At 71.4% G+C, this 53,457-nt stretch carries 60 protein-coding genes and 2 pseudogenes; 15 read left to right on the top strand and 47 right to left on the bottom strand.

What is annotated here, in order from left to right:
* The first annotated feature begins 443 nt into the window (after positions 1-443).
* The 3 genes from ACN27A_RS33495 (at position 444) to ACN27A_RS33485 (ending at position 2,987) form a co-directional block, all read left to right on the top strand.
* Entirely contained in the window at positions 444-1,337 is an 894-nt protein-coding gene (locus ACN27A_RS33495) for a ParA family protein (RefSeq protein ID WP_421458794.1), read from the top strand.
* A 952-nt stretch (positions 1,338-2,289) separates the two neighbouring features.
* On the top strand, positions 2,290-2,517 hold the full coding sequence (locus ACN27A_RS33490) for a hypothetical protein (RefSeq protein ID WP_421458792.1): 228 nt from the start codon (positions 2,290-2,292) through the stop codon (positions 2,515-2,517).
* Positions 2,518-2,585: 68 nt separating this feature from the next.
* On the top strand, positions 2,586-2,987 hold the full coding sequence (locus tag ACN27A_RS33485) for a hypothetical protein (RefSeq protein ID WP_421458790.1): 402 nt from the start codon (positions 2,586-2,588) through the stop codon (positions 2,985-2,987).
* A 23-nt stretch (positions 2,988-3,010) separates the two neighbouring features.
* On the opposite strand, the gene ACN27A_RS33480 is transcribed toward ACN27A_RS33485, so the two are convergent.
* The 5 genes and pseudogenes from ACN27A_RS33480 to ACN27A_RS33460 form a co-directional block, all read right to left on the bottom strand.
* Positions 3,011-3,655: a hypothetical protein gene (locus tag ACN27A_RS33480; protein ID WP_421458788.1), complete on the bottom strand. Its 645-nt coding sequence runs from the start codon at positions 3,653-3,655 to the stop codon at positions 3,011-3,013.
* The gene (locus ACN27A_RS33475; RefSeq protein ID WP_421458858.1) at positions 3,652-4,257 is read right to left on the bottom strand and encodes a DUF559 domain-containing protein; all 606 of its coding nucleotides are present in this window, start codon (positions 4,255-4,257) and stop codon (positions 3,652-3,654) included. Before ACN27A_RS33475 ends, ACN27A_RS33480 begins: the two co-directional genes overlap by 4 nt.
* Positions 4,258-4,308: 51 nt before the next feature.
* Positions 4,309-4,854, bottom strand: a pseudogene (locus tag ACN27A_RS33470) (zinc-ribbon domain-containing protein); the annotation flags it as partial.
* 479 nt (positions 4,855-5,333) lie between these two features.
* On the bottom strand, positions 5,334-5,597 hold the full coding sequence (locus tag ACN27A_RS33465) for a DUF1883 domain-containing protein (protein ID WP_421458787.1): 264 nt from the start codon (positions 5,595-5,597) through the stop codon (positions 5,334-5,336).
* Positions 5,598-6,036: 439 nt separating this feature from the next.
* On the bottom strand, positions 6,037-7,737 hold the full coding sequence (locus ACN27A_RS33460; RefSeq protein ID WP_421458786.1) for a replication-relaxation family protein: 1,701 nt from the start codon (positions 7,735-7,737) through the stop codon (positions 6,037-6,039).
* 215 nt (positions 7,738-7,952) lie between these two features.
* Between ACN27A_RS33460 and ACN27A_RS33455 the strand changes: the two genes are divergently transcribed.
* Positions 7,953-8,417: a hypothetical protein gene (locus ACN27A_RS33455; RefSeq protein WP_421458784.1), complete on the top strand. Its 465-nt coding sequence runs from the start codon at positions 7,953-7,955 to the stop codon at positions 8,415-8,417.
* Between the two features lie 82 nt (positions 8,418-8,499).
* A complete protein-coding gene (locus tag ACN27A_RS33450; protein ID WP_421458782.1) occupies positions 8,500-9,042 on the top strand; it encodes a hypothetical protein in 543 nt (180 codons plus the stop codon).
* Between the two features lie 195 nt (positions 9,043-9,237).
* Here ACN27A_RS33450 and ACN27A_RS33445 read toward each other — a convergent pair whose 3' ends face one another.
* The 3 genes from ACN27A_RS33445 to ACN27A_RS33435 all read right to left on the bottom strand — a co-directional run bounded on the left by ACN27A_RS33445 (position 9,238) and on the right by ACN27A_RS33435 (position 12,149).
* Positions 9,238-9,417, bottom strand: a complete 180-nt coding sequence (locus tag ACN27A_RS33445; protein ID WP_421458780.1) for a hypothetical protein — start codon at positions 9,415-9,417, stop codon at positions 9,238-9,240.
* 204 nt (positions 9,418-9,621) lie between these two features.
* Positions 9,622-9,999, bottom strand: a complete 378-nt coding sequence (locus ACN27A_RS33440) for a hypothetical protein (RefSeq protein WP_357097980.1) — start codon at positions 9,997-9,999, stop codon at positions 9,622-9,624.
* 1,811 nt (positions 10,000-11,810) lie between these two features.
* Positions 11,811-12,149, bottom strand: a complete 339-nt coding sequence (locus ACN27A_RS33435; RefSeq protein ID WP_421458857.1) for a hypothetical protein — start codon at positions 12,147-12,149, stop codon at positions 11,811-11,813.
* A gap of 96 nt (positions 12,150-12,245) precedes the next feature.
* Between ACN27A_RS33435 and ACN27A_RS33430 the strand changes: the two genes are divergently transcribed.
* On the top strand, positions 12,246-12,638 hold the full coding sequence (locus ACN27A_RS33430) for a hypothetical protein (RefSeq protein ID WP_421458855.1): 393 nt from the start codon (positions 12,246-12,248) through the stop codon (positions 12,636-12,638).
* 302 nt (positions 12,639-12,940) lie between these two features.
* On the opposite strand, the gene ACN27A_RS33425 is transcribed toward ACN27A_RS33430, so the two are convergent.
* The 31 genes from ACN27A_RS33425 to ACN27A_RS33275 all read right to left on the bottom strand — a co-directional run bounded on the left by ACN27A_RS33425 (position 12,941) and on the right by ACN27A_RS33275 (position 37,843).
* Positions 12,941-14,239: a hypothetical protein gene (locus ACN27A_RS33425; RefSeq protein ID WP_421458853.1), complete on the bottom strand. Its 1,299-nt coding sequence runs from the start codon at positions 14,237-14,239 to the stop codon at positions 12,941-12,943.
* Positions 14,236-15,303, bottom strand: a complete 1,068-nt coding sequence (locus tag ACN27A_RS33420; RefSeq protein WP_421458851.1) for a tyrosine-type recombinase/integrase — start codon at positions 15,301-15,303, stop codon at positions 14,236-14,238. Before ACN27A_RS33420 ends, ACN27A_RS33425 begins: the two co-directional genes overlap by 4 nt.
* Entirely contained in the window at positions 15,300-15,509 is a 210-nt protein-coding gene (locus ACN27A_RS33415) for a hypothetical protein (protein ID WP_421458849.1), read from the bottom strand. The genes ACN27A_RS33420 and ACN27A_RS33415 overlap by 4 nt, the downstream gene beginning before the upstream one ends.
* A 125-nt stretch (positions 15,510-15,634) precedes the next feature.
* Entirely contained in the window at positions 15,635-15,922 is a 288-nt protein-coding gene (locus ACN27A_RS33410) for a hypothetical protein (RefSeq protein WP_421458847.1), read from the bottom strand.
* Between the two features lie 6 nt (positions 15,923-15,928).
* Entirely contained in the window at positions 15,929-16,732 is an 804-nt protein-coding gene (locus tag ACN27A_RS33405) for a hypothetical protein (protein ID WP_421458846.1), read from the bottom strand.
* 49 nt (positions 16,733-16,781) lie between these two features.
* Positions 16,782-17,027, bottom strand: coding sequence for a hypothetical protein (locus tag ACN27A_RS33400; RefSeq protein WP_421458844.1), 246 nt, complete (start codon positions 17,025-17,027; stop codon positions 16,782-16,784).
* A gap of 63 nt (positions 17,028-17,090) precedes the next feature.
* Positions 17,091-17,663 (bottom strand): hypothetical protein, encoded by a 573-nt coding sequence (locus ACN27A_RS33395; protein ID WP_421458842.1) that lies wholly within the window; start codon positions 17,661-17,663, stop codon positions 17,091-17,093.
* A 182-nt stretch (positions 17,664-17,845) separates the two neighbouring features.
* Complete coding sequence (locus ACN27A_RS33390) at positions 17,846-18,172, bottom strand: hypothetical protein (RefSeq protein WP_421458840.1); 327 nt, start codon at positions 18,170-18,172, stop codon at positions 17,846-17,848.
* Positions 18,173-18,240: 68 nt separating this feature from the next.
* On the bottom strand, positions 18,241-18,588 hold the full coding sequence (locus ACN27A_RS33385) for a hypothetical protein (protein ID WP_421458838.1): 348 nt from the start codon (positions 18,586-18,588) through the stop codon (positions 18,241-18,243).
* On the bottom strand, positions 18,585-19,052 hold the full coding sequence (locus tag ACN27A_RS33380) for a hypothetical protein (RefSeq protein WP_421458836.1): 468 nt from the start codon (positions 19,050-19,052) through the stop codon (positions 18,585-18,587). Before ACN27A_RS33380 ends, ACN27A_RS33385 begins: the two co-directional genes overlap by 4 nt.
* A 242-nt stretch (positions 19,053-19,294) precedes the next feature.
* Complete coding sequence (locus tag ACN27A_RS33375; protein WP_421458834.1) at positions 19,295-19,561, bottom strand: hypothetical protein; 267 nt, start codon at positions 19,559-19,561, stop codon at positions 19,295-19,297.
* Between the two features lie 141 nt (positions 19,562-19,702).
* Complete coding sequence (locus ACN27A_RS33370; RefSeq protein WP_421458833.1) at positions 19,703-20,716, bottom strand: NUDIX domain-containing protein; 1,014 nt, start codon at positions 20,714-20,716, stop codon at positions 19,703-19,705.
* Between the two features lie 157 nt (positions 20,717-20,873).
* On the bottom strand, positions 20,874-21,614 hold the full coding sequence (locus ACN27A_RS33365) for an AAA family ATPase (RefSeq protein WP_421458831.1): 741 nt from the start codon (positions 21,612-21,614) through the stop codon (positions 20,874-20,876).
* Positions 21,611-22,327: a hypothetical protein gene (locus tag ACN27A_RS33360; protein WP_421458828.1), complete on the bottom strand. Its 717-nt coding sequence runs from the start codon at positions 22,325-22,327 to the stop codon at positions 21,611-21,613. Before ACN27A_RS33360 ends, ACN27A_RS33365 begins: the two co-directional genes overlap by 4 nt.
* Complete coding sequence (locus ACN27A_RS33355) at positions 22,327-22,812, bottom strand: helix-turn-helix domain-containing protein (protein ID WP_421458826.1); 486 nt, start codon at positions 22,810-22,812, stop codon at positions 22,327-22,329. The genes ACN27A_RS33360 and ACN27A_RS33355 overlap by 1 nt, the downstream gene beginning before the upstream one ends.
* Before the next feature lie 134 nt (positions 22,813-22,946).
* Positions 22,947-24,308, bottom strand: coding sequence for a hypothetical protein (locus tag ACN27A_RS33350; protein WP_421458824.1), 1,362 nt, complete (start codon positions 24,306-24,308; stop codon positions 22,947-22,949).
* A 724-nt stretch (positions 24,309-25,032) separates the two neighbouring features.
* Positions 25,033-25,257 carry a hypothetical protein gene (locus tag ACN27A_RS33345; RefSeq protein ID WP_421458822.1) on the bottom strand — a complete coding sequence of 75 codons (225 nt, stop codon included), beginning with the start codon at positions 25,255-25,257 and terminating at the stop codon, positions 25,033-25,035.
* A complete protein-coding gene (locus tag ACN27A_RS33340; RefSeq protein WP_421458820.1) occupies positions 25,254-25,763 on the bottom strand; it encodes a Pycsar system effector family protein in 510 nt (169 codons plus the stop codon). Before ACN27A_RS33340 ends, ACN27A_RS33345 begins: the two co-directional genes overlap by 4 nt.
* Positions 25,764-25,851: 88 nt before the next feature.
* Complete coding sequence (locus tag ACN27A_RS33335; protein WP_421458819.1) at positions 25,852-26,301, bottom strand: hypothetical protein; 450 nt, start codon at positions 26,299-26,301, stop codon at positions 25,852-25,854.
* A gap of 64 nt (positions 26,302-26,365) precedes the next feature.
* Entirely contained in the window at positions 26,366-27,037 is a 672-nt protein-coding gene (locus tag ACN27A_RS33330) for a hypothetical protein (protein ID WP_421458818.1), read from the bottom strand.
* Between the two features lie 35 nt (positions 27,038-27,072).
* On the bottom strand, positions 27,073-29,502 hold the full coding sequence (locus ACN27A_RS33325; protein ID WP_421458816.1) for a DNA translocase FtsK: 2,430 nt from the start codon (positions 29,500-29,502) through the stop codon (positions 27,073-27,075).
* Positions 29,503-29,605: 103 nt separating this feature from the next.
* A complete protein-coding gene (locus ACN27A_RS33320) occupies positions 29,606-31,540 on the bottom strand; it encodes an ATP-binding protein (protein WP_421458815.1) in 1,935 nt (644 codons plus the stop codon).
* Positions 31,541-31,658: 118 nt separating this feature from the next.
* Positions 31,659-32,975, bottom strand: a complete 1,317-nt coding sequence (locus ACN27A_RS33315) for a hypothetical protein (RefSeq protein ID WP_421458813.1) — start codon at positions 32,973-32,975, stop codon at positions 31,659-31,661.
* Positions 32,972-33,421: a hypothetical protein gene (locus tag ACN27A_RS33310; RefSeq protein ID WP_421458812.1), complete on the bottom strand. Its 450-nt coding sequence runs from the start codon at positions 33,419-33,421 to the stop codon at positions 32,972-32,974. Before ACN27A_RS33310 ends, ACN27A_RS33315 begins: the two co-directional genes overlap by 4 nt.
* A gap of 14 nt (positions 33,422-33,435) precedes the next feature.
* Positions 33,436-33,702: a hypothetical protein gene (locus tag ACN27A_RS33305; protein WP_421458810.1), complete on the bottom strand. Its 267-nt coding sequence runs from the start codon at positions 33,700-33,702 to the stop codon at positions 33,436-33,438.
* A gap of 318 nt (positions 33,703-34,020) precedes the next feature.
* Positions 34,021-35,310, bottom strand: coding sequence for a hypothetical protein (locus ACN27A_RS33300; protein WP_421458809.1), 1,290 nt, complete (start codon positions 35,308-35,310; stop codon positions 34,021-34,023).
* Positions 35,307-35,555: a hypothetical protein gene (locus ACN27A_RS33295; RefSeq protein ID WP_421458807.1), complete on the bottom strand. Its 249-nt coding sequence runs from the start codon at positions 35,553-35,555 to the stop codon at positions 35,307-35,309. Before ACN27A_RS33295 ends, ACN27A_RS33300 begins: the two co-directional genes overlap by 4 nt.
* Positions 35,555-36,040, bottom strand: a complete 486-nt coding sequence (locus tag ACN27A_RS33290; RefSeq protein ID WP_421458806.1) for a hypothetical protein — start codon at positions 36,038-36,040, stop codon at positions 35,555-35,557. Before ACN27A_RS33290 ends, ACN27A_RS33295 begins: the two co-directional genes overlap by 1 nt.
* Complete coding sequence (locus ACN27A_RS33285; protein ID WP_421458860.1) at positions 36,037-36,702, bottom strand: GGDEF domain-containing protein; 666 nt, start codon at positions 36,700-36,702, stop codon at positions 36,037-36,039. Before ACN27A_RS33285 ends, ACN27A_RS33290 begins: the two co-directional genes overlap by 4 nt.
* Positions 36,703-36,713: 11 nt before the next feature.
* Positions 36,714-37,298 (bottom strand): Lsr2 family DNA-binding protein, encoded by a 585-nt coding sequence (locus ACN27A_RS33280; RefSeq protein ID WP_421458805.1) that lies wholly within the window; start codon positions 37,296-37,298, stop codon positions 36,714-36,716.
* A complete protein-coding gene (locus tag ACN27A_RS33275; protein ID WP_421458804.1) occupies positions 37,295-37,843 on the bottom strand; it encodes an RNA polymerase sigma factor in 549 nt (182 codons plus the stop codon). The genes ACN27A_RS33280 and ACN27A_RS33275 overlap by 4 nt, the downstream gene beginning before the upstream one ends.
* 171 nt (positions 37,844-38,014) lie before the next feature.
* Between ACN27A_RS33275 and ACN27A_RS33270 the strand changes: the two genes are divergently transcribed.
* From ACN27A_RS33270 to ACN27A_RS33255, 4 genes are read left to right on the top strand one after another with little or no spacing between them, the layout of a single operon-like run.
* Positions 38,015-38,974 (top strand): GntR family transcriptional regulator, encoded by a 960-nt coding sequence (locus ACN27A_RS33270; protein ID WP_421458802.1) that lies wholly within the window; start codon positions 38,015-38,017, stop codon positions 38,972-38,974.
* Positions 38,971-39,699 carry a PP2C family protein-serine/threonine phosphatase gene (locus tag ACN27A_RS33265; protein ID WP_421458800.1) on the top strand — a complete coding sequence of 243 codons (729 nt, stop codon included), beginning with the start codon at positions 38,971-38,973 and terminating at the stop codon, positions 39,697-39,699. The genes ACN27A_RS33270 and ACN27A_RS33265 overlap by 4 nt, the downstream gene beginning before the upstream one ends.
* Positions 39,700-39,705: 6 nt before the next feature.
* Positions 39,706-40,503 (top strand): protein phosphatase 2C domain-containing protein, encoded by a 798-nt coding sequence (locus tag ACN27A_RS33260; protein WP_421458799.1) that lies wholly within the window; start codon positions 39,706-39,708, stop codon positions 40,501-40,503.
* A gap of 2 nt (positions 40,504-40,505) precedes the next feature.
* Positions 40,506-41,312, top strand: a complete 807-nt coding sequence (locus ACN27A_RS33255; RefSeq protein WP_421458798.1) for a hypothetical protein — start codon at positions 40,506-40,508, stop codon at positions 41,310-41,312.
* Positions 41,313-41,554: 242 nt separating this feature from the next.
* On the opposite strand, the gene ACN27A_RS33250 is transcribed toward ACN27A_RS33255, so the two are convergent.
* Entirely contained in the window at positions 41,555-42,208 is a 654-nt protein-coding gene (locus ACN27A_RS33250; RefSeq protein ID WP_421458796.1) for an NYN domain-containing protein, read from the bottom strand.
* A 443-nt stretch (positions 42,209-42,651) separates the two neighbouring features.
* On the opposite strand from ACN27A_RS33250, the gene ACN27A_RS33245 reads away from it, so the two are divergent.
* The 3 genes from ACN27A_RS33245 (at position 42,652) to ACN27A_RS33235 (ending at position 45,195) form a co-directional block, all read left to right on the top strand.
* Positions 42,652-43,545, top strand: coding sequence for a ParA family protein (locus ACN27A_RS33245; protein ID WP_421458794.1), 894 nt, complete (start codon positions 42,652-42,654; stop codon positions 43,543-43,545).
* Positions 43,546-44,497: 952 nt separating this feature from the next.
* Positions 44,498-44,725 (top strand): hypothetical protein, encoded by a 228-nt coding sequence (locus tag ACN27A_RS33240; protein WP_421458792.1) that lies wholly within the window; start codon positions 44,498-44,500, stop codon positions 44,723-44,725.
* Positions 44,726-44,793: 68 nt separating this feature from the next.
* Positions 44,794-45,195, top strand: a complete 402-nt coding sequence (locus ACN27A_RS33235) for a hypothetical protein (RefSeq protein ID WP_421458790.1) — start codon at positions 44,794-44,796, stop codon at positions 45,193-45,195.
* 23 nt (positions 45,196-45,218) lie between these two features.
* Here the strand turns inward: ACN27A_RS33235 and ACN27A_RS33230 are convergent, their stop codons facing one another.
* From ACN27A_RS33230 to ACN27A_RS33210, 5 genes and pseudogenes are all read right to left on the bottom strand, one after another.
* Positions 45,219-45,863, bottom strand: a complete 645-nt coding sequence (locus ACN27A_RS33230) for a hypothetical protein (RefSeq protein WP_421458788.1) — start codon at positions 45,861-45,863, stop codon at positions 45,219-45,221.
* Entirely contained in the window at positions 45,860-46,465 is a 606-nt protein-coding gene (locus ACN27A_RS33225; RefSeq protein WP_421458858.1) for a DUF559 domain-containing protein, read from the bottom strand. Before ACN27A_RS33225 ends, ACN27A_RS33230 begins: the two co-directional genes overlap by 4 nt.
* A 51-nt stretch (positions 46,466-46,516) precedes the next feature.
* Positions 46,517-47,062 (bottom strand): annotated as a pseudogene (locus ACN27A_RS33220) (zinc-ribbon domain-containing protein); the annotation flags it as partial.
* A 479-nt stretch (positions 47,063-47,541) separates the two neighbouring features.
* Positions 47,542-47,805, bottom strand: a complete 264-nt coding sequence (locus ACN27A_RS33215) for a DUF1883 domain-containing protein (RefSeq protein WP_421458787.1) — start codon at positions 47,803-47,805, stop codon at positions 47,542-47,544.
* A gap of 439 nt (positions 47,806-48,244) precedes the next feature.
* The gene (locus ACN27A_RS33210) at positions 48,245-49,945 is read right to left on the bottom strand and encodes a replication-relaxation family protein (RefSeq protein ID WP_421458786.1); all 1,701 of its coding nucleotides are present in this window, start codon (positions 49,943-49,945) and stop codon (positions 48,245-48,247) included.
* Between the two features lie 215 nt (positions 49,946-50,160).
* Here ACN27A_RS33210 and ACN27A_RS33205 point away from each other — a divergent pair, with 215 nt between their 5' ends.
* Positions 50,161-50,625 (top strand): hypothetical protein, encoded by a 465-nt coding sequence (locus ACN27A_RS33205; RefSeq protein WP_421458784.1) that lies wholly within the window; start codon positions 50,161-50,163, stop codon positions 50,623-50,625.
* An 82-nt stretch (positions 50,626-50,707) separates the two neighbouring features.
* Positions 50,708-51,250 (top strand): hypothetical protein, encoded by a 543-nt coding sequence (locus ACN27A_RS33200; protein ID WP_421458782.1) that lies wholly within the window; start codon positions 50,708-50,710, stop codon positions 51,248-51,250.
* A 195-nt stretch (positions 51,251-51,445) separates the two neighbouring features.
* On the opposite strand, the gene ACN27A_RS33195 is transcribed toward ACN27A_RS33200, so the two are convergent.
* Both ACN27A_RS33195 and ACN27A_RS33190 read right to left on the bottom strand, forming a co-directional pair.
* Complete coding sequence (locus tag ACN27A_RS33195) at positions 51,446-51,625, bottom strand: hypothetical protein (protein ID WP_421458780.1); 180 nt, start codon at positions 51,623-51,625, stop codon at positions 51,446-51,448.
* A gap of 204 nt (positions 51,626-51,829) precedes the next feature.
* A complete protein-coding gene (locus ACN27A_RS33190) occupies positions 51,830-52,207 on the bottom strand; it encodes a hypothetical protein (RefSeq protein ID WP_357097980.1) in 378 nt (125 codons plus the stop codon).
* Between the last annotated feature and the right edge of the window lie 1,250 nt (positions 52,208-53,457).

Below are 53,457 nucleotides of genomic sequence, written 5' to 3'. Positions count from 1 at the left end.
TTCACCTCTCTTGGCTCTCAGGGCTGGTGTATGGTGGGGCCATACGACGCCGAGAGATACGGCAGGAACGGCCCCCACGGGGGCCGTTTTTTTTGTCCGGGATTGCTGTTGGCACCCTACCGCCGCTGCTCGGCTGTGCCCGCAACGTTGGTTCCGGCTCCACGTCCCCTCGTGACCTCGGCCGAGTTCCGCCCTGTACTAACAGGCGAAGGTGCTGCGAGTTTCCAGCCCAGGCAGGAAGGGGGGATCCTGGGGCCGTCGGGCGTGCCCGGCGATCAGCTCGGCGCGGAACTTCCGGCCGTACGGCCGGGACGGCGGCCGCGGTGGGCCGCGATCAGCTCGGCCGCCGGTGACGCGTCGTGGTTTTCGGCACGCATGCTTGCCTGCTCTCCTGCCAGCGGAAATGCTGTCGTCCAACAACCAGGATGAAGGGTGGGTGCGAGGTGGACGTCTACGAGCTGCTGCGCGGCCTCAGCGAGAACGAGGTCGAACTGCGGTGGAAGCCGACGCGCGGCGGTCCCGTGATTCTCGCGATCTTCAGCGAGAAGGGCGGCGTCGGAAAGACCGCCGTCACCAATGGCCTCGCGGCAGTGGGCGCCAAGCACGGGCTGCGGGCGCTGGTCATCGACCTCGACCCGCGCGCCACCGCCACCAGCGAGCTGGGCGTGGAGAAGCCGGAGTACTCGGTCAACGATCTGCTCTACATCGATGCCAGCGACCCGAACCCTGTTGATCCGCGCGGACTGGCTGCGGACGCCATCCTGCCCGCCGGCGAGGGCTGGCCGGACAACGTCCACGTGCTCGCTGCCGAACGTGCGCTCGGCAACCGGGAGTTCGACAACACCTCTGGCATGGAGCAGCGGCTGCGGCTGTCGCTCGACGGGGTCGCCGAGAACTACGACCTGGTCCTGATCGACGTGCCACCTCGCCCCGGCGGCAAACTGATGACCGCGGCCGCGCTCGCTGCTACGCACGCGCTTCTGCCGGCGACTCTCGACGAGGATGGCTACATCGGCGTCCACGACGGCCTGATCTCTCTGCGCCGCGCCCGGATGAATCACGGGCTGGCACCGCTGACTGTCGTCGGCGTCCTGCGCAATATCGTGGACCGCCGCCGCAGCGGCCTCGCCGAGACCTTCGACGAGAAGCTCGCCCAGGAGTACCCGCCGCACTCGCCTGACGGCCCGCGGCTCCTGGATACCGCCGTTCCGAAGTACGTCATCCGGCAGGAGTCCCGCAGTGCCCGCGTGCCGTTCACGGCGGCGGGCACCGCAGAAGCCACGCTGCTCGAACGCGCATACTGCCGGACCCTCAACTGCGTCGCGGAGGTGGCCTGAGCATGAGCAAACTGCTGGGACAAGCACGTGGGCGAGCCCTTCAGCGCGCCGGTGACGCGGAACGGGACCCCGCCGAAACCGCTGTCACCACCGCTAGCTCACCGACAAGCAGTAACGCCAGCCGATCAACCAGCAACAGAGCAAGCGTTCAAGCTAGTGCCGAAGAAGGCGAAAAAGATGGCGAGTTCGCAAGCCCAGATGATGGCAGTAGCGCAAGCAAATCAGCCAACCGAGCAGCAGGCTTTATAGACAGCATTCCCGCTAGCGAGAAGGCCAGCGGCAAGGCCGGCAGCAGCGCCAGCCTTGTCGCTAGCCCTGCTGCAAGACGGCCAGCAAGCAAGTCAGCTAGCACGGGCGGCAGCAGCGTTGCACGCAGCGAGCAGCGCACTCCCCATCCAGAGGCCAGCAGCATCGCAAGCAGCGGAGACAGCAAAGAAGCCAGCATTTCCGCCAGCAAGAAGGCGCGCCCCGGGCGGCGACGTGGGCGTCCTCGCGGCCCTGACCGCGTAGCCCTGTCCGTACGGATCCGGAGCGAGGTAGACGACGCCTTGACTCATGCCGTGGACCAGAGCGGACTGGGACCGCAAGAGATCGTCGAAACCGCACTCACTGAATGGATGAGCCGACACGGCTACATCCGAAAGAAGTAGGCGCGGTCGCGAGGCACACCCCCCGGTCCGAAAGCCCCGAGCTGGGGTGACCTCGAACCAGCCGTAGAGCAGGGCATGTCGCGTCACTGACGAGGCCCAGAGCAATGTCAAAACCCCGGCTGCGTGCCCTGAAGGGGCAGAGGCTGGCCGGGGTCTTGTGCCGAGCATAGCGGCAGTGCGGCGGGCGGATCGGTCCACGCGGGCAAACCGCTGAACAGGGAAAAGGCAGAGAGGCGGGGTAAAGGCGACTCGTATCCTCGTGGGTTCCTGGATCATCCACCGCCCACGAGGAGCCGCCCCGTATGCCACCCGTTCCGGTCATCACTCCCGCCTGCACCCGTACGCCGGGCACGGAGGTCACCTGCGATGTCGTCGGCTGCGACGAGCTGGCGATGGCGGTCTGGCAGGTGGCCCGGACCGGGATTATCTTCGGCGACCGGTGGGTCGCCGGCGAGGACATCGAGCTGTGTCGGCAACATGAGCGGCGGGCCATGGTGATGACCGGCGCGGAGGACTACATCGAGGGCTGACTTGGGGGCGGCGGGGCCGTGCGCGCGAGGGCGGCAACGGCGGCTACCGATGTGTCGTTGAGCAGGGCATGACGATGCATCCGGTCAGCGAGTGGTACCAGCCGCAGCGGTTCTACGAGGCGCTCGGTCGCGTCATGGCAGCCCTGGAGGCGACCCGCACTCTGGATGGTGCCACCGAGCTGCACTGGTGGAGCGCGGACCACACGTGGAAGATCGAGTGGCGCCAGGGGCCGTACCCATACGACGTGGCGGCGCGGCTGTGGCGAGACGCGGCGGCGGCCGAGTGCGACGTCGCTCTCGCGGCGGGTGGTCTCATCCGGCTCGAACCCGCAACCGGCAGCCCGCACTACGCGTTCCTGCGGGTCATGGACGTACCGGTGATGTTGCGAGCGCTGGAACCGGTCGACGCCGAGGAACTCGCGCGTCGCCTCGTCAAGCGGCTCGACGACCTCGTAGCGGCGTCTGCTTAGCCATGCCTGAACAGCAGGCCGCGTCAGAAGGGTCCGACACACAGCCGGAAGCGGGCATGCTCGGCGAGCTCGTCGACGTCGTCGACGGGTACGCCGTGACGGCGCAGCACGGCGTAGCGAGAGACGGCCAGGTGGCGCAGGGCGTCGCGTAGCAGGGGCGTGGGATGGCCTGTGCGGGCCTGCAGCCGGGTCAGGGTGGTGTCGGTGCCGTCCGGGTCGGTGCAGGCGATGACGGCGGCCACGGCGGCCGCCAGGGCGTCGTCGAACATCACCGCGGCCGATGCCGGCGTGGTCGCCGCCGCCGGCATCGGGTCGCCGAGGGCGGTGAGCGCGGTGTTGAGGGCGGCGTGAATGCGGTGCCGTTCCCACGCGTGGCGGCCGTCGCGCAGCTGCTCGGCGAGCGCGGTCAGGGTGTGCTCCCACTGGGCGGCGGTCGTCGGGTGGCGTGGCTGCACGGTCCGCTCGATGATCTTTGGCGCGGGCACGCTTCGGATCCGGCCGGTGTCGACGTCAGCCTGGTGGCGTCGCTGGGCGGCACGCAGCTCGTAGGCGCGTTGCCGGCAGGACCGGTCGCAGTAGTGTCTGCGGCGGCCTGTGGTGGGCTGGACGATGGCGTTGCCACACCACCCGCACGGCGTCTCGATCTCGCGTTCGGTGTTGGTAGTCATTGGACCGCGGCTTTGCGTCTGGCGTCGCGCAGGATCTGCTTGGCGTAGGACTCCGACGCGCCGGTGAGCGACGCAAGGAGACCGCCCAGCCGTGGGCTGGTAAGCGGTACTCCCTGTGACAGCAGCACCACCAGGCCCGATTCGATCCGGTCCCGCTTCGATGTCGGCGGCCGGCCGAAAGGGGTCGACAGCTCAGCGGCCTGGTGTGGTCTCGGGGCGTACACCGCTCGCTGCCGCACGGGTGGTGGAGTCTGTCGAGGCACGAAGGCGGGCACGGTAGCGGTCGGCGGCAGGTATCGGCCGGCAGCATCCAAGGCAGCCGCGACACGGCGGCCGATCTCCTTGGGGCTGTCCTGCGCGCTCACCGTCACGGTGAGACCGCCTGCGAATGGGAGGCCCTGTTCACGGATCCGGATCACCAGGTACCCGGCCGCTTCCATCTGCTCGGTCAGCCGCCGGTCCTGGTCGATCCGCGAGCGGTGGGCCAACTCGTCGTACTCGACGACGATGCGCTCCTCGGCGTCGACCAGGTCACGCATTCCGCGCACTGGCGGCGCCACCGAGGGATGCCCGCTGTAGCGCAGTCCGGTCGCTGCTGCCACGGCGACAAGCACCTCGCCCTCGCGGCCCCCACGGGTGGCGTAACAGGCGGGGCAGCCACGGCCCCGGGTCCGATCGGCGACCTTCTGCTGCCACGTGTGCCCCCGCGCGCACCGCCACCACACCGCTCGGTTAGACCGGGCGGAAAGCGTCCTCGGGTCCAAGCCCTCGTTGAGGTCCACCGCCCACTGCGGCATCAGCATCGGCGCGGCCTCTGGCAGCCGCGGTGCCGGCCGGCGGCCCCCCGCACAGGTCGGACAGCCACGTCCGCGTAGCGCCCGTACCTCGACCTTGGCGTCCCACACATGGCCAGCCTGGCACCGCCACCACACCCTCGCCGTCGACCCGCATCGCAGCTGCGCCGGGTCGAGTTCGGGGTTCAGGTCAGCTGCCCACTCGGCCAACAAATCGGGTCGACCAACACTGAGAACGGGATGGCGGACACGGGGGCACTGGCCGCACCGGCCAGGCGCGGCGGCCTTGCTCGACACCATCGCCTGCCAGACGTGCCCCGCCGAGCAGCGCCACCAGACTCGGTTTCGTGAGCGGACCGACACGGTCGCCGGGTCGAGGCCCGGGTTGAGATCACGCGCCCACATGGCCAGCAGCTCGGGCACACCCGCCACCGCCCGCAGCGCCCTTTTCCCCGTGCGGCCAGAACTCACCACCACCGCAGGACGTTGAACAGAACTCACATCGGCCAGCATGCCCGGTCGGCCTGTCACCCCCACAACGTGAACTACGGTGGCCCGTCCCGAAGGGGCGGGGCGGCGGACGCCGGACACACGACGGCGGCCGGCACCGCTGAGCGTCCGACACGGCCTCGCGGCGCGAAAAGTCAGCCTTTTGTTCCAACTTGCTCCGGCGTCGCCGGTCGTCGACGACGTGGCTGGCCGCGTCCGTGATTGCGCGGCATCGGTCGTGGCCGAGGGGCTGGTAACGCCGGCGTTGCCGCACGGGTCGTCGACGTCCTGGTGCTCGTGCTCGACCGCGCTCGGTCGGCAGGGGTGCTGCCAGTTGCTGGGCGCGTTTGGCGGCCAACGCGCATATCATGCGGTCGCGTTTGGCGGGGCGGCTGTCAGTCGAAGACCTGGTTCACCGTGACCCTGATGTTGTCGGGGTTGCTGTCGACCACGATCCACCAGTGGTCGTCGTAGGGCACCTCCAGGACGACGGGGGTGAGGTCGTAGAAGCCGCCGAAGAACTCGTACTCGTCGCCGTCGACGTACGACTGGTACTCGTCGTCGTCCATCAGGCAGACCCGGGCGGTCGAGCCGCGTAACCCGATCTCGAACACGGCGCCGCCCGCGCAGGTGCCGAGGTTCCAGTAGAGGTGATCCACACGCTATGTGTATTGGATGACAACGCTCGGTAGGAAGCCCTGTCGGTGGAGCTGGTCGACGCGGTTCTCGCCTGGGTGGGCGCGACGACAGCCGGCTGCGTGGTGGCGTCACTGACGTTGTGGCGGTCTGAGAATGCAAGGGGGTGTGTCCCCTGTAAGTCGACACGAAGGCGGGGCCTGGGGCGGGTCGTACGTCGGGGGAGTGGCCGCAGTGGTGCTCGCGGCCGTCAGGACCGGTGGTGCCTGGGTGTGATCGCGGATCGTGGTGGTGATCGGGTCGCTGATCAGGGTGGTGATCGTGGTGATCCGGCGGGTGATCAGGGTGATCAGTTCGGCGGTGTGGCGGCTGGTCGGGGAGAAAAATGGGGAGCGGTGTGTGGGGTCTCCCGCTGTCTCGCTCCAAAAACCGGGGGGCGGGTACGTCGTGTCGGCCCGGTGGTCAGCGTGGTGGTGCGAGGCGGGCGCGGATGGTGGTCAGCCGGTCGGTGAGGGTGGCGACCTGGTCGCGTTGGCGGTAGGGCAGTGGGGTGCCGGTGTGGCAGTGCGGGCACTGCTCGCCGGCGTGCCAGTCGGCGCCGGTCGGGTCGGGCCGGGGGTAGGCGATCGCGCACGTGTCGCAGACGAGCAGGTGCTCGCGGTCGTGGTCGTCGCCGAGCTGGGTAGGGCTGGTGTGACGGCGGGCCCGCCAGCCGAGTGCGGCCCAGACGGCGGCGACCTGGTCGTCGCGGTGGGCCTGGTAGTCCTCGAGTGCCGCCTGCTGGATCTGCGTCCAGGTGGCTCGGGGTGGCTGGTGCAGCCGGTCGACGTCGTAGCCGTGCAGGAGCCGGCCGGCGGCCAGGGTAGTGGCGGCGGCGCGTAGCCGGGGGTGGTCGCCGTGGTGGGCGGCGGCGAGGAGCTGTTTGGCCTGCCGCGTCCAGGTGGTGGTGTGTCGGTCGGTCAGCATGTGGCGGGCCGGGCCGGCTCGGTCGGGGTCGTCGGGGTCGGCCCACCAGTGCAGGAGCGCGTCGACGAGTGGCGGGTCGTCGTCGAGCAGCGCGGGCAGGTCGGCCGGGTACCAGTGGGCGAGCATGTCGCCGGCGGCAGCACCCAAGAGTCGGGCGACCTGCTCGCCGGCGGCGTCGCGGATCGCGCGGAGCTGGTCGACGCGGTCGTGGCGGGCGGCGTCGTCGGCGGCCTGGTCCAGGTGGTGTTGGGCGCGGGCCTGTACGGCGATCCGGGCGGCGAGCAGCTGCGGCAGGCTGGCCCGGGTGGTGTCGTCGGGCAGCTGCCACACCGGCTGGTCGACCACCGCGGTGGCCGGCTGGCGTACGAGGCCGCAGGCGGCGATGACGAGGGTGCGGGCGTCGGCGATGTCTCGTCCGGCCTGCCCGCCGTAGACGAGGTTGCCGCGGCTGGCGGCGGCGAGCTGCCCGCTGGCGGCGGCGAGGAAGGTGGTAGCCCGGGCCTGCGTGGTGGTCAGCAGCAGCAGCGGCGGGCAGTGCGGCCACCGACCTTCCCACGCCCTGGCGTCGGCGTAGGCGAGGTAGCGGTCGACCTTCTGCCGCAGCACGGCCTGGCTCATGGTGGCGAGGTCGACCTCCACGAACGCGGCCGCCTCGCCGGCGACGCCGGCGTGCTCGACGTCGACCAGGAGCACGGCGTCGGGGGTGAGTCGGCGCAGGCGAGTGCCGTAGCCGGGCCGGGTGGACTGCCATTGCTGCCAGCCGGCCCGGTCCGACCACCACCGGCGCAGTCGCAGGCCTGCGGCCGGGCCGTGGTCGCGGACCGCGAGCCACGTCTCGCCGATCGCCGCCGCGTGGGCCACGTGCAGTCCGGACGGGTGCTGCCGGCCCGGCGCGGCCGCCGTGCCGGCCACGAGGCGGGCCCCTGCGATGCGCAGCCACCAGTGCCGGGGCGCGGACCCCGCTTCACGGCCCGGACGGACCGCGTCGACGAGGCCGGCGCGGCGGAGTCGGTCCAGGCGGTGGCGGACCGTGCGCACCGGCGCGGCGGTGGCCCGGGCCAACTGGTCGGTGGTCAGGATCCGGTGCTCGTCGAGCAGGACCAGCAGGTCGTGTGACGGGCCGCCGGAGGCACGCAGCCGCTGCACGAACGCCCGGTCCGACACGACGGCGCCGCCTCCCGCGATCTCGCTGCCCATGGCCACCCACCGGTGACACAGACAGTGTCAGTCGCCTGTCGACCGGAATCTGTCACAGGCGGCGCGACCTGCGGTGCGAACGTGATCGGGGTTGCCGTTCGGGTCCGAAGCAAACGGCAACTCCAGACAGGGCACCATGCGGACAACCGGCACCCCCATTCGCCGACGCACAGTGCCTTTCCCCACACGCAGCGCATCGGGCATCATGCATCCCCATGGGACTTCTGGACTCGCTGCGGAACCGCCGTGCCGTCAAGGAACTCGAACTCAAGCGCTGGGCCAACCACACCGCGCTGATGGAAACCGCCGCAGGGCTTTCCATCGCGGTGATCCAGTGCCACGACGACACCTGGCAGTTCATCGAGCGTCAAGCATCCGATCGAGACCATTGGAGATCACCTGCTCCGGCGGATGTCCCGGGTCGGGAAGATCCGATGGTCGAGGTACGGCTGTCCGGCCCCCAACTGGCCATAGTCATCGAGGCGTTGGGCATCGCCGCCAGCATCCCGTACAGCCGACCGAGGTACTTCACGGCAGAAACCAAGGCCATCGCCAAGAGGCTGTACACCGAGATCCGCGACGTCCTCAGGCTCTACGACGCTGACGACCCTGGCACCGCCATCCCTGCCATCGTTATCGATGACCAGGTGGGCACGGCATCCGGCGGTGGTGCGCGATGATCAACCGCCCGGGTCAGGGTGTGGCCGGTTCCGGATCGCGCCCGTGCGCGTGGGCGGGTTGCGAAACTCGCGGCGTCTCTCGGTGACGCCCGTGGATGCGGAGCACCCGCAGTATGGATACGGCCGGGGCGAGCGGCCGCTGTGGTCGGCGCGGGACCGCGACGCGGAGACGCTGCGCAAGTTGCTGCGCCGGGCCGGGCTGCGAGACTTCGACGAGCGGCACCTGGACGGCTTCGCGGTCGAGGGCGCCAACGCCAGCCAGGACGGGCCGGAGCCGTTCGTCGTCACCTACTGCGGCACCGACGACGTGCCGGAGGCGGTGGCCCGCTACCGGGCGGTTCTGGAGCGGGCCGGCTACCAGGTCGAACCGGACCCGTTCGACGAGCGCGCGCTGCTGGTGCCACGACAGTCCACCCCGGCAACAGCGGTGACGTCGGCGGCGACAGAGCGGCGGGTGATGGCGGCCGCCGTGGTGTGCGCGGTGATGGCCACGGTGGCGCTGCTCACCTCCTGGACCGGATCCGGTGCGGTCCGGCTCGCCGGCGGGGTCGGCTCGGCCGTGTGCGGTGTGCTGGCGGTGTTCCTGGCCGGCTTGTGGTACCGGCGTCGAGCGCACCTGGACTGAGTCACTCCTGCCAGCTCACGGGCAGCGAACGGATGCGGCGTTTCCGCGGCGGCGGCGGGCACGGGGGCCGGGCCCCTAGGCCCGGCCCTGCCCGCCTGCGTGGGGTCCAGGGCCGCTGCCGCTGCCGCCTCGCGCGCGTTTTGTGGTGCGACCGGTCATAGCCCTCTCCGCACGCGCGTTTTGGGGTCTGAACGTTCAGAGCTCGGCGTGGGTGGGCTGCAGACGGACGTCGCGGCGTGGATCCGCGAGCACCGGCCGGTGCTGGTCGACCAGGAGCACGACGACGACAACGCCGGACCGGTTGATCGGGGCTCGTGTCGCCCCACTGATCACGGCCCTGATCACGGGAGTCGGGTTGCGTGTCGTGGTGACCATTTCGGCAGGCCACGCGGATTCGGGGAGAGAAAAAGGGGGCTGGCTCCCCTGGGGTCTCCCACCATGTCCCCCACGGACATCACCCCCGGCGGGTGCCGGTCGACCCGGTTCCTCGGCACCGGCTCGCCCTAACCAACACCTACGACTGACCGGGGCGACCAGGAACCCGACGCGCGGCTGCCCGACTGGGCGGCCTCCTGGTCGTCACCGCGTGAGCGTCGCCCAGACCTGGCTGGCGCCGATCGGGTCGATGGCGCGCAGGTTCACCGGCACGTCGAGCACGACCAGATGCGCGCGGCCGGAGTTGTCCGGACCCGGGGCAATCAGGTCCTGCACAGCCGTCTCGATCGCGCCGTCGGCAGCGCCGGGTTCCGGTACGCCCAGCAGCTTCGCGGCGACCTCGGCCGGAAACGGGCCGCCCTGCCACTCGATCTCCCATGTCCGCCCACCCTTGCCTTGCCACCAGTCGAGGTTGGTAGCGCCGTTGAGCGCGCAGGTGTCCCGCAGAGAGGACATGACCCGCCCCAACGCCTCGAAGTACCGCTGCGGGTTGGCCACCAGGTGGTGCGACTGATCCGTCATGGACTGCTCAACGAACCGAGCCGGGGTCAGGTCCGCCTGTGCCCCTGGTGATCCCGGCGGTGACCGTACCGATCATCGGCTGATCCTCACGGTCGATCCCGTTGTCCCTCGTGGCCCCGGGGAGAGTTTTCTGTCGCCTGGACGTGGGGTCGATGGTTCAGCCGTCGCCGAAAAACAGCAGGCCACCGGGTACGGCGAGTGTGGAAACTCGTCAGCGCGTGAGCTGTCCTACCCGCGCGTTTCGCGGCCCCTAACCAGCAGAGATCCGACCCGCCCCTCCCCGCGCCGGTTCTCCGGACTCTCCACCTACCCGCCTCATCCGCTGCCCGCCCCCAGGAGCCTGCCGCAGCCGTTAGCGGCGATCACCAACAACCGCGCACCCCCGACCCAACCCGGACCCTTCCCCGCGCTGGTTGGCATCACCGCCGTCGGTGATCGGCGGTACGCAGGGCGCACTGATGGCGTCAGATCGTCGTTCGGATCGCCAACGAACCGGTGATCGGATCAGTGTTCGATCAGCGATCCGATCAACGACTGGTTTTTGTTCGTGTTGGTGATCGGTCGCTGTTTCGTCGGTGATCGGTCGGTGGTTCGTCGGTGATCGGCGCGCGGCCACGGCGGGGCGGGTGAGGTTGCCCTGCCCGCCCCGTCCCGGGGATCCAAACCCGGTAGCCAGGTGATTGAACGGATTGGCCAGTCGCTGGTCCTGGGTGAGCGTGGGCTGCTCGTGCGGTGTCCGGATGGGCGCCGGGTCGCAGGGGACGGCCGCCTGGTGCCGGAGGGCGGCCGGGCGGTGAGACCTGGGTGCGGACCTGTGCCCGTCTCGCCCCGTCCCGTCCCGGGAGACCCCGGGACCTGGGTCCCGACGCGGGTCTGGGCGTAGGTCTGAGGGCAGAGTGGTGCACCTGACCTGGCCGAGTTCGCGCCCACGACCTGGACCTGAGTGCGGACCTGCGTCGGACCTGGGTCCGGATTCAGGTCCGATCACAGGTCTGACGCAGGTCTGGCGTAGGTCCGGGTCCAGGTCGTCGAGGATGGACGCGGCGGTGGCCAACGTGTCCCTCCCCTTGGTGCTGGTGCCTGGCAGGCGGGCACAGGGGCCCGGCGGTGTTGGCGAGGAGCGTGGTCCGGCTGGCGGCCGGGTCGCTGGCGTCGAACGGGGTCGCGGTGTCCGGCTGGCGGCCAGGTCGCGTCGGGCGGTGGTGCGGCGCGGTGTCTGGCTGGGTGTCAGGTCGCGAGGGGCGGTGCGGCCCGATCATGCACGGAAGCGGGCAGGCCCGCAAGCAGGCGTACCGGTGCGGCGGTTTCCCGACCCGGCCCGACCCGGTCCCGTCCCGGGGATCTGGATTCCGAAGGCTTGCGACCTGCCGGATCTGCAGATTTTCGGCCGAGGCCGGCAGGGGGCAAGGCCGCCTTGCCCCCTGCCGTTCGAGCACGAATACGGCGGGCGGTAGGTGGGATACCTCTTATCAGTCGGCTCCGGTACGCCGGCCGCCTCAACGCCTCCCACCAGGAGAGATGGCGTGAACACGGGTGAGGGTTCAGGCGAGCGGTCCCCGTCGTTGGATTCCTCGTTGGAACCCTCGTTGGAACCCGCTGGTGAGCGCGGCCCCTTGAACAGCGGTACCTGCTCACCTTCGGCCGGTGCGAGGTGCTCCACGAGGCTCAGGCGGCCATCTGAGCCCCGTGAAGCACCTGGGCCTACCGGCAGACGGGCCGGGCGGCGTGGCCACTCTTCCGGGGCGCCAGGGATGTCGGTAAGGGTGTGCGGTGATCTTCGACAATGTGCCGACACTGCGGGCCGGCAGCGGTCACCAGTCGTCCTTGGACATCATGTTGATGTCGCCGCCGTAGACGGTGCGGTGGATCGCGTCCTCGATCTTGGCGGCCTCGCGGTCGGCGCGGCTCTGCATAGCGCGGCGTTGCCGCTCGGCCTCCGAAACGGTGGTGTCGCCGGAGGCGGCGCGGGCCCGGTCGGCGTCGCGTTGGGCCTCACGCCGGCGACGCTCGGCGGCGGGCAGGTCCGCCCACCGCGCCGGCCGCGCCGGCTCGTCGCCAGCGGCACGGGCTCGATCGGCCGCGCTCTGCGCGATGCGCCGGTCCCGCTCCGCTGGCGGCAGGTTCGCCCATCGGGGCCGCACCTCACTCATCAGCCCATCGTCACCGACACGTCACGAGGCGTCCAGAGTCGCATGCGCTGCTCGATGTGACCGTCCGGTCATCAGCGGGTGGCAGGGTGGGCTCTTATGACGGTCACCGGTCCCCGCCTGCTGGTCCCGCCGGCTGTCCTCGGCCGGGCTGTCGGCCTCGTGGTGCTGCACTGGGGCGTCATCGACGGGCCACACGGCCTGTCGCTCGTGGTGGAAGTCGTCGACGAGGACCACACCGGTGCCCTGCGTGAGGGTCAGTGGAAGGACCCGAGCGTCGACGTGGTGCGGATCTATGCCACCGTCGGCGCTGGCGAGCCGATCCACCCGGACGTCACCGCTCGCACGTCAGGCCCGAGTTGGCAGCGGTGGACTGTCACCTTCGGCCGATACGACCGGCCCGCCCGCGTCGACCTGGACCGGGCCAGCGTCGTCGTCGACGCCCGGCCGCTTCACCTGGCAGCCAGGATCGGCCTCGCTGCCGAGCAGTGAGCCGCTTGCACCGGCGCTGTGTGTGGTGCGGGGCCGGCGCCCCACCCCTGTGGCGCCGGCCCCTTGCTGCGCGCCGCCGGGTGCCCCAACGGGGGAGGGGCACCCTCGTCGACGGCGCATCCCCTCGCCGTGATCATCGATCGACGGCGTCGATGGTGACGGCACTCCCCGGGGGCAAGGTGGCCTTGCCCCCGGGGCGGGGGTGGGGGTCGTCGAGGTTGGCACGTCTTGTGGGTTGGCGCGTCGCGCTGCCCAGTGGCCTGGTAGTTCGGCGTCGAGGTGTGGCGGGCTCGTTGCCCGGGTCAGTGGTGCAGGCGGCGCAGCAGGGTGCCGCCGTGGGTTTGGTCGCGTAGGTAGTCGGCGAGTGCCGCGAGGTCGGCGCCGGGCGGTGGCGGTTGCTCAGGCTGCTGGGTGCGGGCGGGGCGGCGTTTCGGGGCGGGGCCGCGTCGTTTCAGGGGAGCGCCTACGGCGGCGGCGTGCAGTTTCTTCACGGCGGCGTCGATAGCGTGGATGCCGGTCTCGCCACGCAGGGACAGCGGCGGCTCGTCCCAGGTGTCGGCGTCGTTCGGCGGCTGCAACCCGGCCAGCGGGTCGGCCTTGGTGATCGCGGCGTGGAACACGCTCAGCGCGGCGGCGGCGTAGACGCGAGCCGTCCGCTCGGCACGGTCGCGCACGGCCTCGACGTGCTCGCCAGCGAGCTTGGCGCGCTGGCGGGCGGTCTCCTGCCACAGCTGGTGCACCGCGGTGGCCTGCTCGGTCACCGCGGCGGGCAGCACGGCCACGGGTGTCGGCGGCTCGGCGGCCGCCTCGCTGTCGGCCGTGAGCTGCATGTCGCGTGCGGTGCTCCACGCCTTGACCAGCGCGCGGTAGAGCTTGCGGTGTTGGCCGAGCAGCTCGTCGGCTCGTGCCGGCCACGGTTCGGCGTCGGCGCCGTCGGGGTGCGCGGCGGTGACGGTGGGATACGCGGCGGTGTGTGCGGCGTGCTGGTTGCGGTAGAAGTCGCGGCCCCGGTCGGTAATGCGGTAGCCATCCGCGCACCTCTCGGCCAGCGGCGGCACGTGCTTGTCGATCAGCACGTGCTCGATCGTCCCGGAGTAGTTCCAGGTCAGCGGTTGGCCGCGCTGGTCGACGGCCCACAGCAGGGCCAGGACCTCCCACGCGCGTTCACTGAGGCCGGCTTTCGGTTTCGCGCCGTTGTCCAGGGAGGTGCCGGCGCGGGCGGCGGCCCGGCCCGCCCGGGTCAACGCCACGGTATGCATCACCCCGAACGCGGTGCCTCGGGTGTTGCGGGTGATCAGCCCTCGGCTGGCCAGCGCGGCCATGGTCGAGCCGTTGCCCTGGTTGTCCCACCCGTGCCAGTCCAGGCGCGACTGGAGGTCGGTGAGACCGACCAGCCGGCGATCGCCGGGCTCGTGGGCAAAGTCGATGCGCCGCCACTCGACCGCCGGGCGGCCGTCGAACCTCCCGAGGGCCGCCTCGCGGCGCCGGTTGGCTTCAATCTGCTGGTCGATGTCGTAGATCGCGCGCAGGGTGCCCTGCTGACGGTCGTTGAGCTCGGTCCAGGCGGCCACCGCCACAGAGGTGCGGGCCTTGGTGGTCATGCCGCTTCCTCCCCAACTGCTGATTCCATGGAATCCTCGCCGCCGTCGTCGACGGTGAGGTACGCGGCGAGGGTGTAGGCCGGGGCCCGGTCGAGGCGCTGGCCGCCGTGGTCGTAGCGGCGGGTGGTGCGAGCGTCGGCGTGCCCGAGTTGCTCCTGGACGTCCTCCAGGCGGGCGCCGGCGTCGCGGGCGAGGGTGGCGCAGGTGTGCCGCAGCACGTGCGGGCTCATCTTCACCGGGATGTTGGCGGTGGTGGCGAGGCGGCGTAGTAGCCGCCACACCGCGCCCCGGTCGAGGCGGGCGCCGCTGGCCGTGGCCACCAGCGGCCGGCGCGGCCGGGCGCCGGCCTGCCCGGTCGGCACCGGCAGCGCGGCGGCCGCGAGGTCGGTGCGGCCGGCGAGGTAGGCGTCCAGGCGGCGGGTCACCGGGGCGGGCAGCGCCACCAGGTGCTCCCCGCCGCCCTTGGCCACGAACCGTAGGACGCGGTGGTTGCGGTTGTGGCCGAGCTGCTCGATGTCGGCGCCGACGAGCTCACCGACACGCAGGCCGGTGTAGAGCAGCAGGGCGACGATCGCCGCGGTGCGGGCCGCCTGGGGGCCGGTGTCGGCGTCGGCGGTGGCGAGCAGCGCCTCGGCCTGGGCGCGAGACAGCCCGGCGGTACGCGGGCGCTTCTGGTCGGTCTTCGGCTTCTGCTTGGGGTTGATGGCGGCGGGGTTGGCCCGGTCGGTGCGGTCCTCAGCGATCAACCACGAGTAGAACGCCGACACCGCGGCGAGGCGGCGAGCGCGGGTGGCGGCGGCCGCCGTGCCGGAGGCCTCCTGCACGCGCAGCCACGCGTGGGTGTGCACCCGCTGGGCCTCGGTGAGCGGATCGACGTTGGAGGCGGCCAGGAACGCCAGCCAGTGCCGCAGGTCGCGCTGGTACGCCGCCCGCGTGTGCGGCGAGGCGTAGGAGATCAGCCACTCCCGCAGCAGCTCCTCCAGGCCGTCGCCAGCGGGTGCCCCCACGGTGGGGGCCCCACCGTGGGGGGTGGCGGGCAGCAGCTCGCCGGACAGAACGGTCATCGCGTCGACCTCCGTTCGCGTCGCGCGGCGCCAGCGGCGTCCCGGTCGACCGGGGGCAACTCGGCGTCGAGGTAGACGGTGACGCCGTCACCGGATCGACGCGGCCGCGGCGGGCTCTCCCGGGTGACGGTGAGCACGCGGCCGATGGCCAGCGCGGCGGCGTCGGCCTGGTCGACGTCGTCGGCGACGATCCGCACCCGGATCATCGGCCGCGACCGGGGACGGCAGATACAGGGCTGGCCATGTGGTGCGTCCTCCTGTGTGGTCGGAGATGATCGACGGGCGCGGGTCGGGGCCAGTTCGGATGGTCCCGACCCGCGCGCGGGGTGGTTCAGCTCCGCAGTGTCTCGGCTGCGGTGATGCCCTCCGTGACGAGGCTGACGGCGAGGCGGTCGGCGACCTGCCGCGCCTTGTCCTCGGGGAACCGCGCCGCGTTGCGGATGTCGGGTGTCCACGTGTGGTGGCGGTCCCAGAACAGGCCGGTGCTGCGGTGCGCGATGACCCACTGGCCGTCTTCGCCGTGGGGCTGGACGGTGAGGACGTACCGGCTCCACAAGGGGCTGGTCTCGTCGACAGCGCAGATCAGGTGCTCCCGGTTCGCCGGTTGACGCTCAGGCATGGGGGCTCAGTCCCGCAGCCCGGTCGCGGCGGCCCGGACGGTGGTCAGCCAACCGGCGGGGTCGCGGGGCGGGGTGGACATGCCCGACGTGATCCGGCGCAGGGCCTCGGTGTGGGTGGAGTAGCCGACCTCGCTGAGCCGCTCGTCGTCGCGCAGGACCAGGGCGACGGCGAGGGTCTCGCTGGTCGACCAGGCCTGGTACCGGCCGCCGTGCGACTGCACGTACCGGACCCGCTGCACGGTCTCCTTGCCGAAGGTGTCGGTGACGAGCGGGAGCGTCTCTTCCATCACTTCGGCGCGGCGTTCCCACTCGTCCTGCTGCTGGTGGTGCGCCTCGACCTCGGCGGCCAGCCGCCGGCAGCCCTCGGCGTGGCCGTCCTCGCAGTCGGACGGGTAGCCGTTGTACGGGCCACGGTCGCTGACGCGCTCGCCGCAGCCACGGGGGCCGCCGCAGGTCCAGAACACGTACCGGTCGTAGCCGTTGCGCGAGGCCGGGCCGGCGACCAGCTCGAACGCCCGCTCCCGTCGCGCGTAGTCCTCGGACCACTCGATCTCCAGCAGGTCGGCGATCTCGTCCCACGACGAACCCTCACCGCGCAGGCCCTTGGCGAACTTGTGCGCCTGATCCTGCGCCAGGCGGGCCACGGACAGCGCGGCCTGCAGACCGGCGAGGGGCTGCGGCTCGGCGAAGCCGTACTTGTCGGTGGTCATCTGGTCGGCCGGGACCGCGGCCTTGACGGCGCGGTCCACCCACTGACGGACGGCGCTCATGTCCACCTCGGTGGTCTTGGCAGTGCTGCTGATGCTCACACGTTCCTCCTGATGTTGTTGCTGGTCGGTGAGGGTCTGCCTGTCGCTCTCAGATGCCGAGGCGGTCGTAGATCCGGACCGCCATGAGCCGCGCGAGGCGGCCCCACGGGTCGCGGGTGGCGCTGGTCAGCTCGTTGAGCCGGTCGAGCAGCTCGGCGACGACGAGGAGTTCCTCCTCGGCGAGCACCGGCACGCCGGCGTCGTCGCGGTGCTTGTGGAACTTCTCCTCCAGGTACGCGGCGCGCTGCTGCGGGGTGTCGGCCGGGCCGATGTCGAAGGGGTCGTTGTTGGTCATGGCTCTCTCCTCGTGGATGGTGCGTGCGGGACCGGGGGCCGTCGACCGGGCGGTGTCGTCGTCCTAGTGGTCGACGACGTCGCCGAGGGCCTGTCCGAGTCGGCGCATCGCGTGGTCCACGCGCAGCAGGCTGACTGGCGTGTATGGGCGTGGCGTCGGTGCCGCCCCGTGGTTGGCGGTCACGGTCAGCGGGTGCAGCGGGTCGGCGTCGACGCTGACCGTCAGGGTCTGGGTCGACTCCTCGTCCTTCGGGTAGAGGCGCACGGTCGTCGCGCCGATGGTCGTGGTGAATCCGGTGTCCAGCGCCCCGAACGACTCGGCCTGGGCGACGGCGTGTTCAACCGTCAGGCCCTGCGCGGCGATCTGCATCGCCGTGCCCGCGATGTCCGAGCCGATGTCGGCGACGTCCCACCAGCGGGAGAACCGCTGATCGGCGGGCGTGCCGGTCGCGTAGTCCAGACCGCCGGCGGCCGTGTTGATCAGCTTCGCGGCCTGCCACAGCAGTTGTGCCTGCGGCACCGGGTCGGTCACGGACATGTGCTTGCTCAGCACGTCGTGGAGCTGCTCGGCGAGCTGCCGCACCTGCGTGGCGATGTCCTCGGGCAGGCTGATCGGGTCCGCGTCGTTGTCGCTCATGGTGTGGGTTGGCGCTCCTTCGGTTCAGGTCTTGCGTTCGGTCACGAGGTGAGAAATCCGCACTGTCAACCTGACGAGAGATCTCACAATCCCCCGTGACGCTACGGTCCGGGTCCGACAATTTCGTGCCTCGATAAGATCAGTTATGGAGGCATCGACAGGTGGCTTGGCGCGCGTCGGCGTCAGGCTCTGCGGTGCAGGGCCTCGGTGACGGCCTCGATGCCGTGCCGGGCGATCAACTGCTGGATCTCCTGGGCGGGGGTGGGCCGGCCCCGGCTGTCGGCGCGGTCCGCTCCCTGCCCGTGCAACCCGAGGGCGAAGCGGATCGTCTGCTCGTCCGCGCCGTCGCGCAGGGCCTTGGAGATCTCGGTGGTCTGCTGCTGTTGGAGGCGGGCGGCTTCCTTGCTGAGCTTGCTCCGGCGGGGGTCCCTGGGGCCCATGCCGGCCAGCTCGGTCTCGACACGGTTGAGGTCGCGGCCGGTGCCGAGCGCTCTGTTGATCCAGCCCATGTGTCTGTCCTCCTCGGGGGCGGTGGGGCGGGGCCCTGGGTGCCGTCGCCGGCGCCCAGGGCGTGGTGTCACGGGTGCCGGGCTCCGTCGAGGGCTCCCAGTAGGTCGCTGGCGAGCAGCTGGTAGCCGCGCCACTCGCCGACGTACTCCTCGCTGCGAACGCAGTAGTCGCGGCACTCGTATCGGGCGAGCCACTCGGCGACGGCCAGGACGTTGGCGTTGTCGTGCGCGAGCTGGCTCGGGTCGGTGTTGATCCACCAGTGGTCGGAGATGTTGACGTGCCGCACGCCGTGGGCGATGCCGGTCTCTCCGATCTCGTCGATGTTGTCGGGCTCGGCTGCGTCGGGGTCCGAGAGGGGGCATCCGGTGACGGCGCAGACGTCCCAGCCGTCGAGCGGCCCCGCGGTGGTGCTCATCGGGTGTCGTCGGAGCGGTCGGCCGTTTCCGTCGTGCTCTGCTGGCCCGCACGCCACGATTGGCCGCGCCGGCCGGTGTGCCAGGACCGGATCGTGGCCGAGTCCCACACCGGGGTCCGGCTGATGTGTCGGGCCGGCGCCGGGGCCTGGCCCCGGGAGACGTAGCCGGACCAGGTCTTCGCGGTCACCGGCCGGCCCTGCTCCGCCAGGTACGCCAACACCTGCTCCGTGGTCCACTCGGCGTTGTCGGCGTGGTCGGCGTCGATGAGATCCAGGGCGTCGAGCACGGCGCGGATCGCGGCGAGCCGGTCCGCGTCGCTCATGCGCGCGGTGGTGGCGCTGCCGGGCTCCGGCCGGGCGATCCCGGTGATGTATCCGAGCGCGATCCAGCGCTCCACTCCGGGCGAGCTGCCCGGCATCGCCATGGTCTTGCGCATGTCGGCGACGATCTGCTCCACCTGCATGCCTTCTCCTCTCCGGGTCTCCAGGCGGCCTGGCGACCTCCGCGCGCCACCGGACCAGAGGGCCAGCCCGGTGGCGACGGAGGCGGTCAGAACCGCCGGCTGTTGAAGAACAGGGGGCCGATGCCGAACACGAGGGCGACCGGAATGCCGATCGCGAGAATGACCGCGAGCACGGGGTCCATGGCCTTACTCCTTCCTGGTGGGTCAGTGCTGGGTGAGTGGGTCAGTGCTGGGTGAGTGGGTCAGTGCTGGGTGAGTTCGAGCGAGCCGGTCAGCGTGCCGTCAATGACCTGCGTGGAGGTCGGGCGCCACGTGCCGGCCGGGTAGTAGGCGACCGTCGTGTCGCTGACGACCGCCGGGGAGCAGTTGCCGCGCGAGATCCGCTCGATGTTGGTCAGGTTGTGGTGGTCGGCGAACGCCTGCGCGTCCCGCTGGTCCTCGAACAGGGCCAGGATCTGGTAGTCCTCGTACTCGCCCGCTCCGACCTCGTACGCCTGCCGTGCGCCCACGTTCTCCTCCTCCGGTCGAGCACTCCGCCTCACAAACACCACCTTACAGTTTCAGACTGCAAGGTCACAAGCGTTGACGAACAGTCGTTGACGGCCGCCGCGCGCCCGATCCGTCGGCCGCGCGGCGGCCGGGGTGGGAGATCAGTGCTGGTACCAGCGGGTGATCGGGAACGCGTCCGCCGCACCCGGGGCGGCCGGCTCCAGGCGCCACTGCTCCGGGCCGGTGCCGTCGCCGGTGTTGACGGCCCACTCGTGGCGGATCTGCGCGTGCGGGTCGGCCGGGTCGGCGGGGGCCAGGACCTCGTCCCACACCTCGCGGGCGTAGCCGCGCAGCGCGGTCAGCATCCGGGCCGGGTCGTGGTGGCCCTGGGCGATGATGTCGCCGTCCTCGCCGATGTCGCTCATGCCGATGCCGTTGATCTCGGCCACCATCGCCAGCGTCGGCCACGTCGGGGCGCCGAGCAGGTCGCCGAGCATCGGCTGATGCCCGGAGAACACGACGCCCCCGACGGTGGCGCCGAGGTGCCGGGCCAGGTCGGTGAAGCTGTCGGCGCGGACCCACACGGCGCGCTTGGCGTCGTCGCCGGCGACCAGGGCCGGCAGGTGGCCGGCCTCGTAGACGCCGAGGGCGATCGTGGTGAGGTAGGTGACGATCCACGCCTCGTCGGAGCAGCGGGGATCCGGCACGTAGCGGGCCGGCAGCGTCCGCACCCACACGTCGGTGAGGTCGACGACCAGACCGGTCTCCTCGGCCAGCTCCCGCCCAGCCGCAGTCGTCGGGTCCTCACCCGCCTCGATGTGACCACCGGGCAGCGCCCAGCCCTCCCCACGCGGACGCTCGATCAGGACGATCCAGCGGGCGCCGGTGGTGTCGGTCGCGGTCACCGCGGCGTCGGCACAGCGCGCCTCGCCCCAGTGCCCCAGCCGGTTGCGGCCGTAGCGCACGGGGGTGGACTCGAACGGGTTGCGCGGACGGCCCGCCACGACCGGAAACGGGAGCGCGGCGGCGGCCTGCCGGACGGGCCAGTCGGTGATGCGGGTCGGGTCGGTCTGGGCCTCGGCCCAGCCCTCAGCGACGCCGCGGTACACGTCGGGGTGGGTGTAGGTGCCGCGCAGGTAGACGTCGGGGTGGGTGTTGGTGCGGGTGTCGGTCATGATGATCCTTGCCTTTCGGTGTCTCGGGTTGCTGCTCAGCGGTTTCGGGGGCTGGAGGTAGTGGTCGGGGTCGTGTTGCTGCACGACCCCGACCGCGCGAACGGAGTGCTGTCGGTCGGCGGGGGCGGGGGCCACCGCGCGGGGTTGGCGTGGCCGGTCACAGGACGTCGGCGTGGGCGTGTTCCCACTCCCGTACGAGGTCGCGGCCGTCCGGTCGGACGACGGCGGTGACGTGGACGTCGACGTCGGCGCGGGCGTGCTTGGCGGCCAGCCGGTCGGCCTCGCCGAGACTGTCCACGGTGTGCGCAACGGTGAGCGTCGCGACGCCGGAGGTGCCGGTGGCGGCGGCGTACGTCTGGTAGTGGATCTCGGTACCTGCGGCCGATCCCGGCAGTGACGAGCCGATCTCGGTGACGTGGGCGAAGCCCTCGGCGCGCAGGGTGTCCAGGGCGGCGATGGTGTCGGCGTGCTGCGCGGTGACGACGTCGGCCGGCACGGCACGGCCCCACCGGCGGCCCGGCGCGGGTCCGGGTCGGGCGGCCTGCCGCGCCAGACACACCGCCAGGGGAGCGGTCACGACGACAGCCTCCACCGGCACCTGGTGCTCGCCGGCGATGGCGAGCAGCCACGCCCGGTCGGCAACGCTGCTGCTGGTGGCGTCGACGACGGTGGTCAGCCGGCGGGTCAGGCGGGTGTGCAGGATCGCGGTGAGCAGAGTCAGCGCGTCGGCGGTGGCGTCCTGGTCGCACTCGTCGTCGGCGACGACGGCGCGCAGCCAGTCGAGGCTGTAGACCTGGTGCGGCCGGTAGTGCGCGGCGGCGAAGCTCGACTTGCCGGCACCGGACGGGCCGATGAGCACGACCAGGCGCGGCGCGTCGACGAGCGTCTCGGCACTCATCGGGCACCGCCCGGCCGGTCGGCGTCCGCGTGCAGCTGCCCGGCGAGGGTGGTCGCCGCGGCGGCCAGCTCCCGCAGGGCGTGGGCGGTGAGACGGTTGTCGCCGGCGGCGGCGTGGACGTCACGCATCCGCGCCGCGAACACGTCGGCGGCCCCCAGGTGCGGCGCCCCGACGGTGGGGCGGCCGGGCAGGGCGCTGGCCACGACCGCGCTCTCGCGGCGCGGGCCGGCGTCGGTCGGGCTGCCGGGGATGTCGGTCGGGACGGTGGTCCACCGCATGCCGCCGGCGGCCGGGTCGTAGCGGACGTGCCACTGGCGCAGCCGCGCCATCCCGGCGAGCAACTGCATCTTGGTCAGCAACTGCTCCAGGTCGCGAGTGAGCGCGGCCCCCGGCGTCCACCGCTGCAAGTCGATCAGCAGGCCGTCGTGCATGGTGACGCTCTGCACGAGGTGCGGCACGACCGGGTGCCCGAGGGCGGCGGCGACGCCGGTCGTCCGAGAGATGGTCTCGGCCTCGGACCGGCTGTAGCCGGCCCCGTAACCGATGTCCGGCCGGTGCAGCCGGGTGAGCCGGTCGTGCTCACGCAGCGCCTGCACCAGGCGGCCCGCCTCGGCGGGAGTCAGCGGCACCGCGAAGATGCCGTCAGACCCGACGTCGGCGGCCGGGCCGGCCGGCACGGCCGGGGGTGTGCGGAAGCGGTCCAGGAGTCCCATCAGCGCTCTCCCCGCAGGTGCTTGGTACGGACGGCGTAGTCGAGGGCGGCGGCGAGGTTGGCCAGGGTGCCGGCAACGTCGACCGCCCCCTTGTAGGCGGTGCTGGCGGCGCTGCTCGGCGCCACGTGCTGGGAGCCGGGAGCCTGCCCGGGCAGCTCATGCCCGCGCAGCCGAGCCACCTGCGACGCCAACGCGGTGGCGAGGTGGTGCAGCGTCCACGCCTGCGCGGCGACCGTGCGGGCCGGCACCGGCGCGGACCGCCGCTCATCCAGCCACGAGTGCACGGTGGGCTGGGTGACACCGAGCTGCGCGGCGATGGCGCGCTCGGACAGGCCGGCCGCCGACGCGGCCAACGCCGCGGTGCGCGCCTCCTCGTCGACGTCGCTGATCGCCCGGCGCAGCGGCGCCAGGGCCTCTCGCTGCGCGCTGGCCGCCTGCAACCGCTCCACGGCGGCCGCCACCACGTCAGCAGGACTGTTCGACATCAGGTCTCTCCTCTCCTCGACCAACTTACGATAGGAAGCCTATCGCGGAATAATAGAAACCGATAGGGGGCTTGTCGCCTTTCTCGGATGGGCGGCTGGGGCCTGGTGGCGGTGATCGCACGGTCTGGAGCGGCCTAGGACGTCACGGTGCCGTCGGCGGGGGTGTCGAGGTCGCGGGAGATCTCGTCGTAGCGGCGGGCCCCGGCGAGCTTGCGGTGGTGGCGGCGTGCGGCGAGCTCGTCGACCAGTGCGCGGGCGGCGCGGCCGCCCTCGCTGGCGGTGGCGTCGACACGGTGCTGCTCGCGCTGGTGCCATTGGCTGGACTGGCGGTGGACGCGGGCGATGAGGTCGGCGCGGGCGGACTCGGCGAGCGCGGCCGCGATCTGCGCGGGCGGCTCGTCGGGCACGGCCTTGGCCAGCAGCCACGCCGTATACGAGGCCGGAGCCTTCGCCACCGTGACCATGCTCTTGTGGCATTCGGCCAGCCGCAGCTCGGCCTCGGCGACCAGGTCCTCGATGGTCCATCGGCCGAGCTTGCGGGCGTGCAGGACGCCCGCGATCGGCAGGATGTCGTTCGGACCCCGGGTGTAGGGGAAACGGTCGTCAGTGACCATCTCGCGGGCCAGGCGCACCACTCCTGGAGCCAGACGGCCCCGCGAACCGCGGGAACCCCTCCTTGTTGGTGAGAGGCGCAACGCGCCGCCTTTCTGCTCTGTCTCTACCGCGACCGGCGACGCGCCGTCCGGCACGTTGTCCACAGTGGGCGGCAAGGAGAAAGAGCTACGACGGACAGGAACACACGTGAGTACCTGGGGGGTAATTGAGGGGGGGACATTTAGCGATGGTGCGGGCTGACCAGGGCGGTTATCCACAACCGGGTCCGCAGGGTTGTCCACAGCCCGGCCGGCGCGGGCGGGGGCGGCGAGGTCGTCCAGGAGGGCGGCGGCCTGCTCGATGTAGGGCCAGATCTCCTCGTCGGTGATCTCGCGGGTCCAGTCGGGGATGAGCAGGCGCCACTCGGCGCGGTTGGTCCAGCGGGCGCGTTGGTCGGCGGTGGCGTCGGGGTCGGCCTGGACGTCGACGCGTTGCTGCTTGGTGAGCAGCTGGCCGGCGGCGTTGCCCTCGGTGAGGCCACGGGCCTCCAGGAGGGCGAGGTGGCGGGTGACGGTCTTCTCGCACCGTCCGGTGAGGCCGGCGGTAACCTGCCGGCCGGGGCGGCTGCGGCGGCCGGAGCCCCAGTCGGCCGACGACGCCAGGATCGCGGCGATGGCGGCGATGTTGGAGCGGGCGTCGGCGCGGCTCGCGCCGGGCGGCCGGTGGGTGTCGAGGTCGTAGAGGACCAGGGCCAGCCAGCCGATCGGCCGGTACGCCTTACGGGCGGACAGGGCCTGCACCACCAGGAGTGAGGCGTGCTCTTCCAGACGCTGCGGCGACAGCCGCCGCTTGGAGCCGGTGTCCTTGGGCGCCTTGCGTACCGGCGAGCAGGACAGGAACATCCGCCGCCAGGCGTGCCGGCCGCCAGCGGGCCGACGCCCCGGCCGCCTCGCAGACGTAGCGCGGCCGCCCGTAGTTTCCGGACCAAAAACATCGCTAACGGAGGCGGTGGGTGCTGGGTGGGCCAGGTGCGTCATGCACCGGTCCCGGCCCGCCATGGTGAGCACCGCCTGACCGGCGGCGGCACAGACCGGGCAGTGTCCGGCCGCCGCGATCCGCTCAGCCGACAGAGCGTGATAGGTGGTTGCGCTAAGCGTCATCGTCCACCGCCGGTGGTCGATGCGTTGAGGTGAGGGCCGGGCGCGGGCAGGCGTCGCCGCGACACGCGGTAACCGCGTGCAGAGACAAGAGTGCACCCAGCCCGGAGGTGGGTGCTATGGTTGCCTCCGAGCTTGTTGAGAGCCTCAGACCCTCCGCGCGGCCAAACGAAGAGGGGTTTGGGGCTCTGTTTTTTTATGGAGTTAGGGGTTGAGCGCGGGCGCTCCCTCACGAGGTTGTAGATCAGGCTGGGGTGGTAACCCGTGGATCTTACGGCGACTGCCGCGCGTGACGAAGTCCCAACACGCGCCCACGCCAGGGATCGGCGCGGATCCTGTGTGGATCTCCCGGGAAAATCGGGACATACCTGTATGAGTCCGGCGCAAAAATATTCGCAAAGAATGCGACCAAGGTCGTACGAATAGGCGGCCCGTTGAAAGGGACCGCCTATTCGTGCGCTTTGAATGGTCACTCGGGCCGGTGAATGGTGTCGCAATGGATGGCGCGGCCGGCTCCGTCGTGGACGTACAGCTCGCCGTAGCGGTCGGTGGGGCCGTCGGCGTCGTCGAGCAGCTGCCGCGCCTGGCGGCACGCGTCGTCGACGTCGGTGGCGGTGTAGTAGTGGACGGTCTGCGGCAGGTCGGGTTCCGGGTCGGTGACCACGTCGAGGCGGTAGTCGCTGGTCACGGTCACCACTGGCCGATCGCCGCGGCGGCGGTGAGGGCCGCGCCGGCGTAGCCGGCGAGCAGCAGCGGCACCGCCCATCGGATCGCCCGGTACTTGGCGCGGGTGGTCCGGGACAGCCAGCACAGCTCGCGGGTGCGGGCGAGGGCAAGCAACTCGTCGACGCCGTCGACGTCGGCGGTGTAGCGAGCCAGGACCTCGTACGGGTCGGCGTCGGCGTAGGAGAGCGGGCCGTGGTCGCCGTCGAGTCGGGGGCGGCAGGCCAGCACCAGCAGCACCAGGGCGGCGGCCACCGCCGTGGCTGTCACCGCCGCGGCGGTGAGGGCGAGCGGGCCGAGGCGGCCGCCGGCGGCGGTGAGCGCGGCCAGGCCGGCGCCGAGCAGCACGCCGGCGACCTGGAGGTAGCCGTTGGCTTTCGGGTCGACGCGGGCCAGCTCGGCGCGGGCGGTAGCGATCGCGGTGTCCAGGGCGGCAACCGCCCGGCCGAGGGCGATGGTCGAGGTCGGATCAGGCACGATGAGGGTGCTCCTCTGGCTCGATGCGGGCTGATGGGGTGGCGGGCGGCCCCAGCTTTGGAAGGCAGGGGGGGCCGCCCGCGCGGCGTTATCGGCTGGTGGGGTCGTGCAGGACGGAGTCGGGGCGCGGGTACGCCTCGGGGCGGCAGGTGTCGTCGGAGCCGCACCAGTTCCAGTCGGTGAGGCCGGGGCGCAGCGGGGTGGTGCGCTCGTCGTCGACGATCTGCTCGGCGTCGTTGGTCCAGTCGATGCCGGTGGCGATCGCGGTGGTGGCGGCCTGGTCGACGTGGCGGGCGCACAACTTCTGGGCGACGGCTTTGCCGCTGGGCAGGTGGGTGAGGCTGTAGCGGCCGTCGAGGCGTTGTCCGTCTTCGTCGACGGTGACGGTGATGGCCAGGCCGGGCGCGACGGGCCAGCCGGTCACGACCCGCTCGACGATGCGCGGGCTCTCGGGGTCGTTGTCGCTCACGTACAGCCGCACCGCGGTGGTCGCCGGCGCGGCGGCGGCGGTGGGGGTGGGGGTGGTCGTGGTGGTCATGGCTCCTCCTCAGTGAGTGCTATCGACGGGTGGGCGGAAAAGGAAGCGCGGCGGCCGGGTTCGGTCAGTACGTGGTGTCGGCGGCGGTGCGGCGGGCCCGCCGGTCGGTGAGGCTGTCCAGGACGTCGCCGAGGGAGATCCGGCTGGTGGCGGTGTAGGCGAGCAGGGACAGGGTCAGCCACACCACGGCGGTCAGCCCGGCGGCGGCCGGGCCGGCGCCGGCCGGGGCGCCGGCGTAGGCGGCGGCGCCGGTCAGGGCGCCGATCGCGGCCCACCCGATGCGGCCGTAGGTGGATCCGGACACCGCGGCGGCGTAGAGAACGCAGACGGCGACCAGCCAGGCGATCCAGGCGTCGCGGCCGCCGGCGGGCAGGCCGGTGGTGTGCGCGTCGAGGAAGGCGCGCACCGGGTCGGAGATCGAGCGGGTGATCGGCCCGTCGGTGATCCAGTCCCCGAGGGCGGGGGCGGCGTCGCCGACCGCCGTGGCGGCCGCGCCGAGCGCGGACAGCAGCCAGGCGATGACGGTCCAGAGCAGCCACAGCAGTCCGCCGGTCACGGCCAGTGCGATCAGCGCGGCCACGCCGAGCGGCCAGTTGTCGCGCACGAACAGCGCGGTGCGGTTGTCGCGCCACCAGTCGGTCAGCGCCCGCCAGCGGCCGGTGCCGGCCTCGGTGGCGCGGATGTGATCGATCGGGGCCAGGTCGAGGTCGCGCTCGTCGGAAGTGGGGGTGTGCATCGGGATCTCCTTGGTCTCGTGGAACCGGCTCGGGGTCAGCGGCGGGTGTCGCTGCGGGGAAAGGTCAGCACCGTCGCGCCGGCGCTGTCCGTGGTGTCGGCGGGGGAGTCGCCGCCGCCGAGGGCGGCGAGCAGGTCGGGCAGTTCGTCGGGGCGGATGAGGACGTCGCGGGCCTTGGAGCCCTCGGAGGGGCCGACCACGCGCAGGTCCGCGAGGTGGTCCATGAGGCGGCCGGCTTTGGCGAAGCCGATGCGCAGCTTGCGCTGCAGCATCGAGGTGGAGCCGAACTGGCTGGTGACGATCAGTTCGGCGGCCTCGCGCAGCAGGGCCCGCTCGTCGTCGTCGAGCGTGTTGACCACCGCGGTGTCCACGGCCGGGCCGGCCGCAGTCTCGGCGGCCGGGACCAGGGCTGCGGCCGGCGCGGCGGGGGACCCGCCGGCGGCGGCCTGGCGGCGCCAGTGCGCGACGACGGCGGTGACCTCGGCCTCGGACACCCACGCGCCCTGGATGCGGGTGGGTCGGCCGGCGCCCATGGGCAGGAACAGCCCGTCGCCCTTGCCGAGCAGCTTCTCCGCGCCGGGCTGGTCGAGGATCACCCGGGAGTCGGCCAGGGAGGCGGTGGCGAACGCGAGCCGCGACGGCACGTTGGCCTTGATCAGCCCGGTGACCACGTCCACCGAGGGGCGTTGGGTGGCCAGGACGAGGTGGATGCCGGCGGCGCGGGCGAGCTGGGTGATCCGCACGACGGACTCTTCGACGTCCTTGGGGGCGACCATCATCAGGTCGGCCAGTTCGTCGACCACGACCACCAGGTACGGGTACGGCTCCAGCGTCCGCTCGTTGCCGGCCGGGGCGGTGATCTGCCCGGCGCGGACCTTGCGGTTGTACTCGTCGACGTGCCGCACGCCGTGGGCGGCCATGTCGTCGTAGCGCATGTCCATCTCCCGCACCACCCATTCGAGGGAGTCGGCGGCCTTGCGGGCGTTGGTGACGATCGGGGTGACCAGGTGCGGCACGCCTTCGTAGGCGGTGAGCTCGACGCGCTTGGGGTCGATGAGCAGCAGCCGCACCTCGCCCGGCGTGGCCCGGGTCAGGATCGACACGAGCAGGGTGTTGAGGCAGCCCGACTTCCCGGATCCGGTGGCGCCGCCCAGGAGCAGGTGCGGCATGGTGGCGAGGTTCGCGGTGACGGCTTTGCCGTCGATGTCCTTGCCGAGGGCGACGAGCAGCCGGTGCTGGTCGCGGGCGGCGCGGGAGCGAATGACGTCGCCGAGCGTCACGACCTCCCGGTCGGCGTTGGGGACCTCCACGCCGATGGCGCTCTTGCCGGGCACGGTGGCGACGATCGGCACGGCCTCGGTGCCCAGCGCGTAGCCGAAGGTCTTGGCCAGGCCGGTAATCCGCTCGACCTTCACGCCGGGGCCGATGCTGATCTCGTGGCGGGTCACGGCCGGGCCGCGGCGGTGGCCGCTCACGCGGGCGTCGAGCTTGAAGTCGGTCAGCACCCCCTGCAGGGCCTTCGCCGCGGCGGCCGTGGCGGCCGCGGCGTCCGCGGGCCGCACGCCGGCGGCGAGCAGGTCCAGCGGCGGCAGCTGGTAGCCGCCCGCCGTTACCGGCACCGCGGCGGCCGCGCCCTCGGGCGTGGGCGTGGTGGCCGCGACGGGCGGGCGGCGCGGCAGCGGCGGGCGGGGCACGGATTCCGCGGAATCAACCGCCGGGGCCGGGCTGGCCGCGGCGGCGGCCGGGCGCGGGGCGGCCGGCACGTCGAGTTCGTCGTCGGCGTCGATGAACTCATCGAGGACGTCGACGCCGTCCACGTCGGCGGGCTTGGCCGGGCGGCGGCGGGCCGCGGCGAGGGTGGTGACCACGGCGACCGGGGTGATGCCGGTGGCGGCGGTGAGCCCTGCGGCGACCAGGCCGGCCAGGACCGGGATCGCGCCCCACGCGCTGAGCACCGCGTCGAGGCCGCCGGTGATCCGGCCGAGCAGGCCGCCCGCGCCGGCGGTGGCCAGGTCGAGCAGGCCGGCGAGGCCGGCGGCGGTGAGCAGGGTGCCGGCGGCCTGGGCGAGGATCCGCACGGTGTGGGTGCCGGCGGGGTGGCGCATCGCCTGCACGGCCAGCCAGATCAGCGGCGCCGGCGCGGCGACGGCCAGGTGCCCGAGCAGCCCCTCGGCGATGCCGGCCGGGACGCCCAGAAGCTGACCGGGCAGGCCGGCGGGGTGCGTCCACACAGCGGCCGCGGTGACGACACCGGTGATCAGCAGCGCGAGGCCGGCGGTGTCGTGGCCGGGCAGGTCGACGTCGGTGCGGTGCGGGCTGGGCAGCTTGCGGGCGGCCCGGCCGGTCGCGGCGGCGGTGCCGTGCCAGGCGGCGCGCGCGGCCAGGCCGGCGCGGCGGGCGAACTCGGCGCCGTGGTCGACCTCGGGCTGCTTCTTGCTGGTGCGGCGGCGGGCGGTGCTGGCCATCAGGGGTCTCCTTGTCCGGACCGGGCGTACGGCAGGGGGTCGGGGTGGGCTTGGCGGCCGCCGCGAGAGCCGACCCGGGTGCGGTCGGCTGTCACGGTGGCGGTCAGGCCGAGATGGTGAACGGGCCGCCGCGCTGGGCGGGCGGGGTGATCCGGCCGGTGTCCTTGAGCCGGCCGAGCAGGGCGTAGAGCTGCGACTGCTCGACGGGGCAGTCCGGGCGATCGAGCAGCGCCTGCGCGGAGGCCGGGCCGCGGCGCAGGCACGCCAGGACCCACTCGGCGGGGGTGAGCGGCGCGACCTGCTCCACCACCGTGGTGCGGCGGCCGGCGCCGAACGCGGCGCGCAGCCGGTCCACCGCGCTGCCACCACCGGACGCGGCCGCGGTCGTCTTGGCGGCGTCGGGGGCGCGGTGGCCGGGCAGCACGATCTTGCTGGCCGGGTCGATCTCGGGCACGTTCCACCGCACTGGCACCCGGGGCGCGGCCGCGGCGGCGGCGGTCTCGTCGATGTACGGAACTCGGCAGAGCATGCCGACGCGGTTGCTGAAGCGCAGGTAGCCCATGCCGGCGGTGGGGGTGCCGTCCTCGAACTCGCGAGGGATCGCGAACGGGTCACCGACGAAGTCGTCGGGCAGGATCGTCGAGCCCGACCCCCGGTTGGACAGGCGCAGGATCAGGGCGTTGCCGGAGACCAGGGCGTCACGCAGCCGCACCGACCCGCCGAGGGACTTCATCTGCGGCAGCTGGGTGGCCAGGACGATCGCGACGCCGGTCTTGCGCATCGTCTCGGCGGCCTGCTCCATCAGCGCCACCAGCGGGGTGTTCGGGAGCAGGATCAGCTGACACTCGTCGATGATCACCACAAGGGCGCAGAGGCCGAGGGCCTTGACGCGGGGGTCGTTCTCGTCGAAGGCCTCGACGCCGGCGTCGGCGAGCAGCTTCGAGCGGCGCATGATCTCCGCGTGCGCCCGGCGGGTCAGCAGCCCGGTCCGGTCGATGCCGGGGTGGTATTCCACGGCGTCGCGCCACGCCGGCAGCGACTGGCCGTTCTGCGGGTCACCGACGGCGACCTGCACGCCGCCTTCGAGCAGGTTCGCGATCAGCGCGCCCAACGCCCTGCTCTTGCCGGATCCGGTGGAGCCGACGACCAGGCCGCCGAGGACGCCGAAGTTCGGCCGGGACACCACCCAGTGGCCGGGGGATCCGTCGGTGAACCGGACGATCTCGAAGCGGCCACCTGCGTAGGTGGGGCCCGTCCATGGCACCCCACCGGCGATGGCGGACCGCTCGACGAGGATCACCCGTGCCCGGGCGGTCTTGCCGGTGGAGCGCCAGCCGACCGCGCCCTCGTTGAGATCCAGGGCGACCTCGACGTCCGGGCCGGACTTGAACAGCGGGCCGGGCTTGGTGCCCGGAGCCAGCCGGATCAGGGCCTCGGTGACCCCGGGCCGGGGCTCGATCGCCTTGACCAGCGTGGTGCCGGCGCACACGCCCTGGCCGACGACCTCGGTCTGCCAGCGCCGTTCCCAGTGCGCGGTGAACGGGTCGGCCACCTCGGCCGGCTCGTCGACCACCGCCACCGGCGCGGGCACCGGTGGGGTGTGGTGGCGTAGGTGGTGCCACCACGGCCAGCCCAGCACCACGGCGAGCAGGGTCGGCACCGCGATCGTCAGGGTGGGATGCGCGGCCATCGCGTCCGCGCCGCCGGCGGCGACCGTGGCCACGGCGTACCCGCCGAGCACCACGGCGATCGCGGCCCGCCACGCCCGCACCGTGCGGGAGCGGGCCCGCCACCCGGCCGCGGTGGCGGCGATCGCGAGGGCGAGGATCCCCACGGTCTGCCACGACAATCCCAGCGGCCCGGCCACCCACGCCACGGCCAGCTCGGCGGCGACCCAGTAGAACGGGAACAGCCGCCGCCAGCTGCGCTTGACCAGGGTGGCCACGGCGTAGGCGGTGACGGCGAACAGAGCGGTCAACGCGCGGCCGAGCTTGGCCAGGCGATCCGCGCGGATCTCGTCAGCGGTCCGGGTCGACATCGCAGGTCTCCTTCGCATCAGGGCTGGGGAACAAGGGGTTCGTTCGGTACTGGCGCTCTCCGCGGTCCGCCGGCGCCCCTTCACGCGCCGGCGGGCCACGGAGGCCGTCAGACCTTGGTCAGCCGACCAGGACTTCCTTGCTGGCGACGTTGCCGCCGGCGTCGGCGACAACGTCGGCGACCTGGCCGTCCTTGCTGTTGAAGTCGCCCAGGGCGGCCTGCAGCTCCTCCTGGGCGCTGTTGAGTGCCGCGTGCGCGGCGGCGAACTGCTCGGCGGCGTCGCGCAGGTGCCCGACGGTCGAGGCCGCCATGTCCAGGCCCTCGTAGCGGTCGGCGGCCTCGGTCAGCACGCCGGCGATCCCGCCGATCTGCTCGGCCTGCTCCCCGGCGGACTCGGCCGCCGTGGTGAACGCCGCGCGGATCTCCTCCGGACCAGTGGCTTCCAGGTTCACGGTCAACTCCCTCAATCGTTCGGTGGTGCTGGACGTGCCGGCCGCCGGGTCGACGGCCGGGTGGTGCTGCTCATCCCCGGCGTCGCCGCCGGTGCTCGTGGTGTCCGCGTCGCTCGCGGTGTTTGCGTCGCCCGCGGAGTCGGTGGCGCACCGGTGGCCCACCGAGGCCTCCTCCGCGGCCTCGAACGACGCGAAGCCCTCGGAGCGCTCTCCGCACCGGCCGCACCGCCACCCGAACCGCGGCCGGGGGCGCGGTGCCGTACAGGTGGGGCCGCAGGGCGTCAGGCAGTAGGGGTGCTGGTCGGTGTGGACCACCCCCGGCGGCGACTCCTGCCCACCGTCCCCACCGGCCGGTTCACCGGCGGCAGCTGCGGGAACCACGGGGGCCGGGTCGGGAGCGTCCTGGGCACCGCCGGGAATCACCCGCAGCGCCGGCCGCCGCGGCCCCTGCTCGACGACGTCGTCGACGGTGGCGGCTGATTCGGCGGAATCGGTGTCGCGGGCCTCGGGCTGCCCGCTGTACTGCTCGGGGTGCACGGTGCGGGTGTGTTCCCGCCCGGCGCCCTGGGCGTTGGCCTCGATCCGGTACGGCCGGGAAGCCCAGCCGCACAGGTCACAGTCGGCGTACCAGCGGCCGTCGTCGTCGACGTCGACCACGACCCCGTCGACGGCCTGGGCGCCGCGCTTGCGAGCGAGGGCCCGGCGGCGGCGGGCCCTCGCCCGCTCGGTGGCGTCCTCGATCAGCCCCGCGAGGTAGCCGTCGGCCGCCGCAACCGTGCCACCCGACCGGCCACCAGCGGCACCGGCCCCGCCGTCGGTGCTCTTGCCGTCGCCGGCGGTCTTGCCGCCTGCGGTGGCCTGCTGGCGGGCGCGGGCCTGGCGGCGCGGGGACTGCTTGCCGCGCACGGCGTACGAGGCGTCCTCCAGCAGCAGCACGGCGATCTTCGCCACCGCCAGGTACACCAGGATGTCGAAGAAGATCACTTGACCACGTCCCGGATGGTCTCGCCGAGACCGCCAATGATCATCGGCAGCAGCAGGGCACAGGCGAGTGCGGCGTGGGCCAGCTTGGACTTGCCACCGCCACCGCCACCGCCGCTGCCCTTGCCGGCCGCGCCCTTGCCGGCGCCGGTCTTGCCGCCGCCCTTGCCGCGCAGGAACACGACGACGACGATCCCGAGGCCGATGCCCAGCGCGGTGGGGAGGGCCAGGGCGACCGGCTTGGTCTCCTGACCGATCCAGTCGCCGATCGGCCCGGCGACCTCGGTGATGCCCTTGGCGAGCCACTTGTTGACCTGGGTAACGACGGCGCCGGCGAGCAGGGCGCCGACCACCAGGCCGACGACGACCCGCAACCTGGGGGTGAAGTGGAAGAAGATCGACAGGCCGATGTAGACGAGGCCGCCGAGCACGATCAGTGCGCTGGTCATGACGGGTGCTCCTCTCAGAGAGTGCGGGTGGCGAGGAAGACCGCGGCCACCGCAGCGGCGGCCAGCGATCGCAGGGGATGGGCCAGGACCCACGAGGCCAGGTGCAGCAGCCCACGGGGGATGAGCACGAGCACCGCCCAGCAGGCCATCGCGATGGCCTGGGCGTCCTGGCCGTCGCGGGCCTGCCCGGTCAGCGCGACGAGGTCGGACAGCGGCTCCGGAGAGCCGGTCCACACCGCCGTGACGCTCTCCCAATCCCCCGGAATGTCACTCAGAGTCATTCCGGTTCCGGAGTTGGAGCCGGAAGAGGCCGGTCCGTTGTATGCGGGTTCGTCCTGGTTGGATTCCGGTAGGGGAGGGGTCGGTAGGGCCTCTGACCTGTGCGGAGCGAGGGAAACGACGTCCGCGTCACGCCGGAATGGAATTCGCGGCGACGGTGACGGGCGGTAGTTGTCCTCGGCGGGTTGGGCGCTCACCAGATCACCTCCTGGGTGGGTTGGTCGGATCGCGGGTGGATGGTCGGGACGGGTCCCGGGCGCGGCCGGCGCCTGCATCAGGAGGTGCAGGCCGCGCCCGGGCGCATCGGTCGGTTGCGCGGATCAGACCGCGCGCAGTTCGGGCCGCCAGTCGGCCACCAGGGCCGCGACCTTGGAGGCGCGGGCACGGTCGCCCTTGCCGCCCATCACGTGCTTGTAGATCGCGTAGCCCGACGGGTCGGTACTGAGCACGCCCGCCTCGATGGCCCGACGGACGTCCGCGAGAAGCGTCCGGACGTCGTCCGGAAGGCCGCCCATCTCCACGGGCGTCAGGCCGTGTTTTCCCCGCTTGATCGCCGTACGAGTGCCGATCGACGACGGCGGGGTGATCTTGAGATCGGCCAGCCTCGGAGCGCCTTCCCACGGACGGGCGGCGGTGACGTAGCCGTCGAACAGACCGATCAGGAACGCGGTTCCGGCGCAGCCGATCGGGCCGATGGAATGCGGCAGCGCGGTCAGCAGCCCTTCCCAGCCGCCGTGCCATCCACCGACGATGTTCAGCGCCAACGACGCGCCCAGCGCGGTCCACTCGACGGCAGTCGCCCGCCAGTCGACGGTGCCACCGGAGGCACGCAGCACCGCCCGGCCGATAATGATCAGCGCCACGATCGCGATCAGCGCCGGCTCCACCGCCCACGCCCCCATCCACATGGGGGTGCCGACTTCGAGGTCGAGCAGCCTCGCCGTACCGGCCTGCACGCCCGCCGTGCTCCAGAACGCGAACGCGGCCAGGACCGGCAGGCCGGCCAGCAACGCGACCTTGCGCACCTTGGCCACCCGCAGCGCCCGCATCTCCGCCGACCCGTCGATCTCCGCCCGGATCCGCGCCCGCTCACCAGAGCTCTTCGCCCGCCGGTACAGATCGGCCAGCTCCACCTCCTCGGCCGCGTCCCGGTCGGCCTCCCGACGCGCACGAGCCTCGGCACGCTCGCGGGCCTGGATCCGGGCCAGCGCGATCCGGTGCTCGGCGTCGCTCTCCCGACGCTCCTGCTCGTCCTCGCGCCGCACCTCGACGACGGCGCGAGCCTCCTCCAGCTCCTCACGCAGCTCGTCAGCCGACCGCGCCTCACGGCGCGACCTACGCCGGCGCGACACCTCCACCGGCCGGCCCTCGATCTCCAGCTCCTCGATCTCGGGCTCCTCGGTCTCGGGCTGCCGCATCACCGGCACCTCGGCCGCGACCGGCTCCGGGGCGGAAACGGGAAGCGCCGCCGCCGTCGGCTCGACGTCCGCCGACACCACCCGCGTGCCAGCCGGCACGAGCAGCTCCCCGCGACGCTCGAACTCCGCGCCCATGTCCAGCGCCCGCCACTGCGGCGGCGCCGGGTACGTCAGGTCCTGGTCGACGCTCACCGCGTCACCTCCCGCAAGCTCTCAGCGGGTGCCGGCACCCGCTCGTCGGCGATCAGCGCCCGCCCGGTGCCGAGCAGCTCCCGAGCGATCTCGTCCTCCGCGCACGACTGGTGACACGCCGCGCCGTTGGCGTCGCGCATCTTCGTGGCGGTGTCGCAAACCCGGCACGACAGCGACCGCTCGTGCTCGTAGTGGCCCGGCCCGGTCCAGTCCAGGTGCACCCGCACCACCAGCAGGCCGGCCATCACGACACCGCCCCACGGCGTGCCCGGACCTGCGCGAGCAGCTCCCGGCCCAGCGGGTCGAGGTCGACCTCGTCGACGTCGACGGCCAGGCCGTGACGGCGCTCGTCGAGCCACCGGCCCAGCCGGCCGCCACCGACCACCGCGCCGACCAGGCCGACCGCGACCGCCGGGGAGTAGAGCAGGGCCTGCGGCACCTGCTCGGCGTGCTCGGCCAGCAGCCGGCCCGCGACCACCGCGAGCGAGGCGCCCGCGACCGCCGCACCCGCAGCAGCCCGCGGCATCCGCGCCGACGTCGGCCGGTCCGCGATCCGGCGAGACTCACGCTCGGCCTCGACCATGCGGCGCAGCTCGTCGGCGAACCAGCCCGGCAGCGCCGCGACCGACGCCGCCCGGTGCTCCAGCTCGACGTTCGACGCCTTACGCAGGTTGGTCCGGTAGCTGGCCAGCGCGGCGGCCAGATCCAAATCCGTGGTCGGGACCGTCATGCCGCCACCCCCAAGGCGTTGGTCAGAGCGGCCATCTCCCGCATCCGCACCAGCGGACGCGGCTCTACCTGCGGCAGACCGGACAGGGGGTGGTGCTCGACCAGGCCGTCACCACCGCGCAGCTTGCACTCGTACGCGGCGGCATCCGCCGCCGCCATCACCCGGCTGCGGTCCTCACCAGCGGTCGCGTGGATCGCGCCGACGCTGGCCGTCACCGACACGGCGATCCCATCGGCGACCTCGATCGGCTCCCGCAAGGCGCTGATGACCTCCGCGCCCAAGTAGTGCACCAGCGGCACCGACGACGGCGCCACGAGCACGAACTCGTCGCCGCCGATGCGGGCCACCACGGCGTCCTCGATGTCCTCCAGCGACGCCCGCAGCCGGCGGGCGATCTCCACCAACAGCCGGTCACCAGCGGCGTGGCCCCACGTGTCGTTGACCGGCTTGAACCGATCCAGGTCCACCAGGACCAGGTCGTAGGACTCGCCGTCCAGGTCGTCGAGCGCGGCCGACAGGCCCGCCCGGTTCGCCAGGCCGGTCAGCGGGTCCGTGGTCGCGTCCCGACGGGCCTGCGCCAACCGAGACCGCTGGGTGCGAGCCACCTGAGCAGCCCACACGTGCCCCGCCAGCGACAACGCGGCGGCGGCCGGGAGCAACATCCTCAGCGCCTTCACGAGGTCACCTCCGACCCGGTCGCGGCGGCGTACGCCTCGCGGATCTCGCGCGAGACCCGGCCCCGGTTCTGGACGTCGTAGCCGTTGGCCACGGCCCACTGGCGCATCGCGGCCCGCTCGTCGGCGCCCTCACGGCGGTTTCGCGTCGGCGACGCCGCAGGCTCACGGCGGCCGGTCGCCCGCAGCTCCTGGCGCACCTCGGCGAGCTGGCTCGCCAGCTTCTCGGCAGCCTCGGCCAGTTCACGGCGACGCTGCTCGGCGGCCTCGCGCTCCTGGCGCGTCGCCACCTCCGCCTCGACCCGCTCGGTCAGCTCCTGCACCAGGCGGTTGATCCGCTCGGCCATCTGGCGGGTCCGCGCTGCACCGCTGTCGGCAGCGAGGCGCAGCACGTCCTCCACGCCCCGAGGGGTCGCCGGCGTGGCCGAGGTGGTCTCCGTCGCGGCCGGGGCCGGGGCCGGCGCGGTGGGGGCCTTGGTGACCCGAATGCCCATCGGCATCCGCTGCGCGGGAGCCGGCTGTCCCTGAGCGGCCCGCACAGCGGCGGCCCGGTCGGCGCTGTTCAGCGGCGTCATCGTGGTCATGCCGGCATCACCGCCGTCACCGACAGCAGCCCGCGCAGCGCCCGCAGTGCCTTGTGCTGCATCGACTTGACCGCCGCCGGGGTCTTACCCAGCGCCTGGGCGGTCGCCTCGATCGACATCTCCCGCAGGTAGCGCAGGACAATGCACCGCCGGTGGTCCGGGTTGAGCTGCTCGATCCCGGCCAGGACCGTCTCGCGGGTCAGGGTCGCCATCGCGGCGGCCTCCGGGTTCGGGGCCTGCTCGACCGGAGCCGCGTCACGCAGCTCCGCCACCGGCCGCTCGCGCCGCTGGTGCGACAGCATGTGGTTGACGGTCAGGTTCCGGGCGATCGTGGTGATCCAGCCGGCGAAGTCGCCGCCCGGCCGGCGAAACGCCGGCAGGTTACGCAGGGCCCGCAGCCACGTCTCCGAGGTCAGGTCCTCGGCCACCTGGCGGTCCATCACGCGCCGGTAGATGAACCGAAACACCTGATCGACGTACCGGTCGTAGACCAGACCGAACGCTTCCGCGTCACCAGCCTGCGCCCGTGCCACCAGCACAGACACGTCGCCGGCCATCGATTCGAGTTGGGCCTGCCCTGCGCGATTCCGGGCAGCACGTACCCTCATTGCAGGCATCTGAGCCTCCTCAGGTAGGGATGCCGATCGCCCTAAGGCCGCAAGCCATAGGGCATTGGTCACGCCGGGTGCGATCCGTCGTGGCCATGACCGCGGCGGGTGCGATCCGCCGCGGTCTCTTTAGGGCCCCAATGGGTGCGATCCGTTGAGGCTTCCAACTTGTCTTGGGACAATGTTGACGGCGCGCTAGGCTCTTGTCAACGATTGTCCCAAGACAGTCGGGGGAGAAGAGGAGACGCGGTGGCTGTGCACTCGCGTTACTTGGACATCGCCGCCAAGATCCGCGAACGGATTGAGGCTGGCGAGTGGGAGCCGGGCACAAAGCTCCCACGCCTAGATGACTTCGCTGCCGAGTACGGAGCGAACCGAGACACCATTGGCCGCGCCATCGGAGCGCTTGAAGCAGAGGGCTACGTCTGGGCGGTCCAGGGCCGAGGAAGCATCGTCCGATACGGGACCATTCGCCCACGTCGGCCCCGAGGCAACCTGGTGAAACGTAACGCCACGGCGCCCGGCTACTCGTTTCCTTCAGCTTCCAGCCAGGAAGTCTGGAAGCACCATGTCCCAGCGACCGCCACCGTCGAGCCGCTAACCGACCCCCGGATCGCCAAGCTGCTCGGCGTGGCGGCAGGAACGCAGGTACTGCGTCGCTTCCGGGTCACTGGCCCAGAGTCGGAGCCCCCTTTCCAGATCAACATCTCCTGGATCCATCCCCGAGTGGCGAACATCCCGGGAGTGGCCTCGCAGGCCCCAGGCCCCGGCGACTGGCTCTACCGCATCGAAACCGCTGGTCACTGGCCGATCAGCTGGTTAGAGCTCCATCGAGCCCGCATGCCGAGCAAAGATGAGGCAGCGCTGCTAGAAATCCCCACCAGCCTTCCGATCTTGGAGATCGTCCGCGTCGGCACATCTGGCACCGACGGCAAACCCGTCGAGGTGACCGAGTACATCGTTGCCAGCGACCGTGTCGAGACTGTGCACGTGCTGCACCGAGACGAGTCTGCGCAGGCTCCGTGGCCCGCCGAAGCGTCCGACGGCCAGCCAGGTGGTGCCGCATGACGCCACGTCTCTGGGTCGATCCAGCAGGTGACTCCCACGTGGGGTTCGTACGGCGGCGCAACGAAGATGCGATCTACCTGGGGACGTCTCTGTTTGCGGTCGCCGACGGGCTCGGAGGCCATGTCGCAGGCGACGTGGCCAGCTCGACAGCTATCGAGGCACTACGCCGATATGACCAAAGAGTCGAGCCAGGCTCCCTGGCCGCCACCCTCGGACAGGCAGTAAACGCCGCCAACCACGCACTCCGGCACCGAATCGAAGCTGATCCCGATCTTGCGGGCATGGGAACCACCCTGGTCGCCATGCTCGTCACCGACACCACTGCCGCTCTTGCCAACGTTGGCGACTCCCGGGCGTACCTGCTGCATGGCCAAGGTCCACAACGTGGCCAGACCACCCAGATCACTGAGGACCACGTCTACCAGCGCCTGGTCGCCGACGCCGCCACCGTGCCCAACCTCGCCGAGAAGTTGGCCCGGTTTCTGGACGGACGACCAGACGGCCGGTCTCCCGACATCACCTTGTTGCCCTTACGGCCAGGTGATCGATTTCTGCTGTGCTCCGACGGACTCAGCTCCTACGTACCAGCAGACCTGCTACACATCGCGTTGGCCGCTGCATCGACTCCAGCCCAAGCGGTTGAACGTCTGCTCACCACAGCGCTTGAGCACGGCGGCCTGGACAACATCACGGTCGCCGTCATCGACATCAAGATCCCCGATTGAGGCGGCGTGCACATCACCTACACGGCCGCCACCACAGCGGCGCCCGACAGCCCCAACGAGGACTTCTTCGCCGTCGGCGACGGATGGGCCTTGGTCTTGGACGGTGCTGGCCGGTACCCCGGAGAATCAGGCGGCTGCATCCATCCGGTCACGTGGATCGTTGCCCGACTCGGCCTCCACCTCAGCAGCTGTCTGAGCCAGCAGCCCGAGCAGCCACTTACCACGATCGTTCGGTCTGCCGTAGAGGCCACCATGGCCGATCATGGCTCAACCTGCGACCTCAGCGACCCGCTCTCCCCTGGAGCAGCAGGAGCGATCGTCCGGATCCGTGAGGACCGAATCGACTGGCTGGTGGTCGGAGACTGCGCAGTAGTCATCGACCAAGGCCCCAAGGGGTGCACAAGCGTCATCGACGATCGGGTCGACCACCTGCCCAATGCTCCGATTGTCGAGGGCCAGGTGCGAACCTACTCACCGGCCTACGTCGCCACCGTGCGCAACAAGCCGGGCGGTTTCTGGGTGTTGGCCTCGTCGCCGGATGTGGCTGAACATGCACTGGTGGGCATGCTGCCTGGGCACCCCGCGGCGACCCGAGTCCTGCTGTGCTCTGACGGCATCTCCCGTCTCACAGAGCGCTACGGGTTGAGCTGGCAAGACGTCCTGGCCCTACATGACTCGACTGGTCCCGACTCGCTCATCCGCGCGGTACGAGAGGCCGAGCGAAGCGATCCGGAGCCGCAGCGCTGGCGGGGCAAGCGTCATGACGACGCGACCGTGGTCGTCATGCGGGTAGCTGAAGCATGATCATGGAACTGATCGCCGCCATCGAGCAGGGCGACGCCGCGAGGGACAACGAGGACTGGGTCCATGTCAGCCAGGACCTGGTGCTCGTGCTCGACGGCGCGACCGCGCGGACGGATACCGGGTGCGTCCACGGAGTGGCGTGGTTCGTCGGCCAGCTGGGACAGGCGATCGTTGAGCGGACACGCCAGTCGAGCCTCCCCGCCGCCGTTGCGGCCTCGATCCCGTACGTCGCGGGGTTGCATCCGGAGTGCGACCTGAGCCATCCAGGCACGCCGTCAGCCGCGGTCGGGGCGCTTCGGATCAGGGGTGGCGTCGCCGAGTACCTCGTGCTGGGCGACGTTTCTGTGGTGCTGGATACCGGCGATCAGGCGCGAGTCATCACGGATGACCGCGTGAGCCTGACGGCATCTGCTGAGCGGGCTGAGGCTGACCGATACCCCATCGGGGCCGCGGAGAAGCAGGCTGCGCTGTTGCGCATGAAGCAGCAGGAGTTGGCGGCCCGCAACAGCCCAGGTGGCTACTGGGTTGCCGAGACCAACCCGGCCGCCGTTGACCACGCCCTGACCGGACAGACACGTCTGGACTACCTGCGACGTTTCGCGGTGCTCTCGGACGGAGCAGCACGGGCAGTTGCCGCCTTCAACCTCTACGACTGGCGCGGCGCCTTGGACCTGATGCAGGCGGCCGGTGCCACTGAGCTGATCCGGCAGGTACGAGCTGCCGAGCAGAGCGACCCGCAGGGAACTCGGTGGCCTCGCAACAAGTGCAGCGACGACGCAACGGCAGTGTTTGGGCTGATCAACGGCTAGTCGTCCGCATCGTGTTGGACGCGGGCCCCAGCGTCACGCTGGGGCCCGCGCTGGTTGTGAGGGGAGTTAGACCGGCTCGTCGGTGGCGAGCCGAGCTGATCGGCCGCCGGTGACGCGTCGTGGTTTTCGGCACGCACGCTTGCATGCTCTCCTGCCAGCGGAAATGCTGTCGTCCAAGCGGCCTGAGCCGGCGTGGTGAGACTCTTGGTGACCCGGATGCCCGTCGGCATCCGCGCCGCAGCTCAGATCCACTTGGCTGGACGGTTGTAGCTTCGCCCGGTTGCGGGGTCGGCCACGAGGTTGGGCAGCTGGGCATCTCGTAGGGCGCCCTCTCGGATGAAGAACTGGCCGAGGTCGCCGATGCTGGTCAGGTGGCTGGAGGCTCGCGTGTTGCCGGGTGGCATGGCGAGGTAGATCCGCTGTGCCGGGTTTACCTTCCTGACGGTGGCCAGGGCCGGGGCGAGGTCGGTGTCGGCGCTGACCAGCACGGTGGTGTCAGCAATCCGGAGGGCGGCGTCGGCAACCATCATGGCACCGAGCGCCACGTCGGTGCCCTTCTCCTCGTAGCTTCTGTAGGCCCGGCCGCAGTTGCAGGTGTAGCTCTGGCCGCAGCGGCGGCAGTCCTTGATCGTCCGGTCCTTGAACCGACCGAGGTGCACGTTGAGCACCGCGCCGTTGCGCAGTTTCATGGCCTCGATGTAGTCGGTCTGGTTCTGCGCAGCGGCGGGCTCGTTCTTGACGATCGCCGAGAAGTAGTGGACCGCTGCCACGGTGTCCTTGGGCCTGAGCTGGCGAACGAGTTCGACGACGTCGAGCCACATGTGCTTGCGGCCGTACTTGTTCTTCATCCCGTAGTACAGGTTGAAGCCGTCGATGTAGGCGGCGACTGTGCCCACGTTCACCTCTCTTGGCTCTCAGGGCTGGTGTATGGTGGGGCCATACGACGCCGAGAGATACGGCAGGAACGGCCCCCACGGGGGCCGTTTTTTTGTCCGGGATTGCTGTTGGCACCCTACCGCCGCTGCTCGGCTGTGCCCGCAACGTTGGTTCCGGCTCCACGTCCCCTCGTGACCTCGGCCGAGTTCCGCCCTGTACTAACAGGCGAAGGTGCTGCGAGTTTCCAGCCCAGGCAGGAAGGGGGGATCCTGGGGCCGTCGGGCGTGCCCGGCGATCAGCTCGGCGCGGAACTTCCGGCCGTACGGCCGGGACGGCGGCCGCGGTGGGCCGCGATCAGCTCGGCCGCCGGTGACGCGTCGTGGTTTTCGGCACGCATGCTTGCCTGCTCTCCTGCCAGCGGAAATGCTGTCGTCCAACAACCAGGATGAAGGGTGGGTGCGAGGTGGACGTCTACGAGCTGCTGCGCGGCCTCAGCGAGAACGAGGTCGAACTGCGGTGGAAGCCGACGCGCGGCGGTCCCGTGATTCTCGCGATCTTCAGCGAGAAGGGCGGCGTCGGAAAGACCGCCGTCACCAATGGCCTCGCGGCAGTGGGCGCCAAGCACGGGCTGCGGGCGCTGGTCATCGACCTCGACCCGCGCGCCACCGCCACCAGCGAGCTGGGCGTGGAGAAGCCGGAGTACTCGGTCAACGATCTGCTCTACATCGATGCCAGCGACCCGAACCCTGTTGATCCGCGCGGACTGGCTGCGGACGCCATCCTGCCCGCCGGCGAGGGCTGGCCGGACAACGTCCACGTGCTCGCTGCCGAACGTGCGCTCGGCAACCGGGAGTTCGACAACACCTCTGGCATGGAGCAGCGGCTGCGGCTGTCGCTCGACGGGGTCGCCGAGAACTACGACCTGGTCCTGATCGACGTGCCACCTCGCCCCGGCGGCAAACTGATGACCGCGGCCGCGCTCGCTGCTACGCACGCGCTTCTGCCGGCGACTCTCGACGAGGATGGCTACATCGGCGTCCACGACGGCCTGATCTCTCTGCGCCGCGCCCGGATGAATCACGGGCTGGCACCGCTGACTGTCGTCGGCGTCCTGCGCAATATCGTGGACCGCCGCCGCAGCGGCCTCGCCGAGACCTTCGACGAGAAGCTCGCCCAGGAGTACCCGCCGCACTCGCCTGACGGCCCGCGGCTCCTGGATACCGCCGTTCCGAAGTACGTCATCCGGCAGGAGTCCCGCAGTGCCCGCGTGCCGTTCACGGCGGCGGGCACCGCAGAAGCCACGCTGCTCGAACGCGCATACTGCCGGACCCTCAACTGCGTCGCGGAGGTGGCCTGAGCATGAGCAAACTGCTGGGACAAGCACGTGGGCGAGCCCTTCAGCGCGCCGGTGACGCGGAACGGGACCCCGCCGAAACCGCTGTCACCACCGCTAGCTCACCGACAAGCAGTAACGCCAGCCGATCAACCAGCAACAGAGCAAGCGTTCAAGCTAGTGCCGAAGAAGGCGAAAAAGATGGCGAGTTCGCAAGCCCAGATGATGGCAGTAGCGCAAGCAAATCAGCCAACCGAGCAGCAGGCTTTATAGACAGCATTCCCGCTAGCGAGAAGGCCAGCGGCAAGGCCGGCAGCAGCGCCAGCCTTGTCGCTAGCCCTGCTGCAAGACGGCCAGCAAGCAAGTCAGCTAGCACGGGCGGCAGCAGCGTTGCACGCAGCGAGCAGCGCACTCCCCATCCAGAGGCCAGCAGCATCGCAAGCAGCGGAGACAGCAAAGAAGCCAGCATTTCCGCCAGCAAGAAGGCGCGCCCCGGGCGGCGACGTGGGCGTCCTCGCGGCCCTGACCGCGTAGCCCTGTCCGTACGGATCCGGAGCGAGGTAGACGACGCCTTGACTCATGCCGTGGACCAGAGCGGACTGGGACCGCAAGAGATCGTCGAAACCGCACTCACTGAATGGATGAGCCGACACGGCTACATCCGAAAGAAGTAGGCGCGGTCGCGAGGCACACCCCCCGGTCCGAAAGCCCCGAGCTGGGGTGACCTCGAACCAGCCGTAGAGCAGGGCATGTCGCGTCACTGACGAGGCCCAGAGCAATGTCAAAACCCCGGCTGCGTGCCCTGAAGGGGCAGAGGCTGGCCGGGGTCTTGTGCCGAGCATAGCGGCAGTGCGGCGGGCGGATCGGTCCACGCGGGCAAACCGCTGAACAGGGAAAAGGCAGAGAGGCGGGGTAAAGGCGACTCGTATCCTCGTGGGTTCCTGGATCATCCACCGCCCACGAGGAGCCGCCCCGTATGCCACCCGTTCCGGTCATCACTCCCGCCTGCACCCGTACGCCGGGCACGGAGGTCACCTGCGATGTCGTCGGCTGCGACGAGCTGGCGATGGCGGTCTGGCAGGTGGCCCGGACCGGGATTATCTTCGGCGACCGGTGGGTCGCCGGCGAGGACATCGAGCTGTGTCGGCAACATGAGCGGCGGGCCATGGTGATGACCGGCGCGGAGGACTACATCGAGGGCTGACTTGGGGGCGGCGGGGCCGTGCGCGCGAGGGCGGCAACGGCGGCTACCGATGTGTCGTTGAGCAGGGCATGACGATGCATCCGGTCAGCGAGTGGTACCAGCCGCAGCGGTTCTACGAGGCGCTCGGTCGCGTCATGGCAGCCCTGGAGGCGACCCGCACTCTGGATGGTGCCACCGAGCTGCACTGGTGGAGCGCGGACCACACGTGGAAGATCGAGTGGCGCCAGGGGCCGTACCCATACGACGTGGCGGCGCGGCTGTGGCGAGACGCGGCGGCGGCCGAGTGCGACGTCGCTCTCGCGGCGGGTGGTCTCATCCGGCTCGAACCCGCAACCGGCAGCCCGCACTACGCGTTCCTGCGGGTCATGGACGTACCGGTGATGTTGCGAGCGCTGGAACCGGTCGACGCCGAGGAACTCGCGCGTCGCCTCGTCAAGCGGCTCGACGACCTCGTAGCGGCGTCTGCTTAGCCATGCCTGAACAGCAGGCCGCGTCAGAAGGGTCCGACACACAGCCGGAAGCGGGCATGCTCGGCGAGCTCGTCGACGTCGTCGACGGGTACGCCGTGACGGCGCAGCACGGCGTAGCGAGAGACGGCCAGGTGGCGCAGGGCGTCGCGTAGCAGGGGCGTGGGATGGCCTGTGCGGGCCTGCAGCCGGGTCAGGGTGGTGTCGGTGCCGTCCGGGTCGGTGCAGGCGATGACGGCGGCCACGGCGGCCGCCAGGGCGTCGTCGAACATCACCGCGGCCGATGCCGGCGTGGTCGCCGCCGCCGGCATCGGGTCGCCGAGGGCGGTGAGCGCGGTGTTGAGGGCGGCGTGAATGCGGTGCCGTTCCCACGCGTGGCGGCCGTCGCGCAGCTGCTCGGCGAGCGCGGTCAGGGTGTGCTCCCACTGGGCGGCGGTCGTCGGGTGGCGTGGCTGCACGGTCCGCTCGATGATCTTTGGCGCGGGCACGCTTCGGATCCGGCCGGTGTCGACGTCAGCCTGGTGGCGTCGCTGGGCGGCACGCAGCTCGTAGGCGCGTTGCCGGCAGGACCGGTCGCAGTAGTGTCTGCGGCGGCCTGTGGTGGGCTGGACGATGGCGTTGCCACACCACCCGCACGGCGTCTCGATCTCGCGTTCGGTGTTGGTAGTCATTGGACCGCGGCTTTGCGTCTGGCGTCGCGCAGGATCTGCTTGGCGTAGGACTCCGACGCGCCGGTGAGCGACGCAAGGAGACCGCCCAGCCGTGGGCTGGTAAGCGGTACTCCCTGTGACAGCAGCACCACCAGGCCCGATTCGATCCGGTCCCGCTTCGATGTCGGCGGCCGGCCGAAAGGGGTCGACAGCTCAGCGGCCTGGTGTGGTCTCGGGGCGTACACCGCTCGCTGCCGCACGGGTGGTGGAGTCTGTCGAGGCACGAAGGCGGGCACGGTAGCGGTCGGCGGCAGGTATCGGCCGGCAGCATCCAAGGCAGCCGCGACACGGCGGCCGATCTCCTTGGGGCTGTCCTGCGCGCTCACCGTCACGGTGAGACCGCCTGCGAATGGGAGGCCCTGTTCACGGATCCGGATCACCAGGTACCCGGCCGCTTCCATCTGCTCGGTCAGCCGCCGGTCCTGGTCGATCCGCGAGCGGTGGGCCAACTCGTCGTACTCGACGACGATGCGCTCCTCGGCGTCGACCAGGTCACGCATTCCGCGCACTGGCGGCGCCACCGAGGGATGCCCGCTGTAGCGCAGTCCGGTCGCTGCTGCCACGGCGACAAGCACCTCGCCCTCGCGGCCCCCACGGGTGGCGTAACAGGCGGGGCAGCCACGGCCCCGGGTCCGATCGGCGACCTTCTGCTGCCACGTGTGCCCCCGCGCGCACCGCCACCACACCGCTCGGTTAGACCGGGCGGAAAGCGTCCTCGGGTCCAAGCCCTCGTTGAGGTCCACCGCCCACTGCGGCATCAGCATCGGCGCGGCCTCTGGCAGCCGCGGTGCCGGCCGGCGGCCCCCCGCACAGGTCGGACAGCCACGTCCGCGTAGCGCCCGTACCTCGACCTTGGCGTCCCACACATGGCCAGCCTGGCACCGCCACCACACCCTCGCCGTCGACCCGCATCGCAGCTGCGCCGGGTCGAGTTCGGGGTTCAGGTCAGCTGCCCACTCGGCCAACAAATCGGGTCGACCAACACTGAGAACGGGATGGCGGACACGGGGGCACTGGCCGCACCGGCCAGGCGCGGCGGCCTTGCTCGACACCATCGCCTGCCAGACGTGCCCCGCCGAGCAGCGCCACCAGACTCGGTTTCGTGAGCGGACCGACACGGTCGCCGGGTCGAGGCCCGGGTTGAGATCACGCGCCCACATGGCCAGCAGCTCGGGCACACCCGCCACCGCCCGCAGCGCCCTTTTCCCCGTGCGGCCAGAACTCACCACCACCGCAGGACGTTGAACAGAACTCACATCGGCCAGCATGCCCGGTCGGCCTGTCACCCCCACAACGTGAACTACGGTGGCCCGTCCCGAAGGGGCGGGGCGGCGGACGCCGGACACACGACGGCGGCCGGCACCGCTGAGCGTCCGACACGGCCTCGCGGCGCGAAAAGTCAGCCTTTTGTTCCAACTTGCTCCGGCGTCGCCGGTCGTCGACGACGTGGCTGGCCGCGTCCGTGATTGCGCGGCATCGGTCGTGGCCGAGGGGCTGGTAACGCCGGCGTTGCCGCACGGGTCGTCGACGTCCTGGTGCTCGTGCTCGACCGCGCTCGGTCGGCAGGGGTGCTGCCAGTTGCTGGGCGCGTTTGGCGGCCAACGCGCATATCATGCGGTCGCGTTTGGCGGGGCGGCTGTCAGTCGAAGACCTGGTTCACCGTGACCCTGATGTTGTCGGGGTTGCTGTCGACCACGATCCACCAGTGGTCGTCGTAGGGCACCTCCAGGACGACGGGGGTGAGGTCGTAGAAGCCGCCGAAGAACTCGTACTCGTCGCCGTCGACGTACGACTGGTACTCGTCGTCGTCCATCAGGCAGACCCGGGCGGTCGAGCCGCGTAACCCGATCTCGAACACGGCGCCGCCCGCGCAGGTGCCGAGGTTCCAGTAGAGGTGATCCACACGCTATGTGTATTGGATGACAACGCTCGGTAGGAAGCCCTGTCGGTGGAGCTGGTCGACGCGGTTCTCGCCTGGGTGGGCGCGACGACAGCCGGCTGCGTGGTGGCGTCACTGACGTTGTGGCGGTCTGAGAATGCAAGGGGGTGTGTCCCCTGTAAGTCGACACGAAGGCGGGGCCTGGGGCGGGTCGTACGTCGGGGGAGTGGCCGCAGTGGTGCTCGCGGCCGTCAGGACCGGTGGTGCCTGGGTGTGATCGCGGATCGTGGTGGTGATCGGGTCGCTGATCAGGGTGGTGATCGTGGTGATCCGGCGGGTGATCAGGGTGATCAGTTCGGCGGTGTGGCGGCTGGTCGGGGAGAAAAATGGGGAGCGGTGTGTGGGGTCTCCCGCTGTCTCGCTCCAAAAACCGGGGGGCGGGTACGTCGTGTCGGCCCGGTGGTCAGCGTGGTGGTGCGAGGCGGGCGCGGATGGTGGTCAGCCGGTCGGTGAGGGTGGCGACCTGGTCGCGTTGGCGGTAGGGCAGTGGGGTGCCGGTGTGGCAGTGCGGGCACTGCTCGCCGGCGTGCCAGTCGGCGCCGGTCGGGTCGGGCCGGGGGTAGGCGATCGCGCACGTGTCGCAGACGAGCAGGTGCTCGCGGTCGTGGTCGTCGCCGAGCTGGGTAGGGCTGGTGTGACGGCGGGCCCGCCAGCCGAGTGCGGCCCAGACGGCGGCGACCTGGTCGTCGCGGTGGGCCTGGTAGTCCTCGAGTGCCGCCTGCTGGATCTGCGTCCAGGTGGCTCGGGGTGGCTGGTGCAGCCGGTCGACGTCGTAGCCGTGCAGGAGCCGGCCGGCGGCCAGGGTAGTGGCGGCGGCGCGTAGCCGGGGGTGGTCGCCGTGGTGGGCGGCGGCGAGGAGCTGTTTGGCCTGCCGCGTCCAGGTGGTGGTGTGTCGGTCGGTCAGCATGTGGCGGGCCGGGCCGGCTCGGTCGGGGTCGTCGGGGTCGGCCCACCAGTGCAGGAGCGCGTCGACGAGTGGCGGGTCGTCGTCGAGCAGCGCGGGCAGGTCGGCCGGGTACCAGTGGGCGAGCATGTCGCCGGCGGCAGCACCCAAGAGTCGGGCGACCTGCTCGCCGGCGGCGTCGCGGATCGCGCGGAGCTGGTCGACGCGGTCGTGGCGGGCGGCGTCGTCGGCGGCCTGGTCCAGGTGGTGTTGGGCGCGGGCCTGTACGGCGATCCGGGCGGCGAGCAGCTGCGGCAGGCTGGCCCGGGTGGTGTCGTCGGGCAGCTGCCACACCGGCTGGTCGACCACCGCGGTGGCCGGCTGGCGTACGAGGCCGCAGGCGGCGATGACGAGGGTGCGGGCGTCGGCGATGTCTCGTCCGGCCTGCCCGCCGTAGACGAGGTTGCCGCGGCTGGCGGCGGCGAGCTGCCCGCTGGCGGCGGCGAGGAAGGTGGTAGCCCGGGCCTGCGTGGTGGTCAGCAGCAGCAGCGGCGGGCAGTGCGGCCACCGACCTTCCCACGCCCTGGCGTCGGCGTAGGCGAGGTAGCGGTCGACCTTCTGCCGCAGCACGGCCTGGCTCATGGTGGCGAGGTCGACCTCCACGAACGCGGCCGCCTCGCCGGCGACGCCGGCGTGCTCGACGTCGACCAGGAGCACGGCGTCGGGGGTGAGTCGGCGCAGGCGAGTGCCGTAGCCGGGCCGGGTGGACTGCCATTGCTGCCAGCCGGCCCGGTCCGACCACCACCGGCGCAGTCGCAGGCCTGCGGCCGGGCCGTGGTCGCGGACCGCGAGCCACGTCTCGCCGATCGCCGCCGCGTGGGCCACGTGCAGTCCGGACGGGTGCTGCCGGCCCGGCGCGGCCGCCGTGCCGGCCACGAGGCGGGCCCCTGCGATGCGCAGCCACCAGTGCCGGGGCGCGGACCCCGCTTCACGGCCCGGACGGACCGCGTCGACGAGGCCGGCGCGGCGGAGTCGGTCCAGGCGGTGGCGGACCGTGCGCACCGGCGCGGCGGTGGCCCGGGCCAACTGGTCGGTGGTCAGGATCCGGTGCTCGTCGAGCAGGACCAGCAGGTCGTGTGACGGGCCGCCGGAGGCACGCAGCCGCTGCACGAACGCCCGGTCCGACACGACGGCGCCGCCTCCCGCGATCTCGCTGCCCATGGCCACCCACCGGTGACACAGACAGTGTCAGTCGCCTGTCGACCGGAATCTGTCACAGGCGGCGCGACCTGCGGTGCGAACGTGATCGGGGTTGCCGTTCGGGTCCGAAGCAAACGGCAACTCCAGACAGGGCACCATGCGGACAACCGGCACCCCCATTCGCCGACGCACAGTGCCTTTCCCCACACGCAGCGCATCGGGCATCATGCATCCCCATGGGACTTCTGGACTCGCTGCGGAACCGCCGTGCCGTCAAGGAACTCGAACTCAAGCGCTGGGCCAACCACACCGCGCTGATGGAAACCGCCGCAGGGCTTTCCATCGCGGTGATCCAGTGCCACGACGACACCTGGCAGTTCATCGAGCGTCAAGCATCCGATCGAGACCATTGGAGATCACCTGCTCCGGCGGATGTCCCGGGTCGGGAAGATCCGATGGTCGAGGTACGGCTGTCCGGCCCCCAACTGGCCATAGTCATCGAGGCGTTGGGCATCGCCGCCAGCATCCCGTACAGCCGACCGAGGTACTTCACGGCAGAAACCAAGGCCATCGCCAAGAGGCTGTACACCGAGATCCGCGACGTCCTCAGGCTCTACGACGCTGACGACCCTGGCACCGCCATCCCTGCCATCGTTATCGATGACCAGGTGGGCACGGCATCCGGCGGTGGTGCGCGATGATCAACCGCCCGGGTCAGGGTGTGGCCGGTTCCGGATCGCGCCCGTGCGCGTGGGCGGGTTGCGAAACTCGCGGCGTCTCTCGGTGACGCCCGTGGATGCGGAGCACCCGCAGTATGGATACGGCCGGGGCGAGCGGCCGCTGTGGTCGGCGCGGGACCGCGACGCGGAGACGCTGCGCAAGTTGCTGCGCCGGGCCGGGCTGCGAGACTTCGACGAGCGGCACCTGGACGGCTTCGCGGTCGAGGGCGCCAACGCCAGCCAGGACGGGCCGGAGCCGTTCGTCGTCACCTACTGCGGCACCGACGACGTGCCGGAGGCGGTGGCCCGCTACCGGGCGGTTCTGGAGCGGGCCGGCTACCAGGTCGAACCGGACCCGTTCGACGAGCGCGCGCTGCTGGTGCCACGACAGTCCACCCCGGCAACAGCGGTGACGTCGGCGGCGACAGAGCGGCGGGTGATGGCGGCCGCCGTGGTGTGCGCGGTGATGGCCACGGTGGCGCTGCTCACCTCCTGGACCGGATCCGGTGCGGTCCGGCTCGCCGGCGGGGTCGGCTCGGCCGTGTGCGGTGTGCTGGCGGTGTTCCTGGCCGGCTTGTGGTACCGGCGTCGAGCGCACCTGGACTGAGTCACTCCTGCCAGCTCACGGGCAGCGAACGGATGCGGCGTTTCCGCGGCGGCGGCGGGCACGGGGGCCGGGCCCCTAGGCCCGGCCCTGCCCGCCTGCGTGGGGTCCAGGGCCGCTGCCGCTGCCGCCTCGCGCGCGTTTTGTGGTGCGACCGGTCATAGCCCTCTCCGCACGCGCGTTTTGGGGTCTGAACGTTCAGAGCTCGGCGTGGGTGGGCTGCAGACGGACGTCGCGGCGTGGATCCGCGAGCACCGGCCGGTGCTGGTCGACCAGGAGCACGACGACGACAACGCCGGACCGGTTGATCGGGGCTCGTGTCGCCCCACTGATCACGGCCCTGATCACGGGAGTCGGGTTGCGTGTCGTGGTGACCATTTCGGCAGGCCACGCGGATTCGGGGAGAGAAAAAGGGGGCTGGCTCCCCTGGGGTCTCCCACCATGTCCCCCACGGACATCACCCCCGGCGGGTGCCGGTCGACCCGGTTCCTCGGCACCGGCTCGCCCTAACCAACACCTACGACTGACCGGGGCGACCAGGAACCCGACGCGCGGCTGCCCGACTGGGCGGCCTCCTGGTCGTCACCGCGTGAGCGTCGCCCAGACCTGGCTGGCGCCGATCGGGTCGATGGCGCGCAGGTTCACCGGCACGTCGAGCACGACCAGATGCGCGCGGCCGGAGTTGTCCGGACCCGGGGCAATCAGGTCCTGCACAGCCGTCTCGATCGCGCCGTCGGCAGCGCCGGGTTCCGGTACGCCCAGCAGCTTCGCGGCGACCTCGGCCGGAAACGGGCCGCCCTGCCACTCGATCTCCCATGTCCGCCCACCCTTGCCTTGCCACCAGTCGAGGTTGGTAGCGCCGTTGAGCGCGCAGGTGTCCCGCAGAGAGGACATGACCCGCCCCAACGCCTCGAAGTACCGCTGCGGGTTGGCCACCAGGTGGTGCGACTGATCCGTCATGGACTGCTCAACGAACCGAGCCGGGGTCAGGTCCGCCTGTGCCCCTGGTGATCCCGGCGGTGACCGTACCGATCATCGGCTGATCCTCACGGTCGATCCCGTTGTCCCTCGTGGCCCCGGGGAGAGTTTTCTGTCGCCTGGACGTGGGGTCGATGGTTCAGCCGTCGCCGAAAAACAGCAGGCCACCGGGTACGGCGAGTGTGGAAACTCGTCAGCGCGTGAGCTGTCCTACCCGCGCGTTTCGCGGCCCCTAACCAGCAGAGATCCGACCCGCCCCTCCCCGCGCCGGTTCTCCGGACTCTCCACCTACCCGCCTCATCCGCTGCCCGCCCCCAGGAGCCTGCCGCAGCCGTTAGCGGCGATCACCAACAACCGCGCACCCCCGACCCAACCCGGACCCTTCCCCGCGCTGGTTGGCATCACCGCCGTCGGTGATCGGCGGTACGCAGGGCGCACTGATGGCGTCAGATCGTCGTTCGGATCGCCAACGAACCGGTGATCGGATCAGTGTTCGATCAGCGATCCGATCAACGACTGGTTTTTGTTCGTGTTGGTGATCGGTCGCTGTTTCGTCGGTGATCGGTCGGTGGTTCGTCGGTGATCGGCGCGCGGCCACGGCGGGGCGGGTGAGGTTGCCCTGCCCGCCCCGTCCCGGGGATCCAAACCCGGTAGCCAGGTGATTGAACGGATTGGCCAGTCGCTGGTCCTGGGTGAGCGTGGGCTGCTCGTGCGGTGTCCGGATGGGCGCCGGGTCGCAGGGGACGGCCGCCTGGTGCCGGAGGGCGGCCGGGCGGTGAGACCTGGGTGCGGACCTGTGCCCGTCTCGCCCCGTCCCGTCCCGGGAGACCCCGGGACCTGGGTCCCGACGCGGGTCTGGGCGTAGGTCTGAGGGCAGAGTGGTGCACCTGACCTGGCCGAGTTCGCGCCCACGACCTGGACCTGAGTGCGGACCTGCGTCGGACCTGGGTCCGGATTCAGGTCCGATCACAGGTCTGACGCAGGTCTGGCGTAGGTCCGGGTCCAGGTCGTCGAGGATGGACGCGGCGGTGGCCAACGTGTCCCTCCCCTTGGTGCTGGTGCCTGGCAGGCGGGCACAGGGGCCCGGCGGTGTTGGCGAGGAGCGTGGTCCGGCTGGCGGCCGGGTCGCTGGCGTCGAACGGGGTCGCGGTGTCCGGCTGGCGGCCAGGTCGCGTCGGGCGGTGGTGCGGCGCGGTGTCTGGCTGGGTGTCAGGTCGCGAGGGGCGGTGCGG

The sequence above is a fragment of the Micromonospora sp. WMMD737 genome, from assembly GCF_049179055.1.
GTDB classification, from domain to species: Bacteria; Actinomycetota; Actinomycetes; order Mycobacteriales; family Micromonosporaceae; genus Micromonospora; species Micromonospora reichwaldensis.
The sequence above is the reverse complement of the archived record's forward strand: the minus strand, read 5'-3'. Positions and strand labels throughout refer to the sequence as shown.

What these genes read in the sequence shown, in the direction of transcription:
- ACN27A_RS33490 (WP_421458792.1), top strand. Translation starts at nt 2,290, where the DNA reads ATGCCACCCGTTCCGGTCATCACTCCCGCCTGCACCCGTACGCCGGGC.
- ACN27A_RS33485 (WP_421458790.1), top strand. Translation starts at nt 2,586, where the DNA reads ATGACGATGCATCCGGTCAGCGAGTGGTACCAGCCGCAGCGGTTCTAC.
- ACN27A_RS33480 (WP_421458788.1), bottom strand. Translation starts at nt 3,655, where the DNA reads ATGACTACCAACACCGAACGCGAGATCGAGACGCCGTGCGGGTGGTGT.
- ACN27A_RS33460 (WP_421458786.1), bottom strand. Translation starts at nt 7,737, where the DNA reads ATGGGCAGCGAGATCGCGGGAGGCGGCGCCGTCGTGTCGGACCGGGCG.
- ACN27A_RS33455 (WP_421458784.1), top strand. Translation starts at nt 7,953, where the DNA reads ATGGGACTTCTGGACTCGCTGCGGAACCGCCGTGCCGTCAAGGAACTC.
- ACN27A_RS33445 (WP_421458780.1), bottom strand. Translation starts at nt 9,417, where the DNA reads ATGGTCACCACGACACGCAACCCGACTCCCGTGATCAGGGCCGTGATC.
- ACN27A_RS33440 (WP_357097980.1), bottom strand. Translation starts at nt 9,999, where the DNA reads ATGACGGATCAGTCGCACCACCTGGTGGCCAACCCGCAGCGGTACTTC.
- ACN27A_RS33435 (WP_421458857.1), bottom strand. Translation starts at nt 12,149, where the DNA reads ATGAGTGAGGTGCGGCCCCGATGGGCGAACCTGCCGCCAGCGGAGCGG.
- ACN27A_RS33430 (WP_421458855.1), top strand. Translation starts at nt 12,246, where the DNA reads ATGACGGTCACCGGTCCCCGCCTGCTGGTCCCGCCGGCTGTCCTCGGC.
- ACN27A_RS33425 (WP_421458853.1), bottom strand. Translation starts at nt 14,239, where the DNA reads ATGACCACCAAGGCCCGCACCTCTGTGGCGGTGGCCGCCTGGACCGAG.
- ACN27A_RS33420 (WP_421458851.1), bottom strand. Translation starts at nt 15,303, where the DNA reads ATGACCGTTCTGTCCGGCGAGCTGCTGCCCGCCACCCCCCACGGTGGG.
- ACN27A_RS33415 (WP_421458849.1), bottom strand. Translation starts at nt 15,509, where the DNA reads ATGATCCGGGTGCGGATCGTCGCCGACGACGTCGACCAGGCCGACGCC.
- ACN27A_RS33410 (WP_421458847.1), bottom strand. Translation starts at nt 15,922, where the DNA reads ATGCCTGAGCGTCAACCGGCGAACCGGGAGCACCTGATCTGCGCTGTC.
- ACN27A_RS33400 (WP_421458844.1), bottom strand. Translation starts at nt 17,027, where the DNA reads ATGACCAACAACGACCCCTTCGACATCGGCCCGGCCGACACCCCGCAG.
- ACN27A_RS33395 (WP_421458842.1), bottom strand. Translation starts at nt 17,663, where the DNA reads ATGAGCGACAACGACGCGGACCCGATCAGCCTGCCCGAGGACATCGCC.
- ACN27A_RS33390 (WP_421458840.1), bottom strand. Translation starts at nt 18,172, where the DNA reads ATGGGCTGGATCAACAGAGCGCTCGGCACCGGCCGCGACCTCAACCGT.
- ACN27A_RS33385 (WP_421458838.1), bottom strand. Translation starts at nt 18,588, where the DNA reads ATGAGCACCACCGCGGGGCCGCTCGACGGCTGGGACGTCTGCGCCGTC.
- ACN27A_RS33380 (WP_421458836.1), bottom strand. Translation starts at nt 19,052, where the DNA reads ATGCAGGTGGAGCAGATCGTCGCCGACATGCGCAAGACCATGGCGATG.
- ACN27A_RS33370 (WP_421458833.1), bottom strand. Translation starts at nt 20,716, where the DNA reads ATGACCGACACCCGCACCAACACCCACCCCGACGTCTACCTGCGCGGC.
- ACN27A_RS33365 (WP_421458831.1), bottom strand. Translation starts at nt 21,614, where the DNA reads ATGAGTGCCGAGACGCTCGTCGACGCGCCGCGCCTGGTCGTGCTCATC.
- ACN27A_RS33360 (WP_421458828.1), bottom strand. Translation starts at nt 22,327, where the DNA reads ATGGGACTCCTGGACCGCTTCCGCACACCCCCGGCCGTGCCGGCCGGC.
- ACN27A_RS33355 (WP_421458826.1), bottom strand. Translation starts at nt 22,812, where the DNA reads ATGTCGAACAGTCCTGCTGACGTGGTGGCGGCCGCCGTGGAGCGGTTG.
- ACN27A_RS33350 (WP_421458824.1), bottom strand. Translation starts at nt 24,308, where the DNA reads ATGTTCCTGTCCTGCTCGCCGGTACGCAAGGCGCCCAAGGACACCGGC.
- ACN27A_RS33335 (WP_421458819.1), bottom strand. Translation starts at nt 26,301, where the DNA reads ATGACCACCACGACCACCCCCACCCCCACCGCCGCCGCCGCGCCGGCG.
- ACN27A_RS33330 (WP_421458818.1), bottom strand. Translation starts at nt 27,037, where the DNA reads ATGCACACCCCCACTTCCGACGAGCGCGACCTCGACCTGGCCCCGATC.
- ACN27A_RS33325 (WP_421458816.1), bottom strand. Translation starts at nt 29,502, where the DNA reads ATGGCCAGCACCGCCCGCCGCCGCACCAGCAAGAAGCAGCCCGAGGTC.
- ACN27A_RS33320 (WP_421458815.1), bottom strand. Translation starts at nt 31,540, where the DNA reads ATGTCGACCCGGACCGCTGACGAGATCCGCGCGGATCGCCTGGCCAAG.
- ACN27A_RS33310 (WP_421458812.1), bottom strand. Translation starts at nt 33,421, where the DNA reads ATGACCAGCGCACTGATCGTGCTCGGCGGCCTCGTCTACATCGGCCTG.
- ACN27A_RS33305 (WP_421458810.1), bottom strand. Translation starts at nt 33,702, where the DNA reads ATGACTCTGAGTGACATTCCGGGGGATTGGGAGAGCGTCACGGCGGTG.
- ACN27A_RS33295 (WP_421458807.1), bottom strand. Translation starts at nt 35,555, where the DNA reads ATGGCCGGCCTGCTGGTGGTGCGGGTGCACCTGGACTGGACCGGGCCG.
- ACN27A_RS33290 (WP_421458806.1), bottom strand. Translation starts at nt 36,040, where the DNA reads ATGACGGTCCCGACCACGGATTTGGATCTGGCCGCCGCGCTGGCCAGC.
- ACN27A_RS33285 (WP_421458860.1), bottom strand. Translation starts at nt 36,702, where the DNA reads ATGTTGCTCCCGGCCGCCGCCGCGTTGTCGCTGGCGGGGCACGTGTGG.
- ACN27A_RS33280 (WP_421458805.1), bottom strand. Translation starts at nt 37,298, where the DNA reads ATGACCACGATGACGCCGCTGAACAGCGCCGACCGGGCCGCCGCTGTG.
- ACN27A_RS33265 (WP_421458800.1), top strand. Translation starts at nt 38,971, where the DNA reads ATGACGCCACGTCTCTGGGTCGATCCAGCAGGTGACTCCCACGTGGGG.
- ACN27A_RS33255 (WP_421458798.1), top strand. Translation starts at nt 40,506, where the DNA reads ATGGAACTGATCGCCGCCATCGAGCAGGGCGACGCCGCGAGGGACAAC.
- ACN27A_RS33240 (WP_421458792.1), top strand. Translation starts at nt 44,498, where the DNA reads ATGCCACCCGTTCCGGTCATCACTCCCGCCTGCACCCGTACGCCGGGC.
- ACN27A_RS33235 (WP_421458790.1), top strand. Translation starts at nt 44,794, where the DNA reads ATGACGATGCATCCGGTCAGCGAGTGGTACCAGCCGCAGCGGTTCTAC.
- ACN27A_RS33230 (WP_421458788.1), bottom strand. Translation starts at nt 45,863, where the DNA reads ATGACTACCAACACCGAACGCGAGATCGAGACGCCGTGCGGGTGGTGT.
- ACN27A_RS33210 (WP_421458786.1), bottom strand. Translation starts at nt 49,945, where the DNA reads ATGGGCAGCGAGATCGCGGGAGGCGGCGCCGTCGTGTCGGACCGGGCG.
- ACN27A_RS33205 (WP_421458784.1), top strand. Translation starts at nt 50,161, where the DNA reads ATGGGACTTCTGGACTCGCTGCGGAACCGCCGTGCCGTCAAGGAACTC.
- ACN27A_RS33195 (WP_421458780.1), bottom strand. Translation starts at nt 51,625, where the DNA reads ATGGTCACCACGACACGCAACCCGACTCCCGTGATCAGGGCCGTGATC.
- ACN27A_RS33190 (WP_357097980.1), bottom strand. Translation starts at nt 52,207, where the DNA reads ATGACGGATCAGTCGCACCACCTGGTGGCCAACCCGCAGCGGTACTTC.